Raw genomic sequence first — 57,671 nt, forward strand, 5'->3', positions numbered from 1 at the left:
GCTTTTTAACCATTTAAGACATATAAGTTTCAAATAAGCTCAAAATGGAACATGAGGCGTTAAACCTTCCATTTTGTTATATTCCTTATATGGTAAAACGAAATATTGATAAAATTAATATCCTAAAATATCTGCAGGTTATGATCTGATTTTTTGGTTAATACAGTATAGGCATTCGCAAACTGTTCCTGTTTTTTTCTTCCGAACAGGTTACCCAAAGTTTTTTTGATGCGGTATTCCAGTTCGATTTTTAAGTTCTTGGTAAATGTTTTTGGTGCTTTTCTGTTGATAAACTCGTTAAACTTTACGGTTTCGGTTGCTGTCATCGAAACTTTATCTTCTAAAATTTCCAGCCCTTCGCTCTGCAACAGGAATCTTAAAGAGGTTGGCGTATACATGTTGATGTGGCCGTAATCTAAAAAGTGTTTCATCCTCTGGTCTACACCATAACGGTAATCTTTAGGCACCTCTACCACAATATATCTAGCAACTCTTTTTAATTCGCGGATCAAAATCCGTTCGTGTTCTACATGTTCTAAAACGTGCGCAAGGATAATCAGATCGAAAGTATCGTCTTCGTAAGGAATTTTATAGCCATCAAAAGTCTGTGCTTCTTTTAAGCTCGAAAGGTTACGGTCTTTAATAATGTCGACACCACTTTGTGCAATTTCCAGGGCATAAAGCTCAGGTGCAAAATGCCATTCGTTTAAAAAATGTAGAATACTGCCATCGCCTGCACCAACTTCAAGTACTTTTTTTGGTTTAAGTCCTTTGCAAACATCAACAATATTCCGGGCTTTATATTTGGCTCCAAGCATCCGCCAGGCCACATCGCTGTTGGTATAAAAATTATCGTAGGCCGTTTTTACTTCTTCGCTTAACATGGTTTCAACTGTATTAAATACCTAAACAATTATCCTGTTTATAAAACACCGAAGTTGCTTTTTCGTAAAAAAGTCCGGGTGAAATGCCACTAAAGCTGATTTCTTTAAATCCCTGCTCTTTCAACAGCACACGTGCAGGATGGTATACTTCGCGTTCGCTATCATCCAAAACCAATACGCCGTTTGATGAAAGTGCTGCCACACTATGCTTACAACAGTTTACACGGTCGCGGCCATCAACAATAATAATGTCGAATTTTTTATTGAGCAATATTGCTTTTTTAGCATACTCACCATCTTTTTCCAGTTGACAGAATATCATTTCGGCATTGGCCGGACTTGTATTTTTAACCTTATCGTGCCATCCTTTATCGTGCTCAACAGAAGTTACAGAACCAGCTCTTTCTGCATAAAAAATGGTAGAATTGCCTGAACCATACTCGAAAATATGTTGGTTTTTGTTTATCCGCTCTTTAATAAAATCGATAAACGAATAAGTTACCCAGGGTAATGCTTTTCCCTTGCCATCTACGGCCTGTTTTTTATCAAAAGCAGTAAACCAGCCAATGCTGTTCAGATAGCCTTTATGCCCGTATGATAATAATGCCTTTAGCCTGTTTGGCTTTGCAACTAATGTGCTTAATGCTTTAAGAGTACTCAACGTTTAAATATTTTTTGAAATGCTGTGACCAAAAATAATGATTTTAACATCATAATCCCCTGCTCCCTGGTTTTTGGGATGAACAAAAGATAAAATGTTGATATTACGCAGGCAATAAGGGTTGCAACAGATGCACCAACACCACCGTATCTTGGGATTAGCCAAAGATTTAGGAGAATATTAATAATTGCGCCTGCAGCCGTTCTGTAAAATGAAATCTTGGTAAACCCTTCTGCCACCAGATATTGTGAGCTCGCTGTTCCTAAAAACACGAATATCCCCGACCATATATGAATAGAAAGCATCGGTCCGGCACCATCGTATTTACCCTGATAAATAATGTGAATAATATCATCAGCAAAAAAACTGATAAACAAGGCAACAGGTAAACTGATAAAAACAAGCAGATCGTACAGATTTTTAAGGCGTTTCTGATAACGGTCTAAATCTGTTTTTCGTGCATTTAGCAATGCAGGAAATACGGAGGTAACAATGGCAATAGGAATAAAATACCAGGCTTCGCTTAAATTTTGTGCAGAACTGTAAATCCCAATTGCTTTACTGCCGATACTTTTTAACATCACCACATCTATCTTCATATAAATGGAAACCATTACAGCAGAGAGTATGAGCGGAGAAGATTTTCTTAATAGTGATTTTGCCCGCTGTTTATCAAAACTCCAATCGAAGATGCTGAATCCTCTTTTCTGATAAACCATAACAAGACCAATCGCCAGGATCAGTCCATCCAGAACATAGGCAAAAATGATATAGATTAATGGCAACGAAAGTACAATAATGGCTACTTTAATTATCGAAATGGTGATTAGACAGATATTCTGTACCTGTACCACATATTTAGATTGCACCTGAGACTGAAAGTAGGCATCGATAACATTAAACGATTTAAAAAAAGAGGCAAAAGCTAGCAAACCAACCAATAAAGTTAATGGTTCTCCTGGCTTTGATGACAAATGATGGCTAATGAGGTAGATTCCTACAGCTACCGGAATAAGCAAGGCATTTGTTATGATTCTTAGCCATAACGATGTTCCTAAAATCTCATCGCGTTTTGCCGGTTCCTGGATAATTTCACGGATAATAAAAGTGTCGAGCCCCAAGGCACCAACGGCAGCAAGAATAGCCACCAGCGAAAGTCCAAAACTTAAATCGCCGAACGAAACAGGCCCAAGATAACGTGTAATTAAAACATTTACAATGAGACTTAGGCCCTTGCCAAAAATTACCCATCCCGTATTCTTTAAATACTTGTTAAATGCTTCTTCGTTAAAACCTTTTATGGCGGGTAATTTCATTAACGCAAAGATGTAAAAAAATGTGCGTTATGTATGATATCTTAAATTCAAATTATTTTTAGTCCATGCCTGAAGATCAGCCTTCACTTTTTGTCTCCAGCACTTTGCTTTCTGTCGCTTTAGCTTCAGGTGTAGGTGTTGGCGCAGGATTTACAATTGGCGCAGGTTTACTGTTTAAAGGTGCACCAACTGCAAGATCGCACCTGTGGTTTGGCTGGCCGTGCGGAGGATTTAAACCTTTGCCTACTTTTACTGCTGGTACCTGTGTAACTGCTGGCTGCGTAATGGTAACTACCTGTGTTGGTTTACTATCCAAAGGTGCACCAATAGCAATATCGCACCGATGGCCCGGTTCGCCATGTTTAGGATTTAATTTCTTGCCTGATGTATTAACAACAGCGACTGCAGGAGCAGGGCTTGGTGCAGGTTGTGGCCCGGCGTTTTGCTGGGGCTGAGCAACGGCGGTTTGATTTAATGGAGCACCAACAGCTAAGGCACAGGTGTGGCCGGCCTGGCCGTGAGGCGGATTAAAAATAAGGTTACTTTTTGTATTTTGTACTACTGGCTGACTGGGATTGATTTTTTGCAAACCCTCCAAACCAGTAGGGGTAGCGATCATGGCTTGAGTATTTTCTTTCTTTTCGCTGCTGTTACAGGCACAAAGCAGGGCAACAGCCAACAAGTAAAAAGGATATTTCATGAGCATTGGGATTAGGTTTACCCAAATATGGCAAAATTAATTTAGGCCTGAAAGCTCTTTTCTATTCTTTCTAACTGTTTTAAATGATGCTTTAAATGGATTTCGATAAACCTAAGCCATTGGTTGGCATTTAAGTAGCCCAATCGTGGGTGTTTGGTTTTGCAGTTTGCTTTTGCATTAGCTATTAATGGATAATATTCTTCCAGCGCTTTTTCTACTGTTAAAATAAAATCAGAGGCTTCAGTTTTGCTTATTTTTTTAACACGCTCAATAAGCCTTTTTGGCACTTTATATTTTTGTGCAGGCGGGAAGGCTCCAAAAAACAAAATTAGTTTTACCACAAAATGCGTGGGTTTATCTTCCCCTTTTCCGGTAGCTGCATGCGAAAGCGCGATTAAAGAAAGCAGGCTCGAATCGAAGATATGAGAATATACCTCACTATAACTCCAGCCTGAGATTGGTGGAACGGTTTGAAAAATGTCTTCCGGGTACTGAGATAATTTAAATTTATAGGCATCGATAATCTGTTTTACCGATGCCTTCACTTTTGCTGCGGCCATTTAATAAAGATAGACTGAATTACGCTTTCTCCAAATATTTTAAGAATTCATCTTTATAGTTAAAAAATTCGAATACTTCGGCAAGTGTAAAGTAATTCTGTGGATCTACAACTGTTTGATAAAGTGTTTTTGCCGTTTTCAGGCGTTCCTGATCAAAAGTGAATGTTTTTAGTATCAGTTTACACTGACTGCTTGAAAATGAGGCTTTTTTGTTTACTGCGCTGATTAATCTTACCCTTTCGCTATCAAAACTGCATTTTTTGTAACTGGCATAAAATTCCTGAAAAGCCTCAGGTGATAACAACCGGTAATTCATATCGGGCTGCGGAAGCACTGTAGGAACAATACCGGTATTGTAATTTCCTGTGTAACCATCAAAATCATTTAGCATATATTGTCCGTTACGGTAAATATCTAGCTGCTTCAGTGTATTCAATCTCCGATTGTCTAAACTTAAAATTAGCCGTTGTCCAGGGATAACGTTAACTTGTTGTTTTAAGATTACGGTATTGCCCTGAATAATGGATAGTGTTGGTGCAGAATTGTATACATCATAAAAACGGAACCTGCCGTTGGATGAAGCAACAAGTTCATCATCTAAATATACATTATACTTGCCTGGATTAGCGATCTGCAGGAAAACTTCGGCTGACCGGCGGTTGTTTTGAGCGAAACTTAGGGTAGCAAAAAGCATTGCCAATCCTAAAAAGATGGTTGTTTTCATTTTAATTAAGGTTTCATTTGTGTGTGTTTTGAAATAATGCCAAACAAATGCCAAAACCAAACAAAAAAGGATAGAATTAAAAAAGTTTCAACAATTCTTCCAGATGCACAATTTCCTGTTTAACATCTTGAGGTTTTTCTTTTTGCAAAGGATTGAAAAAAATGGCTTCAATCCCGAAATTTAATGCACCGTAAATATCGGCCTCCAAACTATCACCGATCATAATACTTTCTTCCTTCAGGGCTTTTGCCTTATCCAGTGCATATTCAAAAATGATGGGATTTGGTTTATTTACACCCACATCTTCTGAGATAATTACATTTTTGAAATAAGGATTGAGATTTGAGAGGTTCATTTTGGTTAAAGTAGTTTCTTTAAATCCATTGGAAATGATGTGCAGTGTATATTTTTGTTGCAGATAGGTCAGTACATTTTCTGCTCCCTCGAACAGATTGGTTTTAGTAGGCGAAATATTTACATAATCAGCCTCAAACTGATGCGGAACGGCATCGGGGTGAATACCCAGTTGGATAAATGTTTTGCTAAAACGTTCAGACCTTAAAAAATCCTTTGTGATTTTACCTAAATGATAATCGGCCCATAACTGATGGTTATTTTCAGTATAGGTAGTGATAAAATCGGCACACGATTTAAGGCCAAGTTCGTCCAGTTTATAAGTATGATAAAGCTCGTTTAATGTTTCTTCGGCATTGCGGTCAAAATCCCATATCGTATGGTCGAGATCGAAGAAAATGTGTCTTTTCATTTGTGATGATTTTTCACAAAGGTAACCTAATGATGTTTGACCTGAAAGTTCGGGTTTAATTAAAAAGAATGCCTGAAGTTTAAAGGAGTAAACCCTGCCCTAAGTGCGATGTTACTAAGTGGAGCAGGGTTTTTGAATGATTTTGTTTATTAATTACGCTTTCCTCACTGCCGTTTTTAATACGGAGAGGAGAAAAAGGATCAGAAATACGATGATTACTGGTGCAAAAACTTCTAACCAGCCTATGCGCCCGAAAATGATTTTGATGATAAAGAGGATGCCGCTAAAAAGCATCCCCAATAGGATTAAGATTTCTTTAAAACCTCTTTGTTTTGTTTTCTTAGTTCTTCTTTTTGCCACAAGATTTTTTTAAATGGTTAACTTATAAACCTGATTTTGATAATTAGGTAGTCACTTTGTCCCGATTTTAACATCGGGATCAGAGTCTATCTAGCAGGAGAGATGCTGATCCCGAAGATTCATATGACACAAATGCTTTTTTCCGCTCCTATGCCGCGAGGGCATGGTACTTTGGAGCGCCAAAGTACCCAAAGCGCTTCGTCAATCCAGCAATGTGCGTTCACACGAGGCCCATGCACATCAAAAAAACAGCGGCACTTTGTTTTGTGCAGTAAGTATCAGACAGATTAAAGTTTTTTGTAAGACCTGCACAAAACCACTGCGTTTAGGTTTGGCAATGCCAATTGTCTTATTTTGCAACTGTTTTTTTGATTTCCCCGCACCTGGGATTGACGGGCGTCCTTCGGTAAGACCTGTTTGGGGTGCAAAGCAAGCTACCATAACTCCCTAAAAATATGTGTTGACGATCGCGCTGGCTTAATGGGTTCATAATTAGTTCTCACGAATGAGTATTAATCAAACTTAACTTATAAAAACATAATTTCAACACGCCTGTTCCTTTTCCTCCCACTAGCTGTCTTATTTGAGGCAACCGGATTTTCAATCCCTTTTCCCGTAGCACTTATCCGGCTTGCTTCGATATTTAATGCCGTTAAATGGTTTTTGAAGGCATCGGCCCTGGCCTGCGATATCTGCTGATTAACTGCTATCGGACCATCGCTGCTGGCATAACCATCAATTTGGATGGATGCCGCAGGGTTTTTGATCAGATAAGCGACAATGCGTTTGATTAAAGCACTGTTGGTACTGGCAAAAGATGATGAACCCTGAACAAATGTTACCGGTACGGAATGGTTTAAAGCTTTAAGTGCTTTTGTTTGTAATTGGGCAGGGGCTGCATCCAGACTGGTTTTTCTGATCGGATCTTCTTTAATCGCCGGTGATTTTACCTGCGTAACAGCAGTGGTATCTATACCGCTAACTTTTTCTTTTGCTGGTGCAGCAGGCGCAACAACTGAAGCCGGATCGGAAGAAATGTTTGGTGCAGCTGTTTTTGCCGCAGGATCTGTTTTGCCTGATGCATAATACCAGATGCCACCACCAACAACCAGTATCGCGAATAAACCGATTAACCAGCCCCGCGATTGGCCAGCGGGTTTTTCGATCTCTCCTTTTGAAAGATCAAATTTAGATGGCTCTTTTTCAGAACCATCGTTTTTATTTAAATCGAATGCCATAATTTTATTTTTTAGGTGTACATCTCCACTAAAGTTTGCAAACTGCCGGTATGTGCCCTGCCCATCGCTTCAAACTCCCAGCTTTCGCCGGCACGGAACAAACGTCCGAATTCTACGGCATCTTCATTGGTATATTGGTCTTTCAGGTCGTAACGCAGGATCTCCGAACCATTGCTTTCATCCACAATCCTGATGTAGCAGTCGTTCACTTTTCCAAAATTCAGGTCTAATGTTCTCCTGTCTTTTTTATTGTCGTTAGGATATTTGCAGATGGTACAGCAAATGATAATCTGCTCAACCTTAGGGCTAACTTTTGATAAATCAATAAACATATCTTCATCATCGTCGCCATCGCTTCTGCTTCCATCCGGATCATCAATGGCACCGATAATTGCCCCATCTTCGGTAAATGGTCTGAAAAGGCCTTTTTCTATTTTATCCTCAATTTTATTACCCATACGGAGCTGTCCGTAAAAGGTAAAGTACGAATCAGAAGGAATTTTGAAATCGCCACCAATTGAAAATGCCGAAACATCGAGGTCGAACTCCGGACCGCCGGGTTCTTCATTGGGATCCCAGCCCATTCCTATTTTTACGATGGTGAGTCCGGGTGCTGCCTTGGAAAGAGAGAACCTGTCTCCCTTATTTAAATTAAAACTGCTCATTATTGATATAATTCTATTAGTGTATTTAAACCGCCCGAAAAGGCCTGGCCCAGTGCCTCTACATTCCATGCGCCCCCGTTTCTTGAAATTGAAGCAATCATCAGCGAATCTTCATTTGTAAATTCCTCTTTAAGCAGGTACTGGCATAAAACCGATTTATCGGCATTGTTCCTGATATTGATATAGGAGTTTTGAACGTGGCCAAAGTGGTGGCCTCTTTCTTCACTCTGATCAATGGTTACTGCGAAATAAAGGAACTCCACTTCCGGATCTATTTTGGATAAATCGATATGGATTACTTCATCATCTCCATCGCCCTCGCCACCCCTGCTATCGCCCGGATAATGGGTAGAACCATCAGGGCTGGTGTTATTGTTATAAAAAACAAAATATTCATCGGCAAGCAGTTTGCCGTTTTCGCCCAGCATAAATACGGAGAGGTCGAGGTCTACCGGGTGTCCGTTAACAACAGCGGTATCCCAGCCCAGGCCGGCAATAATGTGTTTCAAGCCCGGTTCTTCACTGATCAGGGAAACAGGTTTTCTTTTTTCTATTTGTATAGCCATTTTGTTAAGTTTTAGATGTTATATGCCCTAACTCTTTTTTGGAGGTAAAGGCGGTGGTTTTACCGGATTGTTTTTCGTGTTTGGTGTTGCTTTTATTTCGGGCAACCTGGGGATGTTTACCGGTTTTGGCACATCGTTTTGCTTTTTGGGTGGTAAGGGCGGAGGCAGTTTTGGTGTTGGAAGGGCTGGCCGTGGCAGTACGGGAGGCGCAGTGGGTACTTTTGCTTTAACACTGTAACCGGCATTGGCAATGGCCTGAAAAATAGCCAGCATGGCATCTTTAACATCAACCGGCTGCAACGCGATAACATGATGATACTTTTTAAGCAGTTTATCAGAAAAATATGCGGTGCTGATTTCTTCTGATCCAAGCAGGATGATTACGCCATCGGCCTGTAAATTGTTTGCCCTTAACAAATCGTCTATCGCCGTAAAAATCATCCCGTCATTCGCATAATATTGCAGCCTGTCGTTCAGGTTTTTTTCCTTTACGTTAAACCAATACCGGTTTCCGTCGGATAGTTCGGCCTCACCTTTAATAATCGGACCAATGTTTTGAAGTAAAGCCGCACAGAAGGGAAGCAGGAAAGCGATTTCAGTATCTTTATTAACAGACAGATAAGAATTTTGCAGGATGATATATTCTACAATCATATCGGCCAGGATTTTTACCCTCGGGTCGGCTCCCTGACCTACCAGTTTGGCCGATCCAAGCACTTCAGCCTTACTATTTTTGTAGAGGTTTAAATAAAGTACATCATCAATGCCATTCATTAATAAAATGGCCTTGTTGTTTGGCAAAATCTGCTTTTGCGTAAGTATATTAAAAAGGGTATGGTGATATGCAATGCGGTCTAAATTAAAATAGCCAGCCTCCTGAAACAGGTTTTCGATCAGCGATTTCTCATTGTCTTCAATATCATCATCAAATAAAAAGCGCAAAGGGAACTGCTGCCTGTACGATTCGATAGATTCGGATTTATATAATACGGTGTTTAAAAAGTGCGATAAATATTGTTCTACACCGTAATAAAATAGCTGTTTAACAGGTTTTTTATTACCATATATACTGAAATGTTTAGCCGGATCTTTTACAATTTCGAAATAATTGCCATAGGCGTAGGGATCGTTTTTGTAAAAGCGTTCCCTGGCTGCGGCGCCAAAAATAAAATCGTTGCCGTTTACATAAAAGTATAAGGGAACCTCGTTCGATTCCCTCATTTTTAACGGGGCATAAGGGTTACTGTCTGATTGATACCAGAAAGTAACCGTCCGCTTCGATATTTTTGCCAATACACAGAATCCCATCGCTACTATTGTTTTTGAATGCCTTTAAGCAGGTGTTTTTCGAAGAATTTCATCCCTTCGAGAATGATGATCGGCGCTACATAATCGAAATCTTTCTGATCATCGTGTTTCCGCTTTTGTGCTTTGATAAAATCTGGCTCGCCTTTGATGTAGTTCTCGATGTTCATATCCTGAAAACCCGCCATAAAATCTGTGGCATTCATTTTCAGCCCAAACATGCCGGATGATACCTTGTAAAACAGATCGGCAAAATCCATAAACCTCGGGCAGTGCGGTTTGCCTTCCTGCGGTAAACAGATAAAATGATTGCCAATATGCTCCAGCATTTCGGGCGTAATGGAATTGGTTGATTCGAGGTATTTAAATTCGCCATTTGGCGTAACCACACAGAAATTATCTTCGCCCAATATCTCAATGGCCTGTTTGTTGGTGGGTACCAAAATGCTCGTGATATTGGTTGGGATGGCCAAACCTTTCGATACTTCGTATTTAACATCGGAATTATCTGTTCCGCGTTGCGAATTGATATCGATTATTTTTAAAGGGTTGGTGCTGATCGGACTAATGGTTTGTTTGGCCACTGTTTCGCCGCCCATTCCCCTGATAAACATCTGTGTATAATAATCATCGGCTGCGGCCGGATTTACCGCGGTAAACCAGTCGAATATCCTTGCGCCTTTACCCGCAAATGCAATTTTTATTTTTGGTGGAATGGCCTTAACCTGGGGTGGTGCATCTTCCGATTTTAAAATCTCATTCCTTAACTTATAAGCCAGCTGACCTGCGTAAAACATAATCAGGCCGGTAACGTAAAGGTTAATGCTCATCATTTCCTTACATTCGGCAGCGATTAAGAGATAAAAAGTTTCAAAATCCGAAGCTTCCAAACGGTCTACAACCTGTTCGAAATAATAGGGTGCGGTATTTTCGTTAAATTTAGGTGTACCGGAATTTAAACCCTGGATTGATATTTTTTTCTTTTCACAGATCCTGAGCAGCACGTTTTTAAAGTTGGGCGAAAATTTGGTTGCCTGTGCTACGCGTTCGGCCGCAAAACGGATGGAGTTCTGTTTAATCATTGCCTTTCCACCTTCCATCTGGCACAATGCGGTAATATCTGTTGTACTGCCGCCAATGTCGAAACAAAGTACCAGTTCTCCGGGGTTAATGGAGTAACCACCGTTTGGGCGCACCAGGTAATTGGCTACAGCACAGGCTTCTGATAATGATTCTTCGTTGCCTAATTTTTTGAAATCGAACCTTACCGGGCCGGTTTCCGTTTTGATATCTACCGCTGTAAGTGTTCTTTTAGCCTCATTGCCCCAGCCTGTAGCAACCGCTGCTTGCGGTTGTTCGCCCCAGCCGCTATTGCCGGTATCGGTTGAACCCCATGCCGGTGTTGTGGCGGCAGGTGCTGAAGCCTGACTGCCCCAGCCACCCGGTTGAGCTGCAGTAGACCCCCAGCTACTGCTGCCGGATGTATCGCCGATATCAGAAAGATCGGAAGGAGGGAAGGTTTTTAATTTAACGTTACTTTCAATCGGTGATATTTCTTTAAGCGAATCCCATATACCCCTGTATTCGCTTAATAATTCTTTACCCATTGATGAGGGGTACGACCATTTTAAGGTGTGTGGCTCATGCCCTTCGATAAACAATTGCGCATATACATGAAGCAATAAAGTACTTAAATAGGCGGTTTTGTAACTCTTGTCAATTTGCTGGGTAGACCATTTCATGTTGTACACCAGCTCGGCCCTGCCAATGCGGTTATAACCTAAAATGTAGCGGTTGTTTTCTGCATTTTCGATCGGCAGGTTTTTTTCAAAACACGGGAAACCACCCTTTACAGACTGGGCCATTAAGGAATTAACCTGGATGTTGCCATCGTTTACCACTCTTCTCGAATCGTGGATGGTTAATACTGATTTGATGGAATTGGTCAGGATTTCGTCGTTCTGGAAAAAGAAGATTTCATCTTCCACCGCTGGTCGTTCATCGTTGTTTTTACTATCGCTAGCCAGTAACGATACCCTTTTATTGGTGAGTTTCAGGTTTTCGCAAACCTCGTTCCGCTGATCAGAAAAATAAGCAATAGAAGAATTTGTACTGCCAAAATCGACACCTAAAAAGGCTGGCGACAATGTCCTTGGTGCATTTAACATGTTCACCGGTAAAGCCTGCGTATTGCCCGATCCATCGTAACGGATAATTCCAAAACCACAATCAACGCCTGCATGAGCAAACTTTACACCTTTAAAAGGTTTATTGCTTTCGTATATCTCGTATTTGTATTTATTATCGGCCACTGCATTGTTTGATGCAATATGTAACTGCGCTTTAATGTTGCCGTATTTTTCAGGGATTACTGCTGCCTTTCCGTTAGCGGCCAGGTATAAAGGAATGCCCTTTTCATCCAGTACAATCCTGAAAAAATCGTCGTCCACATTTCCGATAAATGGCGTAGCCTGAAACTTGGCATCGTTATGCGGTATTTCCGAATACAGAAAATAGCGGTTCCATTGTTTGGAAATAAAATTGGGCCACATTAAAATGTCTTTACCGCTGATCAATTCGGAGGTTACCCTGTAAATGACCTCTTTAACAATTTCGTTTCCGGTTTCAGTATATAACTTTAACTGAACAATCAGGCGTTCACCATCTTTATCGGCCGGGTCGTAAATGGCGGTAATCCGCGATTTTACGTTCGATGATTCGGAAATACCTACCAATGCATCGAGTGTGGCACCGAAAACATTTAATGCCAATGGTGTTAATGGCAGGGTAAAATAAGCATAGTTGTTCAGCTGCCCTTTGGTTTCGGCTGCCAGTAACAATATGGGTTTGGTTTTCAGGAAATTCCGGGTTTCCATGCCATCCCTGCCAAAATCGATCTGTGCAATTTCGGTGGTATCGGGAAGCAGTAAATCTTTTGGATCAAACAGGATACTTCCTTCTTTCGATTCGTTGTAGATAATCCCTTCCGAGCCGAATAATGCTGTAGAATAGTTAAAAAGAAGGCTAAAAGGATAATTGAAGAGGGAGCCAACTTCGGGGGCGGTAGATTTATCGAGTTTAGGGTAACCTTTTGCCTGCTGATAAACAACCATATCGTTTATCCAGGCCTGGATACAGGTAGAAATATTGCCATACTCAGGCCTGATCAGCTCTTCTACACCGGCATAATTTAACCTGAACTTTTCAATGTTATCTAAAATGTGTTTGGCATAACCATACAGTGTAGAAAGTTCCTGCGGGTTAATTTCCGACTGTAAAGGATCGATAAATTTTCCGTTCTGTACGTTAATGAAGGGGAATTTCTCCCTGATCTGATAGGATACCGAAGTAAAAACAAAACTATCAGGAGAGGTTCCGCCGATCACATGGCCTTTGAATGAGATGACATCAATAAAGGGTATCCTGTCGGCATTATTGGCCAATGATTGATCGCACCACAAAGGTTTACGCTCAAATAACATATTGCCAAATGCCCCGGTAGGCTCGTAGATGTTCGTTGTTGTGTTTAAACTCTCACCGTCTGAATAAGATAGATGGATTCTATTTGCTTCTATATCTTTATAGTTTAAAGCTATACAGCTGATCAATCCTTTCCATTCGCTGATCAGCGATTTATAGAATAACATCAAACCTGATGCTTCGGCTTCTTTATCGCGGATATTATCTATGGCATTCTTGAATAAATTAGCACGGGCAAATACCGATGGTATGCCGGATACAATTGTTCCGATATTAACAGCAGAATTACCGTCCTGGTCTACTGCGATTTCGGGAATGAGGATGTTTTTGGTAAATACTTCAAGCTGGGGGATTTTATCCCAGGCAAATTCGACTCCGTTCGGTTCTGTTTTTGGATGAACTTTTATCGCCAGTGCTTTGATTCTTTTATCTAACATGGTGCTTTAGTTTATATCGAAGTTTTGTGAAATGGTAAGTGCATTAAAAATGTGCGCAAGGAATTTCTCTTTAGTGGTATTTACTTTCTGCTCGTCTTTTGGGTTGGTGTTGATCAGTTTTTCGACAAAAAGATCATAACGATCCCTAAAAAGGCCTCCTTTACTCCAATGGTGTTTTTCATCAAGGAAAATGGTACCCACATCCAGTTTTTTTAGTTCAGTTGGGTTATCCGGAAATGCCTTACTATCGAACAGGAACCTGCCAGGGGCAACGGAGTTCCTTACCTGATAAAGCCAGCCGGGTATAAATTTGGCATCTTTAAAGGTGTAGGCAAAAAGCTTGAAATATTCGTTTATATCTTTACACTCCGCATCGGTAATGGTACTGTATTGGTTCAGTTTTTGGTTTTCGCACTGTTTGATGAAACCTTTTATGCCGCCATCATCAAAAGCGCCACCGTTTTTGGTTAATGAAATGTGTGCCAGGGAGAAAAAAGCACCCAGCTTGTTTACAAATATTTCGCCCGATTTATTTTCGTTGCCTATAAAGTCGTCAAAAGAGAAATTGAACGAATTATCTTTAAATTCTACCGCTTTATAGAGATAATCGGCCTTTGCGCTGTTAAAACCATCATTCTGGGTGAAAAAATCGTAAGCGGCACAGGCACACAACAACTCTGTAATGTGGCAGGGGTTTTTCTGTTCGCTGCCACCGGTTATGGTCTGATTGGAAACATTGTTGCCATCAATTTTTTTGCTTTCTATTGGCCAGCCGATATGGTAAAGCAGTTTATAACATTTCTGAACGGTAGGGTCGCTTTGGTAAAACTGCAACGCAGCCTGACTGTTTAGTGGAAAAAACGATGAATCGGCAATTACGCTATTGGCTTTGCTGGCTTTCTGTTTATCATCTGGTTTATTAAAAGTGAAATACTCTGTTAATAAGGTAGAGCCAAATTTGGCCTTGGCGAAATCAATACTGGCATTTCCGTTAGAGCGGATTTTCACAAAATCCTGTAAGGCTTTCGGGATTACCGGAATAGATGATGCACCTGTACCACCGAATATAGAACCAAAAATAAAAACCCTGGCATTTGCACCGGCACTTTCCAGTTTGCCCATAAAAGCGTCTAATTCGCGTTCCTGCGATTGTACAGCAGCGCCTTTGATGATATTACGGGCGGCTTCTACTATGCCATGGTACATCAGCATAGAGCCGAGGTGGGTTTGTGCCCGGTAGCCATGATCTAAAGCAAACTCCTGTACGGAACCATTATCCAAAAACAGGTCGGATATTAATTTGTTGGCTTTCTGCTGTTCAGGCGAACCTGTGGTAATTTTGCTGATGTTTTTATAGGTTTCCCTTCCAGGCCCGGCATAATTGGTGAAAAACCGGTGTAAATTCAGTTTTGCCGAGAAAAAGGTATTTGCATTTGGCGTTCCGCCTACACTGGTACCTGTTGTTTTAACCCGGTTGTAAAGGCCGATCAGTTCTTCGACCCGTCCTTTATTTCCGTTGTTCTGATCGGTATCAAGCGTGAGGATTTCGATTTCCTGATTGTCGAACATCCCTATTCCACATAAGTGGGTAAAGGCTTCCAGACAACGCATCCCGGTACCGCCTATGGCGATGACGAATAATTTATCCATTGATGTTTTGATTAGGGATTAAAACCAGTGTCCGATTTTTCCGGTTGCAAATACTTTGCTCAATACAAAACCGATGATGATATAGATGACGAAACCGATAGCTGTACCGATACTCAGGGCGGTTACATAATTATTTACGACCATAATATTTGCATCAGGCTTGAATGCATAATAACCCAGTAAAAAACATACTGCTGGATTTAAGATGGCCAATACCCAGAACCAGGTTTTGCGTGCTTTAGGGTCTTTAGGGTTGCTCCCTCCCTCGAACCTGATGGCGTTTGCAATAATGGCCGATAGCAGCAAAAAGATTAATGCGGTGATGATGGAGATGATGTAAGCTGAAGTTGATTCCATTTTAGAATTTATTTTAATGATTTAGATTACTGTTTAGTTTTGATGTAGTACGAGTACACTACTTTATCTACAGGCTTAAGCTCCTGCAAGGTATTTTTGATTGATTCGGATAAAGCTGTATTAGGGGTGTTTTTAGCATTTAGCCATTCAAATTTGGCCATTTTAACGCCCTGTAGATTAGGTGTGGCCGTGTTTGATAAAATATCTACCCTGATCAATCCCTCAGGATTATGGATGTTGGCTGCACTGAATTTAGGGTCGAAAGCAACACCAAATTCTACATGCTTTGGGTTAGATGCCCTGGTATTGGTAAAAAGGGTTTGGTTGAGGGTAAAAACCTCACTGATTGGATTTGATGGCTGTGTTTTATAAATCCATTGTTCTTTTAATTTTCCGTCGGGATTGTAACATGCCTTTGCAATTTCATCCTTTTCCTGATCAGAAAACTTTGCCTCGCCATTACTGCCTTTGCTTAATTTGGGTTGGTGTTTTTTAGCTTCTTCTGATTTTGCAAAATTTTCGAAATCGGTGGTTACATCCGAAACTTTTACGCTGAAGTTTCCAAAAGTGTAGCTATCTTCATTACTGAGGTCGATAAAAAGTTTCCTGAAGAAATCGTTAAACTGGTTTTGCGCTGCGTAAGTGCTGTGCAGCTGATCGATATTTTTCCAATCTAATCCGAGCGGATTAAACTCAAAGTTGTGTCCGTTTTTTAATCCATTGATGTAACTTTCTTTTAAATCGAGTACATTTTTGGCTTTGTCTGATTTTGCTGTCTCATCATAAAAAATACCACCCGATTTTTCTGAAGGATATCCGGTTGATAGCTGATAAGCGGTGTTGGATAAATCAAACCTGGTTGTTGAGGGAGCAAGCTTTGATGCGAGTTTTGAAATCATGCTGCCTGCATCCGGCTTGCCAGAGCTGAATATGGTGAAATAAAGGTGTTTGTTAACCTTGCCTTCTTTATAATCGGCAATAAAAAAGTGAATGGAATTGCCTTTTTCGAGCCATTTGGAGAATGGGATTTTTAGAAAAGCGGTGTTGGTAACCTCTATGTTTTTTTGCCACTCCTCAAAATCGGTAATAAGGAGGGCATCGCTATTACCGGCCACAATTTTTTCTACTGTTGATTGTAAAGGCGCCCAGATGTCAGCATATTGTTTCGGGTCGCTTACCTGTTGGCCCAGTTCGGTAGTATTGGCTACGTTCAGTAATGAGATTTTATTAGAACCTAATTTGTAAACTTCAAACTGCTGGGCCAGAATGGTATTGAAGCAGGCCGACATCATATTTTTAATCGTTGGATCGCTAAAAGCTTTGTTTATACCAGATGAGAAATCGATGTAAAGTGCTGGTGTGCCCCTTTTAGTTTCATTGCCTGAGCTTATAACGTTATTGTACGCTTCTATACGCTTTCCCAAATCCTGATCATAAAGATTGAAGTTTGTAGCCGCGAAGGGATCTTCTGATTGGGATCCTCCTGAACTTTTACAAGCTGAAATTGCAAATAGTCCCAATAGTCCCATTAACCTGAAAAATTTCAGGGTATTGCCTGTTTTCATAATTTATACATTTAATGCTTTTAGTATTGTTTAGCTGATCAAAAGTATAAGCAGGGCAACGGCAATCCTTACGGAAAACCGTAAAGCGGATATTATGGTTATAAAAAATTGAGATGATGTTTTAGGTGAGCCGGTTTGTTTAAGTTTTAATGCTCCATCCTGTAAAAACTAAGTTGATCTCAGTGGTTATAATATATATTGCGCGGTTTAATTTACCGCCTTAGTCACCTTAGAACAGTTTTACCATATAAGAGCATGTAAGCTTATATGATCCTTCAATGTCTTACATGGTGATCAAAAATGCACTTGGTTATAATTTACCACCTTAGTCACCATGGAACATCTAAGCTGTTGAATGGCATTAGCTAGCCGCAAAAGGGTTTTACCATATAAGAAATATAAGAGCATGTAAGCTTATATGATCCTAAATGTCTTATATGGTGAAAAAAATACGCTGATTTTTTGTCTTTCGGTTTGTGGTTGCGATTCTGTAAAACTCAGGTGATCTCAGGTGACTCAGGTGGTTATAAAATAAATATTGGGTTGTTTAATTTACCACCTTAGTAACCTTAGAACATCTAAGCTGTAAATGGCATTAGCCAATCGTACAAGGGTTTTGCCATGTAAGAAATATTAGAGCATGTAAGTTTATATGGTACTTAAATGCCTTACATGGTGAAAAAATACACTGAATTTTATTCTTTTGGTTTGGTCTTTATGCTTCCGCCCACCGCCTCACGCTTTATTACCTCATTTCTTTCTAACAGTAACTGCTTCATATAACGGGTTAAGAAAAGTTTTTCAGCCAGCCATCCTAAAATGCCTAAGGGTGCTTTAAACTTAAAAATGTCGATCATTTCAGTTTGATTACTAATCGTTTTAAAAGCGTGCTGATGGTGAAGTTTTTTGAATGGTCCTCTAACCATTTCGTCAATGAATGAATTAGGATACTTAAAGGCTGTAATTTTATTGGTCATTTCGAAATAAATGCCAAAATGTTTGGCCCTCCAGGTAACTGATTCACCTAAGTTGATTAACCCGTTAACCTTTCCTGTTATGGCTTGTTCTTCCGAATGCTGCATTGATTGGATATGAAGTTCGATACTTCTAGATAGATCAAAGCAACGCTCAATTGGTGCATTGATCAATGTTTTTAAAATGATTGCAGGCATAATTAATTCGTAATTATTGAAATCTTAATTTTTTCTGCCCACGCACTTGGGCTTGCCTCGGCTCACCGCCGCCGAAAGGGCTCTTTCTTTATCCTTGATGATAAAGAAACAAACAATCAAGGCTTGCATCCTTCCTTGTAAAAAGCTACGGAAATCTCTATTGCAGCAGTATCCAGGCTCTTTCCTTTACTTATATCCCATCGCTCCCGCTTGATCCTGCCTTGGGCTGTGGGGTATTAAGATTAGTGCAAAGATTTCCATGCTTTTCTCTACGGAAATCTGCTATGCCAAATTGCATCATGCAATGGAGTTTTCTTTCAAAATATCTAATCGACCAAAATACTACCCGATCGGTGCAATGATTAATGTTTTTAAAATGATTGTAGGCATTATTAAAGATTTTGTATTATGCTTAGCGTTTAGCGCCAAGCGGTTTGCGTTTAATATTCCTGATTGGTTCCGCTTATCGCCCAGCGCTAAACGCTTTTCGCTCGGCGCTCAGCGCTTCCGCCGCCTCCCTCACTTCCCCATACTTAAACTCAAATCCACCATCTAACAACACTGCCGGTTTAACCCACCTGCTTTTTAAAATCAGCTCTGTTTCTGTTCCGATAATTTTTGCACCAATGGCCAGTAACCAGGCAGGTGTAGGCATACCGAAACCAATACAAAAAGCTTTCCTGATACTGCGCATAAACAAATCATTTTTAACTGCATTTGGTGCGGTGCAGTTTACAACACCATTTATTTCAGGATGGTTGAGCAACCATTCGATACTTTGGGCAGCATCCGTTTCGTGGATCCAGCTCATGTATTGTTGTCCATTGCCCTGTTTGCCGCCCATGCCGAGTTTTACGAGGTTGAGCAATCGCGGAAATGCACCATCCTGCAAGCCTAGCACGATACCCATCCGGAGCGCTATTTTCCTTGTTTGAGGTGTTTCGGTTTCGAAAAAGCTGTTTTCCCAGGCTTTGCAAACTTCAATAGAGAAACCAGTACCGATTTCACCCGTAAACTCATCTTGTTGACGGTCTTCCGCATGACGATAAATGGTGGCAGAAGTAATATTGATCCAAAGTTTAGGTGAATTTTTAAGGCCTTCTATCACTTTGCCCAATAAACGGGTGGGGATTAATCTTGAATCAAGAATTTCCTTTTTGTTTTTTTCGGTGTATCTGCAGTTTACATTTTTGCCACAAAGGTTAACCAGCAGGTCTGCGTCATCTAAACTAGCTGCCCACTCGCCCATGGTTTTGCCATCCCATAGTCGTGTTTTGATATTGCCATCATTAGCTTTTGGTTTTCGGGCAAGAATAATTATCTCATCGGCTACGCTACTAAAGTATTTGGCCAGTACATTACCTAAATAACCATTACCGCCTGCCAGTACAATTTTTCCGTATTTCATGATGTTATAATAAAAAGATTAAACCTAAAACAATTAAGCGGTAAAGCGCCCAGCTCACGCTCATTAACCAGCCTAACTTTAATAATTTACTCCTGCGGATGTGCTCCAAAAACATCAGCCCTGCAACCATCAAAAAATAAAGGATAAAAACGACTGGTTGAATATGAAGGTGCTTAGCCAAAATCAGAACTGGCAAAAGCAACAATAAACCTGCGAATGAAATCGTCATCATGTTGCCCAGGTAATTCCATAGTTTTTCTTTCCGGTAAAAAAGAACAATAGCGGCCTGAAAAAATAACTGTCCGCCGCAAATTAAATATTCGCGGTATTTATTGCCAAGGGGTACAAAATCGGTTAGCAAATGTGCATAGCCAGTTAGTATATAAGCTGTAATTAACCAGGTAAAAAGTAAGTAAGCAATGCGGTAATGGATTTTAAAAGTAGGCTGTATGGTATTTTCCTTAACCGCTGCGGGTATAATTACCTTACGGTTATAAGAGATAAAAGCATAAAATTTTTGCATCAGGTAAATAAACGGACCGAACATAAACAGGGGTTTGAAAAAGGGCATGGCGTGCGCTATAACTTTAAACAAACTCTGTATGCCATAAGTTACTTCGCCATTTTCGGTATTTACCAGCGCAATTTCGTTGGCTGCCCGCTGCCTGTCTACCAACGGACAGATGTCCTGTGGCATTTCCTGATAAGCTTCTCTACCATCTTTTGCCAACATACCAGTTTTAACAAAAACCTTGGTGTAGACATAACACATCGGGCATTCGTTGTCGAATAAAATCACATGGTTCTTAAGCGTTTTCATTTTATGTAAATTTTAATACTTTCAGTAAATTGTGAAACATTGATTTAAAAAATTAAGCCCAACTATTGGTAAGGCTTTTTTGGGGTTTAGGGCTAAGCGTTTGGCGTTTGGCGGTTAGTGTTTAGCGGTTATGGTGCGCATGTTTTGATCCTATAATCTTGATACTTGATACTCCAATCTCGCTATCCTAATCTTGCTACTCCCTATTTAAACACCTTCAATATCGAACCCCAGAACCAGCTTTCATCCGCCTTTAACATCGTTTCTAAAGTTTTATCTACATTTCCGGCGAGTTTGTTAATGTCTTTAATCGATTTCTGGAAAGTTTTAAACTCAGGGTCTTTTTCATCGCCATTTACCGTAGAAAGTTCATTCAATACCTTTAAAACAGGCTCCAGTTCTCTTTTCTTACGTTCTTTAGCTACCTGACGGGCAATATTCCAGACATCTTTATCTGCAAAAAAGTATTCTTTCCGCTCACCGGCTTTATGTTGCTTTTCGATCAATCCCCAGCCAATCAGGTCGCGGAGGGTCATGTTGGCGTTTCCTCTAGAAATGCTCAGTTGCTCCATAATTTCTTCAGTGGTAAGTGCCTCTGCCGAAATCAGCAACAATGCATGTACCTGTGCCATGGTGCGGTTAATTCCCCATTCAGAGCCCAATTTACCCCAGGCTTCTATAAATTTCAACTTTGCTGCTGCCAATTCCATACACAAATATAACTATATTTTTAAACTTTCAAAAATTATTGAAACTTTATTTTATTTGAAAGTATTTATTGTTTATGTTTTAATTCTTCGAGTACATTTTGCCAGTTATGCTGTCCGCCGCTTACCTTTTGTAAAAGATCTTTTTGCGTTGGATCAAAATAAACCGATAACCTTAAAACAGGCAAAGCCAGGCCTGGTTGAAACATACTCCCCGGTGCAAAACCAGGTTCGTTGTTTTTCGCCCGGTCGCGATCGAACTTAACCGTTGTATTTACATATTCTTCGTGCTGTTTTTCGCCCTTAATGTACGGAATCAACCATTCTACCGATTTTTTGATTGACGATCCTTTTGGCGATTCGTAAGTATAAAAGTTGTTGCCCTTTGCCCTGTCGATCATAATTGCCAGTTTTAGCATCGGTTCCAGGTCGTAAATGTGGTAATGCATGGCATCGCGTTCTTTAAAATCTAAACTGGTACCATCGGCATACAAGTTAATGTTGATGTGGCTTTTCAGGTTATCAATTGCCCAATTAATCAACTCCAGGTTATTGAGTGCATAACCGATTTCGCCAACTTCTTTTAAGCGGTGGGCATTCCAGTTGTTAATGGCAGTGGCCCTTCCTGCTTTCATACGTTTACTGTTTATTTCTGCCCAGGCGGTCTCACTCAGCCATTTTTCGATCTCTTTTTTATCGGTGGCCGGGATGTCTTTTTTGATCAGATCGTAAGCTTCAACTGCCGGATCCAGGTTGGTATCATCAATAGGATCGCCATTGGGTTTATTGTTTTTTGCCCATGCGGAAAGAAATTCTACACATTTGTTTAAATATTTTTGATCGCCATTAATCTGGTAAGCAAGTGCCAGTGTAAACATTTTATTCATGTCGGCCAGGGCCTGCTGGGTTTTCACTTTCTTCGGATTTCCCTTCAATAAACCCTCTGTTCTGATGGTATCTATAGGGTTTGGCTGCTCATCAAGGTATTTTAAAGCCGATTTTTCGAAGCCCTGATAAAGTTTTTGGGTTTCTGTATCGTTTTTGATGGCACTTTTCAGCTTTGCGGTTTCGTTGGTATTTAAACTTACAATCTGCCCGAAGGAAGCAAAAGAGAATGAGGCAAAGGCGATTGTAACAACAAACTTTCTCATAATAAATAGGTTGAATTGGGATTCTTTGTTACAAATCTAATTTTTTATTCGGCATGCATTTAATTTATTCCTTTTTTATACCGCCCAAATTTTTATTTTTGACGTTCGTTTAAACTTAAACAAACCTTAATGAATAACTGGTTTAATAAAAATGGCATACACCTGGCCATTATTGCATTTTTTGTAGTCATCACTTTTGCCTACTTCAGTCCTGTTTTGCAGGGTAAAGCGCCACAGCAGGGCGACGTTTTGCAGGCTAAAGCCATGCAGAAAGAAATTATGGATGTTAAGGAGAAAGATGGCAAAGGGCCACTTTGGACCAACCAGATGTTTGGCGGTATGCCCGCTTACCAGATCTGGGTGCAGTATCCGCTTAACATTACCACTTATGGTATTGATGTAATTAAAGGCGTATTTCCTGATCCTGTTGGTACAGTGGTATTATACCTTTTAGGTGCTTATTTATTGTTCTGTGTATTAAGGATTAATCCCTGGCTGGCTGCTGCGGGCGCCATAGCCTTTGCATTTACTTCCTATAACTTTATCATTATAGCGGCGGGGCACAGTAATAAGGCTTTAGCCATAGGCTTTTTTGCCCCTATTCTGGCGGCCATTATTCTTACTTTAAGGGGCAGGTACCTGGTTGGAGGAAGTTTGCTGGCCTTGTTTATGGCTTTGGAGATCCGTTCGAACCATATCCAAATGACCTATTATTTATTTATAGCATTGTTTATTTTAGGCTGTATTGAACTTTATCACGCTGTTAAGGCAAAACAGCTTGCTGGTTTCGGTAAATCCGTGGCTTACATTGTGGCTGGTATTTTCCTTTCTGTGCTGGTAAATGCCGGTACTTTATGGACTACTTACGAATATGGTAAAGAAACCATCCGTGGTAAATCTAACTTAACTACTGATAAGGCGGAACCTGCAAATGGTTTGGATAAAGCTTATGCTTACCAGTGGAGCCAGGGTGTTGGCGAGAGTTTTACTTTTCTGATCCCCAATTTATATGGTGGTGCCAGTGGCGGACAGTTGGATCCTAACGGAAAGTTTATTAAGATTTTGCAGGATGGCACCGTATCAAACGCAATTGCACCAATTTACGGACAGGAAACAGAAAAGGCCTTGAATGCAATTGCACAAAATGCAGGATCAAATTACTGGGGTGATAAACCTGGTACTTCTGGCCCTTATTATTTTGGTGCTATTATTTGTTTCTTATTCGTTTTTGGTTTATTTATTGTTAAACACCGCTGGAAGTGGTGGATATTAGGAAGCAGCGTTTTATTGCTGTTCCTATCATTCGGACAAAATTTCCCTCTAATCTCGGATCTTTTCTTCGATTACCTGCCTGGCTACAACAAGTTCAGAGCGGTAGAATCTATTCTTGCGGTGGTAGGCTTATTGGTTCCTTTATTAGCTATTTTAGCGGTTAAAGAAGCACAGGACGGTAAATATGATCAAAAATACCTGGTTCAGCGCCTTACCTGGTCGGCTGGAATTACCGGAGGTTTTGCACTTTTAATTGCCGTTGCTCCAACAGCATTTTTCAGCTTTACCAATGCTACGCAAACGCAGTTAACCGGATGGTTAAACCAGATTACACAAAATAATACATCGTTAACAGCCCGGATTCTGGATGCTGTTAAAGCCGACAGAGTGAGTTTAGCACGTACCGATGCTTTACGTTCGTTGGTGTTTATCGCAATTGGTTTTGGTCTTACCTGGGCTTTTATCACTAAAAAAATGAACATGCAACTGGCCTTTGGTTTGTTGGCTTTGTTCGTGCTGATTGACTTATGGCAGGTAGACCGCCGTTACCTGAACAACCAGAATTTTGTAAGTAAATCTGATTTAAACAATCACTATCAGCCAAGGGATGTAGATAATTTTATCTCGGCTGATAAAGATCCAAACTTCAGGGTTTTCGATTTATCGTTAGGCGATCCCTTTAAAAGCGCCGAAACTTCTTATTTCCATAAAACCGTTGGTGGTTTCCACTCGGCAAGGTTAAAACGTTTCCAGGAACTGGTGGATAACCAGATGACGAAAAGCATCAATCAGGATGTTTTGGATATGTTAAATACCAAATACATTATCACGCAGGATCCGCAAAACGGATCTTACAAGATGCAGCGTAATGCAACTGCTGCAGGTAATGCCTGGTTTGTACAAAGTGTGCAGTTTGCCAGAAATGCCGACGAGGAAATGAAAGCCATCAGTAGCTTCGATGCTAAAAAAGAAGCTATTGTTGACGAAAGTTTTAAAAATTCGATCGATACTAAACGTTTGGGTACCGGACAGGAAGGTTTTATTAAATTAACCAATTATAATCCTGATCATTTAACCTACGAATATTCTACCGCTAAAGATGCAATTGCTGTATTCTCGGAGATTTATTACAACAAAGGTTGGAAAATGTATATCGATGGTGTTGAAAAACCATATTTCAGGGCCGATTATGTTTTACGTGCAGCACAATTAGAGGCCGGTAACCATAAACTTGAATTTATTTTCCACCCAACTTCATATTATGCCGGTGAGAAAATCTCTTTAGCAGGCTCAATCCTGTTATTAGCCGGTTTAGGTTTCGGTTTTTATTCAGAAGAAAAGAAGAAAAAGAAAGCGATTAAAGCTTAATTATTTCTTTAAATAGATTTACACCCCGCAGGATTTTGATCTTGCGGGGTTTTTGTTTTTAGTCCGGGGTCTATTTCTTTTCTACTGTCCGTCATTTCGAGCGGAGTGCAACGTAGCCGAGAAATTTGTCTCGAGATAGATCTCTCCGCTCCGCTATGCTCTGGTCGAGATGACGTTCTGTTTATTAAACTCTCCCTCACGATTTGTCATCCTGAGCGTAGTCGACGGATCTGCAGGCAATAAGTTTCAATTAACCAATCATTTTAGCTTAAATCCAAAGTTTTTCCCTCGATGTATAATTGATTTTTTTGCCTTAACGTACATTCTCGCCTCGGCTCGCCGCCGCCGAAAAGCTCCTTCTTTTTGACGTCAAAAAGAACCAAAAAACGCCGGCTGAAAATTTTTCTTTGGAAGCCTGTAGTTTGGCTGGGCCAGTGGAACCCGAAAAATTTGTTAGGCCGGAATAAAGCAGAACGTGGATACCGTGCTATGGCCTGGCTGGGTGGAAATGTATGTGCGATGCAAATGCTCAATAATAAATGTCGGAAACTACGGAGTGATCAGCGCACCTAAAGCTATCCAGAATATAGTCACAACCCTGAACTTGTTTTAGGGTCTTTTTTGCAAGATCGATCTCTCTCCCGGGATGCTTCAGTAGAGATGACTTCCTTTTATTAAACTTTCCCTCGCGATTTGTCATCCTGAGCGTAGTCAAAGGATTTATAGGCAATAATCTTTAGCCATTTCCTCCCGCTCCATCCGTCATTTCGTAGGATCTTTTCTATCGACGTTTCAATTATAGTTAACAAATTCATACAATTAACCGATTAATCCATCTCCAGTTTCCAATTGGCAGTTTGCAGTCACCAATGAACTAATGACTAGTGAACCAATGAACCAATGTGTAATAAAATTTAACAATGTCGTAACATTTGTTTGATATACAGCGTCTTATCTTTGTAATGAAAAATCAGGTGATATGTTAGAGTCATTCTTTGCCGTATGCTTATTAATTGTTGTACTTTATTTCTTTAGCCCTTTTGAGGTAAAACTCGATGAGGAAGAAGAGTGGTAACACCGTTAATTTATCTCTAAACTGCTTTAACCGGGCGGTAACAATATCCTTCCCCCCTAAAAATTCCCTTTATGGATAAAAGAAATGTTGATGTAGTCGTAATCTCCGACGTACATTTGGGCACTTATGGCTGCCACGCAAAAGAACTTTTAAAGTATCTGAAGAGCATTAAACCCAAAACTTTAATCTTAAATGGCGATATCATCGATATCTGGCAGTTTAGCAAAAGTTACTGGCCCGAGTCGCACATGAAGGTGATCCGTAAACTGATGAAATTTGTTTCAGAAGGTGTTCAGGTGCATTACCTTACCGGAAACCATGATGAGATGCTCCGTAAATTTGATGGCATGGAAATGGGTACTTTTCATTTACAGAACAAACTGATTTTAGAACTCGATGGCAAGAAAGCCTGGTTTTTCCACGGCGATGTTTTTGATGTCACCATGCAGCATTCAAAATGGCTGGCCAAACTGGGCGCAGTGGGTTATGATACGCTCATCCTGATCAACAGTTTTGTAAACTGGGTACTTACCGCATTTGGAAGGGAAAAAATGAGCTTTTCGAAGAAAATTAAAGCAAAGTTTAAAGATGCGGTTAAATTCATCAACAGTTTTGAGCAAACGGCAGCTGAGCTGGCCATAGAAAAAGGATACCAATACGTGGTTTGTGGCCATATCCACCAGGCCGAGCAACGCGAAATTGCAACTGAAGATGGAAAAGTTACTTACCTGAACAGTGGCGACTGGGTAGAAAGTTTAACAGCTTTAGAATATCAGAATAAAAACTGGACGGTATTTAAGTACGAGTATCAACACTTTACCAAGGATGAACTGGATGAAGGAATCCTTTCGGATGCCGAAGATTTAAAAAGTAAATTGGACATAAATATTCTTTTACAGAATATAAAATATGAAATTGCCCAATAATTTAAGATATTCGGGCATAAATGAAGATACTTTACGCAATTCAGGGAACAGGTAACGGTCATATCAGCAGGGCAAGGGAAATTATTCCATTGCTTCAAAAATATGGTGAACTGGATATTCTGGTAAGTGGTACGCAGGCTGATGTTAAATTGAGTCAACCCGTAAAATACCAGTTACATGGGTTCAGTTTTATTTTTGGAAAAAAGGGTGGTGTAGATCATTATAAAACCTGGCTGAACATGAATCTTTTCCGTTTCAGGGAAGATATGAAGCAGCTGCCCCTTAAAGAATACGATTTAATTGTTAACGATTTTGAACCCGTAAGTGCCTGGGCCTGTAAATTGCAGGGCATCGAATGTGTATCGTTAAGTCATCAGGCGGCATTTAAATCGAAAAAAGTGCCGCGCCCAAGAACTTTAGACTGGGGGAAGCTGATTTTAAGCCGTTATGCGCCCACCAAATACCACATTGGTTTCCATTTTGACCGTTACGATACTTTTATCCATACGCCAGTAATCAGGGCGGAGATCAGAAACCTGAAAAGTGAAAATTTAGGGCACTATACCGTATATCTTCCTGCTATTGATGATAAACGTTTGGTAAAGCTTTTTACGCAATTGCCAAATGTTACCTGGCAGGTTTTCTCTAAACACAGCAAAGTAGCCTACCAGGAAGCGAATGTTTTTGTAGAACCGGTTAACAACGAAAAATTTAATAAGAGTTTGGCTACCTGTGAAGGTTTATTTACCGGAGGCGGCTTCGAAGGCCCTGCAGAGGCACTATATTTAAAGAAAAAACTGTTGGTTGCGCCTATGCGTTTCCAGTTTGAGCAGCAATGTAATGCCTACGCCTTAAAACAGTTTGGCTTGCCTGTAATTTGGGGAAGTACCCGCAACTGGTTACCGATTGTTAAAAACTGGGTAGAAAATCCACAAAAACACGAATTCGATTTCCCGGATGAAACGGCTCAGATAATTGATGATATGGTGAAGAAATACGCCAGGGTTTAGTTCAGAGTCCAGAGTTTCTAACGGGTTGTCATTCTGAACGCAGTGAAGAATCTTTTAATTAAGCGCTATCGCTGCAACTAAATCGTCATTTCGAGGAATGATTTGTTGCATAAAATCAATATTAATGATGTAATATAATTTATTGTTGTCTTGTCCTACGGCACAGCCTTGCCTCGGCTCGCCGCCACCGAAGGGCTCTTTCTTTTTGGCATCAAAAAGACCAGCGCAGCTAGCTTGAATACAATTGAAAACATAAAGGCAGATGAAAAAACAAAAAATGCCGGCTGAAAACTTTTCTTTGAAAGTAAGTGGAGTGGCTGGGCCTGTGGAACCCGAAAACTTTGTTAGGCCGGATTAAAATAGAACGGAGATGCAGTGCTTTGGCCTAGCTGGGCGGAAATGCTGTCGGTCAATAAAATACTTATTATTATTAAGTTACATAATAATGTCAATACTAGCGGAGTGCAACGCAGCCAAGAACCACGAAGTGCTCAGCGAAGCTAAATCTGTCTTGAGATAGATCTCTCTCCCGAAGATTCCTATCGTGTTGACACATCTTTTTAAGGCGTTATGCTAGCTTGCTTTGGACAACAAACAGGTTTTACCGAAGAACGCTCGTCAATCCCAAGTGCAGGGAAATCAAAAAAACAGTTGTAGAATAGTACAATTGGCACTTTCAAACCTAAAACGCAGTGATTTTGTGCAGACCTTGCAGAAACTTTTATCTTTCTAATATTTTCTGCACAAAATAAAGTGCCGCTGTTTTTTTGATGTGAAAGGGGGATTGTGGGGGCACATTGCTGGATTGACGAAGCGCTTTGGGTACTTTGGCGCCCCAAAATGCGCAGCATTTTTGAACACAATTAAAAACAACATTAACTGTGAAACACTACCATGCCTCCGCGGCATAGGAGCGGAAAAATAACTCATTATTTGTGTCCACACGATAGGAATCTTCGGGACTGCGTTCCAATCGAGGTGACGGATCTTTGAGGGCTTATAGAATTAACTTCTCTAAACTTCCGCTTAGCCTTTCTCCTTTGGTCTTTAGCCTTTCCCCTTTAGTCTTTTTGTTTTGGTCTTTCCGCTTTAGTCTTACTCACTCTTAAATTATTTTCTTTACTTTGCCTACTCTTTAAAAAGGCATGATTAATCAGTTTAGAAAGCTAAGTCCAATTAACCTCGTATTACTGTTGGCTTATACGTTTTTCCTGCGTATAGCCATTTTTCATGAAACCCATGATAAGCTGAATTTCGACTTTTTGGAGCCATTTGCCCGCTTGCTGATCAATATCGATTTAGATGATGCTTTTACACCCTACACCAATATTTTTATTGCATCAATTCTGGTTTATATACAGGCCCTGATCTTTAACCGGATTGTAAACAACCACAATTTATTGGGTAAACAAAGCTTTCTGCCTGGTTTAATGTTTATTACCGGAACAAGTTTATTTATGCCATTTATGATCCTTTCGCCGGCATTAATCTGCAATTTTCTGTTGATCTGGATCATCGATAAATTTTTAAAACTGGGTAAAAGCGCCAATTCCATTACCACTGTTTTTGATATCGGGATGATTATCGCCATAGGCACACTGGTGTATTTCCCGTTTATGGCCATGCTGCTGATGATCTTTTTGGCACTCTTGCTTTTCAGGTCATTTAACTGGCGCGAGTGGGTGGCCGGACTGATTGGTTTCATTACCGTGTTCTTCTTTTTGGCTGTTTTTTACTATTGGAAAGATAATTTAAGTTCCTTTTACCAGATCTGGAAGCCACTGGGAAATAAATTCCCTTCGGTATTTAAAATCAATTATAATGATTATCTGGTATTGATTCCTGTAGCGGTTATCATCATATTGGCATCCTTACAGCTACGCGAAAACTTCTTCAGGAGTTTTATCAGTACAAGGAAAAGTTTTCAGCTTTTGTTTTTCATGTTCATTGTTTCGGCGGCCAGTTTTTACCTCAAACCCGACTTCCGTACCTGGCATTTTCTGCTCTGTGTACCACCCGGAGCAGTACTGTTGGCCTACTATTTCAGTAATGCCAAAAAGCGCTGGTTTTACGAAACATTGTTCCTTTTATTTGTGCTTTCTATCCAGTATTTTCTGTTTGTTTAACCTTTTTTAACAAATAACTAGAACGAAACTTGCCAAAGATTAATAGCTTTGTGCATGATTTTAGAATTAAAGCTTTTTTAGTTTTAATCTGCTGGATAAAAAATGGAGTCATTGGAATTTCTAAAGAACATATTATTTGCAGGGGGAGATTTTGAATGCGCAGGCTAAGCATCGATATTGGGAATTCTGCTGCCAAAGTTGCGGTTTTTGCAAATAAGGAAATTGTTCACCACCAGCGTTTCAATAAGCTTGGGATACTTGATTTAGCCCAGCTGATCGAAAAGTATTCGCCGGCAAAATCAATTATCAGTAGTGTAAACCAGGAAATTGGTCCACTGGAAGTATTTTTAAAAAAGCATACCAAGTACATCCGTTTTTCAACATTGTTGACCAACGGCGTGCAGAACAGATATAAAACACCCGTTACTTTAGGATTAGACAGATGGGCAGCGGTTTTGGGTGCAAATGGTTTATATCCTGCAAGTGCAAGCCTGGTGGTAGATGCCGGAACCTGTATTACCTACGATGCGTTGAGCCGAACCAAAGAATATTTTGGTGGAAGTATAAGCCCGGGGATAAAAATGCGTTTTAAGGCAGTGCACGAATTTACAGGCCGTTTGCCTCTGGTAGAATGGGATGAAAATGAAGGCATAACTGAAGGAACCGACACCTTATCGGCCATTAAAAACGGTGTTTTGCAGGGGATATTAAATGAAATTGAAGGCTTTATTGCCCTAAATAATAAAAAAGAAAGTGCCTTAAAGGTGATTATAACAGGGGGTGATGCTAATTTTTTGTATAAACAATTACAAAACAGCATCTTTGCGCCTCAAATTATAAAAGATCCATACTTGGTATTAAAAGGATTAAATGAAGCTATTGCAGATTAAAATGTACAAAAGAATAAATTATATTGCAGCCATACTCGTTCTAGTTTGTGGTTTTGGTGCGCAGGCACAGGTTACCACATCATCGCCATATTCAAGATATGGGCTTGGAAATATAAAAGGATCTTTATTGCCACAATTCAGGGCAATGGGTGGAATTTCGACTGCTGTAGGCAAAGCTACCGGTTTCAATAACATCAATATGCAAAATCCGGCATCTTACGCAACCATCAACCTCACAACTCTGGATATCGGGATGAGCGCAAGTATAATTAACTTGAGCCGTGGCAGTTTAAGCGAATCGAGCTTTAACTCTACCTTTAGTCACCTTGCAATTGCCACACCAGTTACCCGCAGATCGGCGTTGAGTTTTGGTATTTTACCTTATTCAGATTTGGGCTACTCTTACAAAAGTACCACTAAAGTAGATACTACATCTGTTGATCAGTTGTATGAAGGTGAAGGTGGCTTATCAAAAGCTTATTTAGGTTATGGTTACCGTTTTGGCGATCATTTAAGGATTGGTGGTAACGTAGAATATATTTTCGGTAACTTACAAACCACAAGGGCTACCGAGTTTGCATCAGTGGGTGCTTTAAATGCTAAACTACAGAATAAAAACAGCGTTGGAGGTTTAAATTACTCTTACGGTATCCAATATGATTTTAATGTAGGAAAGAAAACCATAGTTACTTTAGGTTACTCTGGTAGCACTTCTGGTAAAGTAAACTCAACCCAATCATTCTTTGCCACACAATACACAAGGGATCAGAGCGGGAACGAAAATACCGCAATTGATACTTTAAGCTCAATTAACAATGGTAAATCTAACCTTACTTTACCATTAACGCATAATTTTGGTATTGCGATTCAACAGAATGATAAATGGTTGGTAGGTGCTGATTTTAGAATGAGCAAATGGTCTAAAACCAGTATCAATGATGTAAACCAGGGTTTACAGGATAGTTGGGGAGCATCGTTGGGTGGCCAGTTTACACCTGATGCTTATTCATACAACAGTTATTTAAAACGTATCGATTATCGTTTGGGTGTAAGCTACGATAAAACTTATATTACCATCAATAATCAGGATATTAAACAAATGGGTGCATCTTTAGGTTTTGGTTTTCCATTGCCTAGTGCAACAGGTGGTACCGCATTTTATAAAATTAACTTTACAACCGAGGTTGGACAAAGAGGAACTTTAAACAATGGTCTGGTAAAAGAACAGTACATTAATTTCCACTTAGGCTTTACTTTGAACGATACCTGGTTCCGTAAGTATCGCGTAGATTAATGAAAATGAAAGCATTTTTATATGGTGTGTGCCTGATGTTACCTTTGTTTTTGGCATCATGTGGAGACGACGACCTAAAAAATGCGAATTCGGTTGCTATAAATAAGTCAATCCTATCACGCGACAGGACACTGGGTGTTGAGATCGTTTATAGCGATTCGGCCCGCGTAAAGGCAAAAGCTTATGCGCCTATAATGGATAAGGTTACCCCTGCCAATGGAAGTACCTATCAGGAAATGATTAAAGGGGTAAATATCGATTTTTATAACCCTAATGGTACTATTGATGGTAATCTGGTTTGCGATTACGCCATCAGGAAGGACACTGAGCTTAAAACCGAATTCCGCAAAAATGTAGTGGTAAAAAACAAGGAGGGCTCTACTTTCTCTTCGCAGGAGCTAATCTGGGACGAATCAAAAAAATATTTTTATTCCAATCAGCGTGTTTACGTTAAAGGTGCCGATGGTAGTATTGGTGAGGGCATCAACTTTAAAGCGCCGCAGGATTTTAGTACCTACGAAATGAATAGCGGTAATGGCGAACTGAACATGAAAGAAAGCGTTGCGCCTTAACGTGATGTAAAATGGATGAGGTGATATGGATTATGTATGAGCAATCCATTGAAATCTCCATAGTTTTAAAGCTAATTTTCCGGGTAAATGTTCCATCTTCCATTAGCCATTTTACCTGTTACATCCCCTTAATAATTAAGCGCTTGATAAATAAAATTTTGTGTTTTCTTTTTTAAGGCAAATTTGTATCTTGCGCCCTCTTAAAAAAGAACTAAATAAATTTATAATTACAATATGGGATTAATGACATTTTTGCGTAACCGTGCGGGCTACATCCTGGTCTTTGCTATCGGTTTTGCAATTGTTGCATTTTTAGTAGGTGATGCAATTAACGTGGGTAAACCTTTTTGGTCGGCAAATCAAAAAGTTGTAGGATCTATTGATGGCAAAGACATCAATATCGACGAGTTCGGTCCAAAGGTAGATCAGGGTGTAAACCAAATGAAACAACAGTATGGCGGTAGTGCAAATGCACAAATGACTGCTATGGCTGTAGATCAGGCATGGAATGCAGAATTAGCCACTGTGCTTTTAACAAAAGAATACGATCGTTTAGGTTTAACCGTATCGGAAGATGAATTGGTAGATTTATTGCAGGGTCAAAATCCAAGTCCGTTAATTAAACAATATTTTTCTAACCCACAAACAGGACAGTTAGACCGTGTAACCTTGATGAACTTTTTAAAATCGAAAGAACCTCAGGCTTTACAACAATCTAACTTACTACAGGAAGAAATTAAAAAACAGGCTTTACAGACTAAATATTCTAACCTGATCCGTAATTCTGTTTATGTAACTTCTTTAGAAGCTACTGATGAGTATAACAACCGTAACAAACTGGCTAACTTTAAATATGTAAGTTTAGATTACGCTTCTATTCCTGATAAATCTGTTAAATTAACTGATGCAGATTATTCTGAATATTACGATCAGAACAAAGCCCGTTTTAATAATCAACAGGAAACACGTGCTTTCGAATATGTAACTTTCAGCATCAGCCCAACCAAAGCGGATTCGTTAGCGATTAAAACGCAGGTTGATAAAATTGCTGCCGATTTCCAGGTAGCTAAAAACGATTCACTTTTTGCAGCGATCAATTCTGATGTTAAAGTTCCTTTTACTTACCTAACAAAAGGAAAATTAGATCCGGCTGTTGATTCGGCAGTATTTGCTTTACCTGCAGGTGCTTTTTACGGTCCGAAATTAACCGGTAACTCATATAAAATTGTAAAAGTTGTAGCTACCCGTATCTCTCCTGATTCGGTTAAAGCAAGCCATATCTTAATCGATCCTGCTAAAGTAGGCGGCGAAGATAAAGCAGTTAAACTGGCCGATTCGTTAAAAGGATTAATCTTAAAAGGAGGCAACTTTGCTGAATTGGCTAAAAACTACAGTGTAGATGGTTCTAAAGATAAAGGTGGCGAACTGGGTACTTTTGCACGTGGTGCTATGGTTCCTGAATTCGAAAATGCTGCTTTCGATGGTAAAACCGGAGATATTAAAGTAGTAAAATCGCAGTTTGGTTACCATGTAATTAAAATCGAAAAGCAGATCGGTTCTTCTAAAGTAGCTAAATTGGCTTATGTAGAAAAAGCATTGGGTGCAAGTAGCAAAACCCAGGCTGCAGCTTACAAAGCCGCGAGCAATTTCTTAGCTGATGTAAAAGGCAACGATTTTAGTAAATATGCAACGCAAAAAGGATTAAAAGTTGCTGTAGCTGATAAAGTAACCCCAACCCAGGGTTTTGCCGCTGGTTTAGATAATCCACGTAAATTAATCCAGGATGCTTATGCTGCAGATAAAGGTGATGTTTTACCTGAAATTTATACCATGAGCAATTCTTATGTAGTTGCGCGCTTAACCAATATCAGCCCGAAAGGTACCTTATCATTAGCTGATGTTAAAAAAGATATTGAGCCAATGGTATTGAATGCTGTTAAAGCAAAACAGTTAAAAGAGAAATTAGCGGGTGCAGGTTCAAACTTAGATCAGGTAGCTGCTAAAGTTGCCCGTCCGGTTAACCCTGTTCAAAATGTTGTATTTGCCAATCCTGTAATTCCGGGTGTTGCACAAGAAAATGCATTGGTAGGTAGTGTATTCGGTTCGCAGCCGGGTAAAGTATCAGCTCCTGTTCAGGGCGAGCGCGGTGTATATGTATTTACCGTTGAAGGATTTACAAACCCTGCTCCTATTGCCAACATGTTTAAACAAAAAGAAAGCATGTTGTTAAGTTTAGGTCAGCGTTCATTAGGATCCGCTTTCCAGGCTTTACAGGAAAATGCCAAGATAAAAGACAATCGTGTGAAATTCTATTAAGTAGAAAATACGTAATTTTGTAACCGTTCCGATAAGTAGTCGGAACGGTTTTTTTATTTAAGGCCATGGAAATTCAGGAAAACATTATAAATAAAGTAGCCAGTAGCGGTTTAATTACCCTAAACCTTGAGGATTTTTATCATAAGGGCGAAAGAGTAGTATACGATATTGTAGATAATCTTTTTCATGGCTTAATGTTAAGGGAAAAAGATTTCAGGGCTTTTATTAAAGATCACGACTGGGCACAATACCAGGATAAGAATGTAGCCATTACCTGTTCTGCAGATGCCATTGTACCTACCTGGGCCTATATGTTATTGGCTAATAAATTGCAGCCTTATGCAAACGAAGTGGTGTTTGGCGGTTTAGATACCTTAGAAGCTGTATTGTTTACCAAAGCCTTATCTAAAGTGAATCCTCAGGATTATGCCAATGAGCGTGTGGTAGTAAAAGGATGTGGCGATATTGATGTGCCTGTTTCTGCTTATGTAGAAATTACCAACCTGCTTACCCCGGTGGTAAAAAGCATTATGTTTGGCGAACCTTGCTCTACTGTGCCCGTATATAAAAGAAAAGATTAAATTTTGGTTTGCTTTTTGTATATCTTCATGGAGGAAAGTATTTAGTTTATTTTAAAAGAAATTACTTTTCTAAATCGGTCCGTCATCCTGAATTTAGTTCAGGATCTTTTGTGCCGAGAATGAACACACACAAATGAATACAAAAGCAATGAAAAAATTAATAATCACCCTTACGGCCGGTTTATGCAGTCTTTTTGCAACGGCCCAGGAACTCCCCCTAAAGAAAGAGGCCGTATTTCAGGAAGGCGAGGTTTTGCAGTATAAATTAAGATACGGTTTTATCACTGCTGCTGAGGCTACCATTAAAGTAAGCAATTCTGATTTAAAGTTTGATAACAAATCTACTTATAAACTTACTGTAGATGCGCAAACCTCAGGTACCTTCGATATTTTTTATAAAATAAGAGATCATTACGATTCATATATTGATAAAACTGACCTGTTGCCTTATTTTTATCAGGAAAATATCCGCGAGGCCAGTTACAGGCGACAGGATAAGGCACGTTTTACACAAGATGCGAAAAAGGTAGTCTCTAACAGGGGGACCTTTACCACACCTACCAATCAGACTTTTGATCTCGTATCTGCCTATTATTTTGCAAGGAGTCTTGATATTAGTAAAATCAAAACCGGCGATAAATTTAAACTTAATTATTTCCTTGGAGATGAAATTTCGGCCCTTGAAGTTGAATATGTAGGTAAAGAAACTGTTAAGAGTAAACTGGGCAGTATCCGTTGTTTAAAATTTAGCCCGTCAATTAAACCAGGCAGAATTTTTAAAAAAGACAGCAGGTTGTATCTTTGGGTAACAGATGATGGAAACCGTGTGCCGGTGAAAGCACAGGTAGAGATATTGGTTGGTGCGGTAACCATGGAATTAAAATCGGCAGATGGCCTTAAATACGCTTTAGCGAAAGAATAATGATGATTGAAGTTGAACAGGTGCTGGTGCACGAGGATGTATTGAAAGAGAACTTTGTTTGTAACTTAAGCAAGTGCAAAGGGATTTGCTGTGTTGAAGGCGATTCGGGGGCACCATTGGATCATGATGAGAAAGCCGTATTAGAAGATATTTATCCAAAAATAAAACACCTGCTTAACGAAAAAGGAATTAAAGCCATTGAAGAACAGGGCGTTTATGTGATTGATGAAGATGGCGACCTTACTACACCTTGTGTAGATAAAAATAAAGAATGTGCTTACGTACTGTTTGAAGGTGGTATTACCAAATGTGCCATTGAAAAAGCTTATGAACAGGGCATTGTTGATTGGCAAAAACCAATTTCTTGTCACTTATACCCTATTAGGATTACTAAATATCCTGAATTTGAGGTGTTAAATTACGACCGCTGGCACATTTGTCACGATGCCTGCACCTTTGGCCGTGAATTAAAAGTTCCGGTTTATAGCTTTCTAAAAGGACCACTTATCCGTAAGTATGGAGAAGAGTGGTATAAAGAACTTGAAAGTTCTGTGGCGGCGATGTAGGCTGTGTCTATCTTGAAGATAAACTTCATCTATGCTTAATTGACAAATATCTATTATAATTATTTGTTTATCTATTAGCAGGGAAATAATCCCATAAAACTCGCTAATTACTTCTAAATTATTTCGTTCAGTTTTGCGCTAATGTCAAAATTAAGTTGTTTTTTGCGGAAATCTAACTTACTTTAGCCCATTGAAAATCATTTAATAACTGTGAAAAAAATCCTTATCACTGGAGGAGCCGGCTTTATCGGCTCACATGTAGTCCGCCGTTTCGTTAACAACTATCCTCAATATGAGATTGTCAATTTAGATAAACTTACCTATGCAGGTAATTTGGCTAACTTAACCGATATCGAGAACAAACCCAATTACAGATTTGTAAAAGAAGACATCACAGATGCTACTGCAATGTTCGATCTGTTTAAAACAGAAAACTTCGATGCAGTAATTCACCTTGCAGCAGAAAGCCATGTAGACCGTTCTATTTCTGACCCTACGGCTTTTGTAATTACCAACGTAATTGGCACAGTAAATTTATTAAATGCCGCCCGCGAATATTGGAAAGGTGATTATGATAAAAAACGCTTCTATCATGTAAGTACCGATGAAGTTTATGGTGCTTTAGGCGAAACTGGTATGTTTACCGAAAGAACTGCTTACGATCCACATAGCCCATATTCAGCATCAAAAGCGAGTTCAGATCATTTTGTGCGTGCTTACCACGATACTTATGGTATGGATTGTGTGATTTCTAATTGCTCTAATAATTATGGTTCTCATCACTTCCCTGAGAAATTGATTCCATTGGCCATTAATAATATAAAAAATAACAAGCCTGTACCAGTTTACGGTAAAGGCGAAAATGTACGCGATTGGTTATGGGTAGAAGATCATGCCCGTGCTATTGATGTCATTTTTCACAATTCAAAAACCGGCGATACTTATAACATCGGTGGCCATAATGAATGGAAAAATATTGATCTGATTAATTTGCTTTGTACTATAATGGATCAAAAACTAGGCCGTGAGGCTGGCGAATCAGCGAAATTGATTACTTACGTAACCGATCGCGCTGGTCATGATTTACGTTATGCCATCGATTCCAGCAAACTACAAAACCAATTGGATTGGGTACCAAGTTTACAATTTGAGGAAGGTTTGGCCAAAACAGTAGATTGGTATCTTCAAAACGAAGACTGGTTAAACAATGTAACCTCTGGCAATTATCAATCTTATTACGAAGAACAGTACAGTAATAAATAATGGAAATTGAACAAACAGGGTTAAAAGACTGCCTGATTATTAAACCCAGGATATTTGAAGATCCAAGAGGTTATTTTTTCGAAAGTTTTAATCAAAATATCTTTGAAGAAAAAACTGGTTTATCAGGAAGATTCGTTCAGGACAATCAATCTTATTCATCTTATGGGGTAATCCGAGGCCTTCATGCTCAAGCTGGAGAATTTGCTCAGGCGAAATTGGTAAGTGTAATTAGTGGTGAGGTTTTGGATGTTGCGGTTGATGCACGCCCAGGTTCACCAACTTATGGCAAACATTTCTCTATAAAGCTAAACGCTGTGAATAAACTGCAGGTGTATATTCCAAGAGGATTTGTGCATGGTTTTTCGGTATTGAGTAAAACTGCAGAATTTCTATATAAGTGTGATAATTTTTTTAATAAAGCTTCAGAAGTTGGAGTGATTTATAACGATTCGGATCTGAATATCGATTGGTTAATCCCAGAAAAAGATCAGGCTATATCTGATAAAGACCTACTTCTAAAACCTTTTTCCGAATTACAGCATATATGAGCAAAGTATTGGTAATTGGAGCCGGCGGGCAGCTAGGCCAATGTTTAAAGGTGGTAGCCGAACGGAGGGGAATTACAGAAATTGTTTTTCCGGCAGAGCAGGATGCAAATATTCTGAATGAAATTTGTTTAAATGATCTCTTGGCAATTGAACAACCTGCTTACGTGATCAATTGTGCTGCTTATACTGCCGTTGATAAAGCAGAAGATGAAGTTGATTTGGCTAAAGCAGTTAACGAAACTGGTGTAGCTTTTCTGGCTTCAGCCTGTTTGAACAATCAAGCTACTTTGATCCATATTTCTACCGACTTTGTTTTTGAAGGAAACAAGGTAAAGTTGCTTAAAGAAACTGATGAAGCAAAACCAATCAATATTTATGGTTTAACCAAATTGGATGGCGAAGCAGCAGTTGTTGGAAAATTACCTGCACATTTTATTATCCGTACAAGCTGGTTATATTCTGAATATGCCAACAATTTCGTGAAAACCATGCTAAAACTTGGTGCCGAACGCGATGAATTGAATATCATAGCCGATCAGGTAGGTACACCTACCTATGCCATAGACATGGCAAATGCTATCTTTGATATCATTGCATCCTCATCAGATGCGTATGGAGTATACCATTACAGCAATGAAGGGGTCACATCATGGTTCGATTTTGCCAAAGCAATTTTTGATATTAGCGAAACTGAGGTCAGAGTAAATCCAATTTCCGGATCCGCATATCCAACAAAGGCTACTCGCCCAGCGTTTTCGGTAATGGATAAAAGCAAAATCAAGAATACCTTCAATATTCAAATTCCGTATTGGAGGGATAGTCTGGTGGAATGTATAAAACAAATTAAAATGCAATAAATGGTCGCCGTTATCTCATTTAAGTTAGTAATGACTAATGAACCAATGACCAATGAACTAATGATAAAAATATGAAAGGTATAATCTTAGCCGGCGGTAGTGGAACGCGTTTACACCCATTAACCCTTGCCTGTAGTAAACAAATGATGCCGGTTTACGATAAACCGATGATCTATTATCCTTTGTCTACGCTGATGTTAGCAGGGATAAAGGAAATTTTGATTATTTCAACTCCGCACGATCTGCCTAATTTTAAAAAATTGTTAGGTGATGGTGCTACGTTGGGCTGTAAATTTAGCTATGCCGTACAGGCAGAACCAAATGGTTTAGCACAGGCTTTTGTAATAGGTGAAGAATTCATCGGGAAAGATAAAGTCGCTTTAGTTTTAGGTGATAATATTTTTCACGGCGATGGCATGGCTAAATTATTACAGGCCAGTTCTGACCCAGATGGTGGCGTGGTATTTGCTTACCAGGTTGCTGATCCTGAACGTTATGGTGTGGTCGAATTCGATGCCAATAAAAAAGCAATTTCAATAGAAGAAAAACCGGTAAATCCTAAATCTGATTATGCTGTACCTGGATTATATTTTTACGATAACGAAGTATTAGAAATTGCTAAAAATATTAAACCTTCACCACGTGGTGAATACGAAATTACCGATGTTAATCGTATTTATTTAGAGCGCGGCAAATTAAAAGTAGGTGTATTAAGTCGTGGTACAGCCTGGTTAGATACCGGAACTTTTACTTCTTTAATGCAGGCCGGGCAGTTTGTCCAGATTATTGAAGAGCGCCAAGGGTTAAAAATTGGTTGTATCGAAGAAATTGCCTATCGCATGGGCTTTATTGATGCAGAACAGCTGAAAGCTATTGCAACACCGCTAGTTAAAAGTGGTTATGGCAGTTACTTGTTGAAACAGATTAAATAATAAGTTCTACTGTAGTTTAATAACTTGGAATAATAAGTCTTGAATTGATATCATGGTATCAATTCGAGACTTTCTTTTTTAACTTTTTTGTCATCCTGAGCATAGCGAAGGATCTTTATAGATATAGCCTCAGTTTTTGCGATTATCTTGGTATTCTCCACTTGAGGTCTCTCTATAATCTGCAACCTTTCATTGTGCTGTTGGTTAAAAGAATCAGATTAAAGCTTTCTCCAATTATCTTATCTTTGCCCAATCACCGAAAGAAAAATGAATACAGAAAAGCAGATTGCCATTATTGGTTTAGGTTATGTTGGGCTTCCACTAGCTATTGAGTTTGCTAAAAAACATAAAGTAATTGGTTTTGATACCAACGAAAGCCGTGTTGAAGAATTAAACCACTTTGAAGACCGTACCCACGAAGCAAACCTGGATGATCTGAAATTGGTTTGTTCCTTAACGGATAAAGACCGTGGATTAACTTTAAGCTCAAGCTTACCTGATTTAGCGGCTTGTACAGTTTATATTGTTACCGTTCCCACCCCTATCGATCATCTTAACCGCCCTGATCTGGAACCATTGCTTGCAGCCAGTAAAATGTTGGGCATTGTGCTCAAAGCTGGCGATATTGTGATTTATGAATCTACTGTTTATCCTGGCTGTACCGAGGAAGACTGTGTGCCAGTTTTAGAGAAAATTTCGGGCTTAAAGTATAATGTAGATTTTTTCTGTGGTTATTCGCCTGAACGTATCAATCCGGGAGATAAGGTTAATACGCTTACTAAGATTAAAAAAGTAACTTCGGGTTCAACAACAGCAATTGCAGAAGAAATTGATAAGCTTTACGCATCAATTATTATTGCAGGAACACATTTAGCACCCAGTATCAAAGTAGCAGAAGCTTCAAAAGCGATAGAAAATGCCCAAAGGGATGTAAATATTTCTTTTGTGAACGAACTGGCTTTAATTTTTGACCGGATGGGAATCGACACAGCCGATGTTTTAGCCGCCGCCGCTACTAAATGGAATTTCCTTAATTATAAACCAGGTTTGGTTGGAGGGCATTGTATTGGTGTAGATCCTTATTATTTGGCACATAAATCGGAAGCTTTAGGTTACAAACCAGAAGTTATCCTATCCGGACGCAGGGTAAACGATAATATGGGGATGTTTGTAGCCAATAAAGTAATCAAGATGCTAGTGGCCAAAGATAAAGTAATTAATGGTGCTAAAGCATTGATATTAGGCTTTGCATTTAAAGAAAACTGCCCGGACACCAGAAACACCAGGGTAATCGACATTTATAAAGAATTAAAATCTTTTAGTATGGATGTTGATGTGTACGACCCCTGGGCTAATGCAGCGGAAGTAAAAACCGAACATGATATCGAATTGATTCAAACTATTCAATCTAAACACTATGACGTGGTGATCTTAGCAGTGGCGCACAAGCAGTTTCTGGATATTGATTATGCTGATTTTAAAGAAAAAGGTGCGATAATTTTTGATACGAAATCTTTTATAGATAGAGCTTTGGTTGATGCTAGATTATAAGTTATTCATCAATTGCTATTTTAAAATATTCAGTATGTTTGTAGCTCTTAAAAATATCAATAAACATGAAGGTTGCTTTAATTACAGGTGTTACAGGTCAGGACGGGGCTTATTTAGCAGAGTTTCTGCTTAAAAAAGGGTATTTCGTACATGGCTTAAAGCGGCGTTCATCATCATTTAATACCGATCGCATTGATCACCTTTATCAAGATCAGCATGAACTAAATATTCGCTTTAAATTGCATTATGGTGATTTAACCGATTCTACTAACCTGATTCGAATCATCCAGGAAATTCAACCGGATGAAATTTATAATCTGGCTGCGATGAGCCATGTACATGTAAGTTTCGAAATGCCCGAATATACAGCCAATGCTGATGGTATAGGTACTTTAAGGCTTTTAGAAGCCGTACGTATTTTGGGTTTAACAGAAAAAACAAAAGTTTATCAGGCGAGTACATCCGAATTATATGGTTTGGTACAGGCAGTTCCACAAAGTGAAACCACGCCTTTTTATCCCCGTTCGCCATATGCTGTGGCTAAGATGTACGCATATTGGATTACTGTAAATTATAGAGAAGCTTATGGCATGTTTGCATGCAATGGCATACTGTTTAATCACGAGAGCCCGTTAAGGGGCGAAACCTTTGTTACCCGTAAAATAACCAGAGCGGCAGCTAAAATTGCTTTAGGCTTACAGAAATGCCTTTATCTCGGTAATCTTTCTGCTCAAAGAGATTGGGGGCATGCTAAAGATTATATTGAGGCCATGTGGTTAATTTTACAACAGGAAAAACCCGAAGATTTTGTGATTGCAACGGGTATTACCACTACCGTTCGCGATTTTGTGCGGATGAGTTTTGCTGAATTGGGTATTGAAATTGAGTTTTCAGGGAAAGACGACAATGAGAAAGGTGTAATAATCGGTTTAGATGAAGAACTTTTGTTTCAAAACGGGTTGAAAAGTGATAGGTTGTTTTTAGGGAGTACAATTGTTCAGGTTGATCCCAAATATTTCCGCCCAACAGAGGTGGATTTATTGTTGGGGGATCCAACAAAATCTAAAACTCAATTAGGCTGGGTACCCAAATATGATCTTCCTGATTTAGTTAAAGAGATGGTTATTTCTGATCTTCATTTAATGAAAAAGGATGAATATTTAAAGCAAGGAGGATTTAAAACACTGAATTACTTTGAATAGGTACAGTTTTATTATGGCGTAGAATATCATGGATTAAATTAATGGGATAATTAGAAAGCCATCTACTAGTTGTATGATTTCGTCTACTAATTTGCTAATTATTGAGTGGGGTTTTTGGTGTTGATACAAAAATGTAGTAATTTCGGCATATGTATGTAATCCTACATGTTATTATGTTTTAGTAAAACTGATCCGGAGCTAATTTCAAGTTATGTTTAATATTTTTAATAAGAAAAATAAAGTTACAGATATCTCCTGGCTGGGTGTAGATATACACTCACATATTTTGCCTGGAATAGATGACGGATCCCCTGATGTGGCAACATCTATTCGTTTTGTAAAGGCTTTACAGGAACTAGGTTTTGCTCAGTTGATTGCTACGCCCCACATTTATAAAGAACTTTATCCTAATACCCATGAAACTATTAGTGCTGCAAAAGCCTTGTTGCAATCGGAAATGAATAATCAAAATATTTCATTAGAATTAGGTTCTGCTGCAGAGTATATGGTTGACCAAGATTTCACGTTAGAACATCCACTTTGCAAATTAGATCAAAAGCATATTCTAATTGAGATGTCTTATTTAAATGAAACGCCTGGAATTAGTAAAACTATATTTGATATAGAGATTGCAGGTTATCAGCCAATACTGGCACATCCGGAGCGTTATACATTTTATTTCAAAGATAAAGGTAGGTTGAGGAGGTTTAAAGAGAAAGGTTGTTTGCTACAGCTTAATTTATTGTCGGTTTTAGGATATTATGGAAAAGATGTAAAACTTCTCGCAGAGAGTTTGCTTAAAGAAAATATGTACGATCTTGCAGGAACGGATCTACATCACGATAAACATTTAAGTACCTTAACAGAAGCCGTTAGATCTGGAAAACTTTATGATCTGATCGGTGCTTATGACTTTAAAAACCTAGAAATCTTTAGATCAACTTTAGTTTAATAACAGAGCAATTTATTGGTATTGTTAAAAATGGCATTATTATTAAAGCGTACAAATAAATTTAGTTATGATTTATCTGGAATTATGCTTTTTAGATATTACAATTAAATGATTAAGTTTGCGAGCTGTTCGTCATGCATAGTATCATTAGGACAGATTTATACCTATGAATAAAAAAAATAATGTGAATAAGGGATCGAGGTTAGCAATGTTGTTTTTTGCCATTACTCTTTCTTGTTCTTGTGTTAGCAATAAAAAAATTGCTTATTTTCAAGACATTCAATCTGTTAAACAGGCTAGTTTAGATAGTGCCATTGCTTTTACTGAACCTGTGATTCAGCCAGATGATATCTTAAGTATTAATATTTTTACGCTGAATCCCCAAAGTGGTGCCATTATTAATCAAGCTGCTTCAACACCTACGTTAGGTGGCAATACAAATAGCAGTTTAGCGTCGCAAAGTACCGGGTTTTTAGTTGACAAAAATGGAGAGATTGAGCTTTCACTTATCGGGAAATTAAAAGTTGCTGGTTTAACTACCTATCAGGCAAGGGAATTGATCCGTGAAAAAGCAACAGATGTTTACAAACAGCCTAATGTGCAATTACGCTTCGCCAACTTTAAGGTAAGCGTGCTGGGCGAAGTAAATGCACCGTCTGCATATACGTTACCAAATGAAAAGGTAACAATTTTGGATGCTCTTAGCTTAGCGGGTGATTTAACCATATATGGCAGGAGAGAAAATGTATTAATTGTACGTGATAATAATGGCAAAAAAGAATTTGCAAGATTGGATCTCAATTCTAGCAGTATCTTTAGCAGTCCATTCTACTATTTAAAACAGAATGATGTGGTATATGTAGAACCGAACAAACGTAAGGTATCTGCCTCTAATTCTGCCCAGATTCAAACCATAGGTGTAATTGCTTCAGTGGTTTCTGTAATTGTTTTGGCGATTTCAAATTTTAAATAGTATTAGTTATAAAATGTATAATACGTCTGAAAGAAATATTGAGCAAAACACTCAAGAAAATGACTCAATAAATATTAAAGAGATTTTAATTAAACTTCTTGATAAATGGCCGTGGTTTGTGCTTAGTATAACCTTTTGTCTAATCGTTGCCTTTTTGTACACACGATATACTCCGCCAACTTATCAAATTAATGCAAAAATGCTAGTTAATGATGATGAGAAGGGGGCTGGACTAGGTAAACAAGCGGGTGCTTTAATGGATCTTGGTGGTATAATGGGAGCTAAAAATTCGGTTGATAATGAGGTTGAGATACTAAAGACACGTTTTTTAATGGAGCAGGTGGTTCGGCAGATGCAGCTAAATATTGTATATTCGAAGAAAACATCATTAGTAAGCCGCGAACTTTATGAAGCACCTTTTAAATTGAATATAATTAAAGGGCTTGATACGATTAAAAGAACAAAATTTAATGTTCAGAAAATATCTTCTAATAAACTTAAAATAACAACTGAGTATTTAGAGAAAGAAATTTTATGGAATGAACCAGTAAGAGTCGACGGTGTTGGGGTAATAAAAATAGAGCCGAATCTTCCGGAATCCATGGATAACAGTGAGTATTTTGTAAATGTTAGTTCTGTAGATGAACGTGTTGCTGAACTTATGAAACAGCTGTCTGTTGCAGTAACCAATAAACAGGTAAGTGTAGTAGAATTGGGACTTTCTTATCCATTACCACAAAAAGGCGAAGATATATTAAATTCACTAATTAATAAATATACAGAAGCCAATTTAAGTGATAAAAATGCTATTGCAGATAGTACCTATAAATTTATTAGAGAGCGTTTAAATGTAATTGCATCTGAGCTTGGAGATGTAGAGAATCAAGAAGAAACCTTTAAACAGAATAATAAGTTGGCGGATATGAGCGAGCAGGGTAAGCTGCTAGTTCAAAATACTGCAGAATTTAGCGCTGAACTTGCCAAAGCTGAAACTCAAGTAGTCATTTTAAATGATCTCGAAAGCTATTTGAAGGATGAAACTAAAAATAAAAGAGTCTTTCCTACATCCTTATTGCCTCAGGATATGGTTTTTTCAGGATTAATGAACCAGTACAATGCTTTGCTAATTGAAAGAGATAAGCAGTTGTTGAGTGTTACTGAAGAAAGTCCTTTCATCAGAAATATTGATAATCAGATTGCTGGATTAAGGAATGGCATATTGGCTAATATACAGAGTACTAAAAATACTTTTGTTGTAACAAGAAATAAATTGAGAAGTCAACTGAATAAATCAGAAGGCCAGATTTCTGGTGTACCTAGAATAGAAAAAAACTATCTGAAATTGGTTAGAACGAAAGGCATCAAGCAAGAATTGTATATATTTTTGATGCAAAAGGCAGAGGAAACTGCAATTTCAAAAACAGCTAATATATCTGTAGCAAAAACTATTGATCCACCAAAGGCACAATTTGTACCTATCAGTCCCAAAAAAACAGGTATTTATCTTGCAGGGCTTATAGCTGGTTTAATCATTCCTGTTGTATTTATATTTGGGAAAGAGTTGTTGAATACAACCATAGCCACAAAAGATGAAATTACTAAACTCACTGCGGTACCTGTTATTGGAGAAATAAGCCACAATGAAAGCTCTGATAACTTAATCGTTGCAAATCAGGGAAGATCGGCAATTTCGGAGCAATTTAGAGCTTTAAGAACCAATCTTTCTTTCTATCTTAAAACAGAAAATGAAAAAATAATCCTGCTAACTTCCAGCATGAGTGGCGAAGGCAAGTCATTTACCGCAATAAATCTTGGTAATATCTTAGCTTTAGCTGGAAAAAAAGTTTTATTAATGGAGTTGGATCTGCGCAAACCTGGGTTATCAGCCAAACTGGGCGTTAACAATAGCGTTGGTTTCAGTAATTTCACAATCAATAACGACATCAAAATAAATGACATTATTAAACCACTTGCGATAAATAAGAACATGTTTATCATATCTTCCGGACCTCTTCCGCCCAATCCGGCAGAAACAATTATGAGCACACATATGCCTAAATTGATGAAAGAGTTGAAAGAACAGTTTGATTATATTATTATGGATGCGCCACCTGTTGGCATTATTACTGATGCGCAGCTATTGGCAAATTATGCTGATGTTACTATTTATCTTGTACGGCAAAAAGTAACACAAAAAGCTCAGCTAGCAATAGTAGAAGATCTTTACAGAGCTGGAAAAATGAAAAACCTGGGAATTGTGGTTAATGATATTGTAAGCAAATATTATGGCTATGGCTATGGCTATGGCAATTATGGTGAAACAAAAAGCCAAAAATGGTATGATAAACTCTTTAGAAACAGCTAACCCATGAGCATTGAAGAAGTTAAATTGATCGAGTTGCCTAAAATACTTGATGAAAGAGGTAATTTATCCTTTTTAGAAGAAGATAATCATATCCCATTTAAGATTGAAAGAACTTATTGGATATATGATGTTCCTGGAGGTGAAGTTAGAGGTGGACATAGCTATTTCGAAAATAAGGAGATTATTATCGCATTAAGCGGTAGTTTTGATGTGGTGATAAGTGATGGCGTTAATCAACAGACTTTTTCACTGAATAGATCATATTATGGATTATATGTTCCTAATAGGCTTTGGCGTCATATAGATAATTTTTCGACAAACTCGTTAGGGTTTATTATAGCATCAACAGCTTTTTCAGAAGCTGATTATGAACGTGATTACGATTTGTATAAATCATTAAAAAAAATATGATGCCAACAACTTACGATTGTAGTGTATTCGTTTTACCTAAAATTGCGAATAGAGCTGGTAATATTACACCCGTGCATAATAATATTGAAATCCCTTTTTCTATCAAAAGGATATTTTACCTTTATGATGTTCCAGGTGGGGAGTCTAGGGGTGCCCACTCACATAAAGAATGTCACCAGTTTCTTATCGCGGCAAGTGGGAGTTTCGAAGTTCTATTAGACGACGGTAAAACCAAGAGACTAATTCAGTTAAATAGACCAGATATTGGCTTACATATCCCTCCTGGTATTTGGGCATCAGAGATTAATTTTTCGTCAGGTTCGATTTGCCTAGTTTTGGCATCCCATAAATATAACGAATCAGATTACATAAGAAATTACGAGGATTTTATACAATATTTAAAATAAATGAAGAAAATATTAATTGCTGGTGCTGGTGGTGCGCCTTCTGAAGGAGTAATAAATTCTCTTTTAAAAAGTAAAAAGGGTGAAATAATTATTGGAATGGGTAGCGAACCAACCGATTTAGTATTGTCTAATGCTACGGAAAAGCATTATATACCTTACGCTGATAGTGCAGAATACAAAGAATCACTATTAAATTTATTGGAAAGAACCAGGCCCGACTTAGTCCATTTTCAAAACGATTTGGAAATTTACCATGCATCATTACTGCGGGATGATATTCATAAATTAGGTATAAAAACATTTATGCCTGACCATGATGTTATCGATACATGTGTTCATAAATATAAAACGTATTTAAAGTGTGTAGAAGCTGGGATTAAAGTTCCCAGAAACATTATGATACATAATGAAGATGACCTAAAACTTGCTTTTTCTGAATTAGCGGATGAGGATGGTAAAATTTGGCTTAGGGCCTCGTCTATCGGTGGCGGGGGAAAAGGAGCCTTACCAACAAACGATTTTATCTTTGCAAAAGGATGGATTGAGCGCTATAATGGATGGGGTGATTTTGTTGCAGCAGAAATGTTAACACCAGAGACCGTTACTTGGTTGTCGATCTGGAATAAGGGTGAGTTGGTTGTTGCCCAAAGTCGAATTAGAAAAGGTTGGACACATGGAAATCGTACAGTGTCAGGTGTTACTGGGGTAACAAAAGTAGGGCAAACTTTTTCTGATGCTGAGGTAGATAAAATTTCTATCGCTACAGTTAAGGCCGTATCCGATAAACCACATGGGATTTTTGGGGTTGACATGGCTTATGATAAAAACGGAATCCCAAATCCTACTGAAATTAATATTTCTAGATTCTTCACTACAGTATTGTTCTTTACAGAAGCTGGCTTGAACTTACCTGAGATATTTAAGGATATTATTCTTTACAATGAATTACCAACTTTAGAGAAGAATATTAATCCACTTGAAGATGGTTTGTTATGGCTAAGAGGAATGGATACTAAGCCTAGACTAATGAACTCAGATCAGTTAAAAGCAGAAATTATATTCTGATGATTTTATTAACAGGTGCTTCTGGGTTTATTGGATCACATTTATTATCATTTATTAAAAATATAGATAATAAAGAGGTTCTTGCTTTAACCTCAAAACCTATTGATGGGGTAAGATTTCTCTTACACAATGATTATTCGTTCGATAGGTTTTTTTTAACCAGAGAAGGGGTTTCGGAGATAATAGAGACAATCATACATGTTGGAGCATTTACCCCAAAAAACAGAAACGAAGCAAATGTTATTGATAAGTGTAATCGTAATATTTATAATCTTGAAAAACTTTTAAACTTAGAATTACCAAATCTTAAAAAAATAATTTTTTTAAGTACCCTCGATGTTTATGGAGATGCTGATATTATTGATGAAAACACTCAATTAGATCCATCAACATTATATGGGTACTCAAAATTATATGGAGAGCAAATGGTTACAACATTTGCTGAAGTCAATGGTATTGATTGTCAGATTCTAAGAATAGGACATGTTTATGGTCCTGGGGAAGATAAGTATGAGAAGATTATTCCAGTTACTATCCGGAAGTTAATCGCTAATCAGCCTGTAGAGATATGGGGGGATGGAAGCGAATTAAGGGCCTTCATTTATATAGATGACGTTGTTAAGGCTATCGTTAATTCATTATCAATGAATAAAAAGGTAGGTCCAATTAATGTAGTGAGTGATTATTCGATTAGTGTTAGAGATTTAATCCAAAATATTATTGAAATAAGTGGACAAGAAACGTCAATCAAATACGTCAATCGAAATAAAATAGCTAAAAGTTTACGGTTTGATAATGGAAAGCTAAAGAAATATTTATTGTCAGAACAAATTTCCTTGAAAATGGGCCTTAATGCGGAGTGGAATTATATGAAAAAAATATCATGAATATTTTCTTTGATTTAGATGGAACATTATTAGATTCTCGATATAGGCTTTATTATCTATTTCAAGATTTGGTTCCAGAATCTTCCTTGTCTTTCGAATCCTATTGGAATTATAAAATGAATAAGGTTAGCCATAAAGAGTTATTAAATAATGAATTCGGTTATGGTGAAAAAGCTTTTAAATTTTTTGAAGAAAATTGGATGCAAAAAATAGAGAGTCCCGAGTGGTTAGTTTTCGACAAGCCGTTTGTTGGAGTTTTGGAATTTCTTAAAAGCCTAAAGGCCAACCATAAAATTTATGTAGTTACAGCAAGACAATTTAGAGATGTAGCAATACAGCAATTAAATAATCTAGGTTTTAGTGAGGTTTTTGATGATATATTTGTAACTGGCCAAAAGAAAGAAAAATATGAGTTGATTAAAGAGTCAATAATTACTAGTAGTTCTGATTGGTTAATAGGAGATACCGGCAAGGATATACAAACAGGTAAATTGCTTGGGATGAGAACTGTTGGTGTACTTTCAGGATTTCTTAATGAGAAAAGGCTTAGAGAATATAATCCAGATCTAATTGTTGAAAATGTTAATTGTTTAAATTTTAATAACTAAAAATGGATCAGCCCCTTATAAATCAGCGTAAAATAACATTTAATCAGAAATTTAAATCGAAAATTCTAAAACTTAGATTTAAAGATAAATTAATTACCGATGGAGCAATAAGAATTCTTGGAAAACTACCTGTTTTTAAGCTGCCTGGCAAAAGTAAAATTATTATTGGAAAGAAAGTTGTTCTCAACTCAGATTCTGTCAATTCTAATACTGCACTTACTTACAACTGTACTTTGGTATGTGGTCTCCAAGGCACAATTGAAATAGGAGATAACTCCATGTTAAATGGGGTTTCAATAACAGCATATAAGAGAGTAAAAATAGGCAAAAATTGTCAGATAGCCTCATGTACATTGATTTCTGATACGGATTTTCACCCGGTTAACCCATCAATAAGGTTGATGGAATCTATGGGATATAAAATTGATCATACCGTTGTAAATAAAGAAGAGGTTCTAATAGGAAATAATGTCTGGATTGGTTGGGGGTCAACAATTTTAAAAGGAGTAAATATTGGTGATAATAGTATCATTGCGGCTGGATCTGTAGTTGTAAATGATATTCCTTCTAATGTGATTGCGGCAGGAAACCCCGCTAAAGTAAAAAGAAGTATTTAAATTTAATTTTATAGAAATGATCAAGTTTTTAGATCTAAAACAAATAAATGCTGCACATAAAATGGAATTAATGAACGCCTTTGAAGAGGTCATTGATTCTGGTTGGTATATTATGGGTGATAAGTTGAATTTATTTGAAAAAGAATTTGCAGAGTATTGCGGCACCAAACATGCTATTGGGGTCGCGAATGGTCTAGATGCTCTCATTTTAATTATCAGGGCGTACAAAGAATTGGGAATATTTAAAGATGGAGATGAAATTTTAGTTCCTTCAAATACTTACATTGCAAGTATTTTGGCTATTTCAGCAAATAACTTGGTTCCTGTTTTGGTTGAACCTGATATTGATACATATGATATCGATCCGGAACTCATAGAAAAGAAGATTACAGATCGAACAGTAGCAATTCTTCCGGTTCACCTTTATGGACAATTATGTGATATGGAAAAAATCCTCATTATTGCAAAAAAAAATAATATAAAGGTTATAGAAGATTGTGCTCAGGCTCACGGCGCTGCTGATAATAGCGGTAGGCGTGCAGGAAATTTTGGTGATGCAGCTGGATTTAGTTTTTATCCAGGTAAAAATTTAGGTGCGATAGGTGATGCTGGCGCAATTACGACCAATGATGACGAATTAGCTGTTGCATTAAGAGCTTTGTTAAATTATGGCTCACATGTTAAATACCAAAATTTATATAAAGGAATTAATAGTAGGTTAGATGAGCTGCAAGCTGCCTTATTATCGGTAAAACTTGGCCATTTAGATATAGAAACCGAGTTTAGAAGGAAAGTTGCAAATCGCTATTTAAATGAAATCAATAATAACAAATTAATCTTGCCTCAGGTTAAAGATCAAAGCACTCACGTTTGGCATCTATTTGTTATCAGAACTGCAGATCGCAAAACTTTACAAGATTACTTGCTTAAACATGATATCCAGACGGTTATTCATTACCCTATTCCACCACATAAGCAACCTGCGTATGCTGAATTGGTAGATGAAAAGCATCCCATTTCAGAAACTATACATCGTGAAGTACTAAGTTTACCGATTAGTCCAGTAATGAAAAATGAAGAGATCAGTAAAGTAATTGAAATTATTAATGCATATTAATCTGTCCTCTTGAAATTAGTTAGAACAGTTGTTTTTTCAGGTATCGTTACCTTTGTAAGGATTTCCTCGGGGTTTATTGCAAGTAAAATAGTCGCAGTGCTTACTGGGCCTGTAGGTGTAGCGTTAGTAGGATCTTTCTCTAATTTTATTACAATCATCTTAACCTTCGCTAATGGTGCCATTAATTCTGGAGTAATAAAATACACTGCAGAATACAAAACAAAGGATACAGAGTTAAAGAACCTTTTTAGTACCTCATTGTTAATATCCATTGGAGCTTCAATAATAACTGGTTTAATAGTACTGCTTTCAGCATCTCAAATCTCTAATGTTATTTTTTCCGATAAAATTTATGTAAATCCCGTACGTGTCTTAGCTATCGGAATAATATTTTATTCTCTCAATTCTTTACTACTGGCAATTCTAAATGGAATGGGGGAAATTAAAACTTACACAACTGTAAATAGTCTTGGTAGCTTATTTGCTTTACTTTTTACAGGAGTGTTAGTTTATTTCTTTAAAATAGTAGGAGCATTATATGCACTTGGCCTTTCTCAATCTGTTGTATTTTTCTTTACAATCTTCTTGGTTTTTAAGAGAAAATGGTTCTCGAAAGATTACTTTTCAAATAAATGGGATAAAGCTATGTCTATTAAACTAAGTCGTTATAGTTTAATGGCAATCATTACTGCACTCACCGTTCCTGTTTCTCAAATATTTATTAGAAACATTATAATTAGTACTTTAGGACTAAATGATGCTGGATATTGGCAAGCAATGATGCGTATATCTGACGGATATCTTATGGTTGTTACAACATCTCTTAGTACATATTATTTGCCTAAGCTTTCGGCATTAAATGATGATGCAGAAATTAGGCAAGAAATACTTGGAGGTTATAAAATCATTATGCCTTTTGTCTTCCTAGGATGTATTTTAATATATTTTTGTAGAATTCTGATAATCCATGTTCTGTACACACCAGATTTTCTCACTATTGAAAATCTCTTTGTTTGGCAGCTTATGGGAGATTTCTTAAAATTAGCTTCTTGGATTTTAGCCTATTTAATGCTAGCCCGAGGAATGATTAAGCCTTATATTGTAACTGAGATAATATTTAGTGCTTTATATGTTATTTTTGGATTTATTTTAATAAATAAGTACGGCCTGATTGGAAGTACTTATGCTTTTGCTTTAACTTATCTATTGTATTTAGTAGTTATGCTATTAATTTTTCGAAAACTATTATTTAATATTAAAGCTAAAATAAATATATAATTATTTATGATATTTAAATGTCTAAAAGTATTTCGAACGTTTACTTTAATTATGGCACTTAATCGTTGCAACGTATATTATTAATAATATCCATAAAAATGATGTTTGGCTTGGTCTATAATCTTTTCAATTGTATTAATAGTTAAGATGTTATGTTTATTTAAGTATGAAAATTTTATTGTTTGGAGAATATAGTGGCTTTCATTATAACTTGAAGTTAGGTTTAGAAAAACTAGGTCACCAAGTTAAAATCGCATCGAGTGGTGATGGTTTCAAAAGATTGAAATATGATATTTCCTTAGGGAATTCATCAAAAGGCGTATTTGGAAAATTTAACAGAATTTTAAAACCTTTTACTAAAATAAATGACTTTAAAGGTTTTGATGTTACACAGTTTGTTAATTCCAACCCCCTAACTGTTTTTAGGGCTAATAAATGGCTTTATAAAGAGATTCTTTCATTTAGCCCAAAGAATTTTTTGTCGGTGTGTGGAGATGACCCAGTCTTTCTGGATAATCTTTATAGATTTAATTATCATCCTTACTCAGCTTTGAATAATTTGGATGTGGCTCAGATACCGAATATTAATAAGACATATTTAGACCTACATAATACAGTAGTCGAGAATGTTGATGGGATAATTCCTGTATTATTAGAATATGCAATAGGCTATAGAAATCATAAAAAAAAAAAGAATACAATCCCGCTACCTTTAGCAGCTAGTGAACATCAGTATAGGGATAATATAGTTAAAAAAAAAATACATTTCTTTCATGGATTAAATAGGCCTAATTTTAAAGGTACAGAAGTAATAAGAGCGGCGATGGAAAAATTAGCGGATAAATATCCGAATGATGTTAGAATAACAATAGCTGGTAGTATGAGTCAAAAGGATTATTTAACAATTCTATCAGAAACAAATGTGGTTTTAGATCAATGTAAGAGCTATTCTTATGCTATGAATACACTTTACTCCATGGCTCAAGGAAAAATTGTCATGTCAGGTGCAGAACCCGAAGCATTATCAGAACTAAATATTCCTTTTGATAAATGCCCCATTATAAATATTAGGCCTGATGTTAACCAAATTTACCAAGAACTTGAACGGATTCTAGATCAAAAGAAAGATATAGTTGATCAGGGATATAAATCACGGCTGTTTGTTGAACAGTACCATAACGAGGTGGATATTGCTCAGCAATATATAAAAACCTGGACAAGCTAAAGATCGGATTTTGAAAAAGTATATAATTTTCTTTATCAGCATTTTTTTCTGGTTAATCACAGCGTATAGATTATCCCCCTCCATGTACGATCTTGGTTATGATTTTATCAGTACCCAAGAGCAGTTTCCTAATGATGTAGCCTCAGGTTATGGTATTTGGAATTGGTTAAGTTTATTCATAAGTAGTATTGGACTTGATTTTGATATTTACTGGATATTAATAAGTGCGATATTCGGTTATTCAGTATATCTCTATTTAAAAAGATTTTCAAGCAATTCAGATTTTAAGCAAAGTAAATTACTTTATTTTTTATTACTCTTGTTCCTTTTTGGCTATGTTCTACCATGGTATTCTTTCGCACATGTTAGGTATGGTACAGCAGTATTATTTTCAGCAGCAGCTTTAACATATAAAGATAAGAAGTATAAATATGGCACTATATTTTTCGCTGGATTAATTCATTCGCTCGTTTTCCTATTTCTTGCTATCTATTTAATTGCGAAGATTAAGTTTGTTAAAAAATATTTTTTTCAGATCATGTTGCCTATTGGGGCTATTTCTTTTTTTTATAAAGACAAAATTTTATTACTTATGCTTAGTACATTGTCTTATGATAATTATACAAACGATTTGCTCCAATTTGATAGTTCATCTCAAAATGCAATTATTGTTTTAAGAATAATAGTTATCTCTTTAGCTATATTATTTGTTGTAGATAAGTTGGGGTATAGCAAAGTTTTTTTAGGCATCTTAACAGCATTATACACTGTACTTGCTATTTTGACTCCTTTTTCAGGAAGATTCGTTGAGTTATTATACCCAAATATATTACCCCGGTTAAAGACTTATAATTTATCTGTATTGGTAGTTTTTTTTATTTTACTCCTCGCGGAGTCTTTTTTCTCAATTATGCGTGTAATATTTCATTATGATATTTGATAAAGTTTTTATTTTGTTTCCAAAAGGGAACGGTGGTGTTAAAGAAGTTTGCAGATCTTTAAATATCGGTTTTGAAAGTAAATCAATTGAAACGGAAGACGTTAATTCTTTATGGCTTGCCTTTAAACTAGCTTTAAAAAGTAGGTTTACCTCTCAAAAACAATTATTTATAACCAACCTATCCTTTGGTGTATTTGGGCTATTTGCTAAATACTCCGTTTTTATTATTCACGGCTATCCATTTTATCGTACTGAAAGTTATTTTGGTTATAGAATAAAATTGTTTTTACATTATTTATTTGCAATCTTAAATAAGAAATCAGTGGCTGTTTCCTTTTTGACTAGGTATGTGTGCGAAAATCATTTGGGAATAAGAGTAAGCAAAGTTATTCAAAACCCACTGCCAGAAGGTTTTCTGAACCCTGATGTTAAACAGATACCAGATACATTAGTTTATTTAGGCCGTTTAGTAGCATCTAAAAATATTGATATAATTTTATCCGGTGTAGAAATGCTTAGAAAAAGTTTCCCTGGTAGGGCAATAAAATTCAATATTATAGGAAATGGGCCTATGTTGGACCAATTAAAATCGAAATTTCCGCATGAAGACAATATTTTTCATGGTTATATTGATGTAGTTGAGAAATACAAAATTATGAAAGCATCAAGTGCTTTTATTTCTTTATGCGAAGGCGAACCATTTGGCGTAACTGCGCTAGAAGCAAAGTATTTGAATTTAAAGTGTATTTTGCCGACATACGGAGGTCATCAAGAGTTTTTACCCAAGCAGCTGCTATTTCCCGTGAATAATGTTTTCGATATAGAAGAGGTGAGCGGCGTTATTAATAGTGCGCTTACTTCACCTTTTGCAATCGATGGATCATTGGCCGAAACAATCACCAAAGATCTTCCAGGCTCAGTGGTAGATAAATATTTAAATCTTTTTTCGTAGAATGGATATATTATGGATTACCAAAGTTCATTCTGCTAAATACACAGGTGGAACGAAAGTATCTTATAATTATTTGGAAGAGCTTGGCAAAACAAATAATGTAAGAGTACA

Annotated in this window: 53 protein-coding genes (1 of these 53 cut by a window edge); 32 read left to right on the top strand and 21 right to left on the bottom strand. The window is 37.8% G+C overall.

Annotated elements, in window-relative coordinates; translation table 11 throughout:
* Nucleotides 1-122: 122 nt before the first annotated feature.
* The 21 genes from DRW42_RS21140 to DRW42_RS21245 all read right to left on the bottom strand — a co-directional run bounded on the left by DRW42_RS21140 (nucleotide 123) and on the right by DRW42_RS21245 (nucleotide 22,492).
* Nucleotides 123-884 (bottom strand): class I SAM-dependent methyltransferase, encoded by a 762-nt coding sequence (locus DRW42_RS21140; RefSeq protein ID WP_113950827.1) that lies wholly within the window; start codon nucleotides 882-884, stop codon nucleotides 123-125.
* 13 nt (nucleotides 885-897) lie between these two features.
* A complete protein-coding gene (locus DRW42_RS21145) occupies nucleotides 898-1,545 on the bottom strand; it encodes a class I SAM-dependent methyltransferase (protein ID WP_113950828.1) in 648 nt (215 codons plus the stop codon).
* Nucleotides 1,542-2,861, bottom strand: a complete 1,320-nt coding sequence (locus DRW42_RS21150; RefSeq protein WP_113950829.1) for a flippase — start codon at nucleotides 2,859-2,861, stop codon at nucleotides 1,542-1,544. Before DRW42_RS21150 ends, DRW42_RS21145 begins: the two co-directional genes overlap by 4 nt.
* A gap of 76 nt (nucleotides 2,862-2,937) precedes the next feature.
* Entirely contained in the window at nucleotides 2,938-3,561 is a 624-nt protein-coding gene (locus DRW42_RS21155; RefSeq protein WP_113950830.1) for a hypothetical protein, read from the bottom strand.
* 41 nt (nucleotides 3,562-3,602) lie between these two features.
* The gene (locus tag DRW42_RS21160) at nucleotides 3,603-4,121 is read right to left on the bottom strand and encodes a DinB family protein (RefSeq protein WP_113950831.1); all 519 of its coding nucleotides are present in this window, start codon (nucleotides 4,119-4,121) and stop codon (nucleotides 3,603-3,605) included.
* Between the two features lie 19 nt (nucleotides 4,122-4,140).
* Nucleotides 4,141-4,845 (bottom strand): proline and serine-rich protein 1 family protein, encoded by a 705-nt coding sequence (locus DRW42_RS21165; RefSeq protein WP_147243789.1) that lies wholly within the window; start codon nucleotides 4,843-4,845, stop codon nucleotides 4,141-4,143.
* A gap of 76 nt (nucleotides 4,846-4,921) precedes the next feature.
* Entirely contained in the window at nucleotides 4,922-5,611 is a 690-nt protein-coding gene (locus DRW42_RS21170; RefSeq protein ID WP_113950833.1) for a YjjG family noncanonical pyrimidine nucleotidase, read from the bottom strand.
* Nucleotides 5,612-5,764: 153 nt separating this feature from the next.
* Entirely contained in the window at nucleotides 5,765-5,971 is a 207-nt protein-coding gene (locus DRW42_RS21175) for a hypothetical protein (protein ID WP_113950834.1), read from the bottom strand.
* A 527-nt stretch (nucleotides 5,972-6,498) separates the two neighbouring features.
* The gene (locus DRW42_RS21185) at nucleotides 6,499-7,209 is read right to left on the bottom strand and encodes an OmpA family protein (RefSeq protein WP_113950836.1); all 711 of its coding nucleotides are present in this window, start codon (nucleotides 7,207-7,209) and stop codon (nucleotides 6,499-6,501) included.
* A gap of 11 nt (nucleotides 7,210-7,220) precedes the next feature.
* Complete coding sequence (locus DRW42_RS21190) at nucleotides 7,221-7,874, bottom strand: TerD family protein (RefSeq protein ID WP_113950837.1); 654 nt, start codon at nucleotides 7,872-7,874, stop codon at nucleotides 7,221-7,223.
* The gene (locus DRW42_RS21195) at nucleotides 7,874-8,440 is read right to left on the bottom strand and encodes a TerD family protein (protein ID WP_113950838.1); all 567 of its coding nucleotides are present in this window, start codon (nucleotides 8,438-8,440) and stop codon (nucleotides 7,874-7,876) included. Before DRW42_RS21195 ends, DRW42_RS21190 begins: the two co-directional genes overlap by 1 nt.
* Before the next feature lie 27 nt (nucleotides 8,441-8,467).
* Nucleotides 8,468-9,748, bottom strand: a complete 1,281-nt coding sequence (locus tag DRW42_RS21200; RefSeq protein WP_113950839.1) for a hypothetical protein — start codon at nucleotides 9,746-9,748, stop codon at nucleotides 8,468-8,470.
* Between the two features lie 5 nt (nucleotides 9,749-9,753).
* Complete coding sequence (locus DRW42_RS21205) at nucleotides 9,754-13,662, bottom strand: hypothetical protein (protein WP_113950840.1); 3,909 nt, start codon at nucleotides 13,660-13,662, stop codon at nucleotides 9,754-9,756.
* Nucleotides 13,663-13,668: 6 nt separating this feature from the next.
* Nucleotides 13,669-15,312, bottom strand: coding sequence for a hypothetical protein (locus DRW42_RS21210; protein ID WP_147243790.1), 1,644 nt, complete (start codon nucleotides 15,310-15,312; stop codon nucleotides 13,669-13,671).
* An 18-nt stretch (nucleotides 15,313-15,330) separates the two neighbouring features.
* Nucleotides 15,331-15,669 carry a hypothetical protein gene (locus tag DRW42_RS21215; RefSeq protein ID WP_113950842.1) on the bottom strand — a complete coding sequence of 113 codons (339 nt, stop codon included), beginning with the start codon at nucleotides 15,667-15,669 and terminating at the stop codon, nucleotides 15,331-15,333.
* 26 nt (nucleotides 15,670-15,695) lie between these two features.
* The gene (locus DRW42_RS21220) at nucleotides 15,696-17,234 is read right to left on the bottom strand and encodes a hypothetical protein (RefSeq protein WP_113950843.1); all 1,539 of its coding nucleotides are present in this window, start codon (nucleotides 17,232-17,234) and stop codon (nucleotides 15,696-15,698) included.
* Between the two features lie 695 nt (nucleotides 17,235-17,929).
* Nucleotides 17,930-18,406, bottom strand: coding sequence for an SRPBCC family protein (locus tag DRW42_RS21225; RefSeq protein ID WP_113950844.1), 477 nt, complete (start codon nucleotides 18,404-18,406; stop codon nucleotides 17,930-17,932).
* 463 nt (nucleotides 18,407-18,869) lie between these two features.
* Nucleotides 18,870-19,814, bottom strand: coding sequence for a TIGR01777 family oxidoreductase (locus tag DRW42_RS21230; protein ID WP_113950845.1), 945 nt, complete (start codon nucleotides 19,812-19,814; stop codon nucleotides 18,870-18,872).
* Nucleotides 19,815-19,818: 4 nt separating this feature from the next.
* Nucleotides 19,819-20,634, bottom strand: coding sequence for a DUF393 domain-containing protein (locus DRW42_RS21235; RefSeq protein WP_113950846.1), 816 nt, complete (start codon nucleotides 20,632-20,634; stop codon nucleotides 19,819-19,821).
* A 203-nt stretch (nucleotides 20,635-20,837) separates the two neighbouring features.
* Nucleotides 20,838-21,344: a GbsR/MarR family transcriptional regulator gene (locus tag DRW42_RS21240; protein WP_113950847.1), complete on the bottom strand. Its 507-nt coding sequence runs from the start codon at nucleotides 21,342-21,344 to the stop codon at nucleotides 20,838-20,840.
* Between the two features lie 65 nt (nucleotides 21,345-21,409).
* Nucleotides 21,410-22,492 carry an alginate lyase family protein gene (locus tag DRW42_RS21245; protein ID WP_113950848.1) on the bottom strand — a complete coding sequence of 361 codons (1,083 nt, stop codon included), beginning with the start codon at nucleotides 22,490-22,492 and terminating at the stop codon, nucleotides 21,410-21,412.
* Nucleotides 22,493-22,621: 129 nt separating this feature from the next.
* On the opposite strand from DRW42_RS21245, the gene DRW42_RS21250 reads away from it, so the two are divergent.
* The 32 genes from DRW42_RS21250 to DRW42_RS21410 form a co-directional block, all read left to right on the top strand.
* Nucleotides 22,622-25,132: a YfhO family protein gene (locus tag DRW42_RS21250; RefSeq protein ID WP_113950849.1), complete on the top strand. Its 2,511-nt coding sequence runs from the start codon at nucleotides 22,622-22,624 to the stop codon at nucleotides 25,130-25,132.
* 1,146 nt (nucleotides 25,133-26,278) lie between these two features.
* A complete protein-coding gene (locus tag DRW42_RS21260) occupies nucleotides 26,279-27,133 on the top strand; it encodes a UDP-2,3-diacylglucosamine diphosphatase (RefSeq protein ID WP_113950851.1) in 855 nt (284 codons plus the stop codon).
* 20 nt (nucleotides 27,134-27,153) lie between these two features.
* Nucleotides 27,154-28,143, top strand: a complete 990-nt coding sequence (locus tag DRW42_RS21265) for a glycosyltransferase family protein (protein WP_113950852.1) — start codon at nucleotides 27,154-27,156, stop codon at nucleotides 28,141-28,143.
* A 1,145-nt stretch (nucleotides 28,144-29,288) separates the two neighbouring features.
* Nucleotides 29,289-30,269: a DUF6427 family protein gene (locus tag DRW42_RS21270; RefSeq protein ID WP_113950853.1), complete on the top strand. Its 981-nt coding sequence runs from the start codon at nucleotides 29,289-29,291 to the stop codon at nucleotides 30,267-30,269.
* Between the two features lie 155 nt (nucleotides 30,270-30,424).
* The gene (locus DRW42_RS21275; protein WP_113950854.1) at nucleotides 30,425-31,159 is read left to right on the top strand and encodes a type III pantothenate kinase; all 735 of its coding nucleotides are present in this window, start codon (nucleotides 30,425-30,427) and stop codon (nucleotides 31,157-31,159) included.
* A 1-nt stretch (nucleotide 31,160) separates the two neighbouring features.
* The gene (gene bamG / locus DRW42_RS21280) at nucleotides 31,161-32,453 is read left to right on the top strand and encodes a BamG family beta-barrel-assembly machinery protein (RefSeq protein ID WP_244215343.1); all 1,293 of its coding nucleotides are present in this window, start codon (nucleotides 31,161-31,163) and stop codon (nucleotides 32,451-32,453) included.
* 5 nt (nucleotides 32,454-32,458) lie between these two features.
* Nucleotides 32,459-33,025 (top strand): hypothetical protein, encoded by a 567-nt coding sequence (locus tag DRW42_RS21285; protein WP_244215344.1) that lies wholly within the window; start codon nucleotides 32,459-32,461, stop codon nucleotides 33,023-33,025.
* Nucleotides 33,026-33,259: 234 nt separating this feature from the next.
* Nucleotides 33,260-35,341 carry a peptidylprolyl isomerase gene (locus tag DRW42_RS21290; protein ID WP_113950857.1) on the top strand — a complete coding sequence of 694 codons (2,082 nt, stop codon included), beginning with the start codon at nucleotides 33,260-33,262 and terminating at the stop codon, nucleotides 35,339-35,341.
* A gap of 65 nt (nucleotides 35,342-35,406) precedes the next feature.
* Nucleotides 35,407-35,922, top strand: a complete 516-nt coding sequence (locus DRW42_RS21295; RefSeq protein WP_113950858.1) for a DUF2480 family protein — start codon at nucleotides 35,407-35,409, stop codon at nucleotides 35,920-35,922.
* 148 nt (nucleotides 35,923-36,070) lie between these two features.
* Nucleotides 36,071-36,844: a DUF3108 domain-containing protein gene (locus DRW42_RS21300; RefSeq protein WP_113950894.1), complete on the top strand. Its 774-nt coding sequence runs from the start codon at nucleotides 36,071-36,073 to the stop codon at nucleotides 36,842-36,844.
* A gap of 2 nt (nucleotides 36,845-36,846) precedes the next feature.
* Nucleotides 36,847-37,410, top strand: coding sequence for a DUF3109 family protein (locus DRW42_RS21305; RefSeq protein ID WP_113950893.1), 564 nt, complete (start codon nucleotides 36,847-36,849; stop codon nucleotides 37,408-37,410).
* A gap of 210 nt (nucleotides 37,411-37,620) precedes the next feature.
* Nucleotides 37,621-38,673, top strand: a complete 1,053-nt coding sequence (gene rfbB, locus DRW42_RS21310; RefSeq protein WP_113950859.1) for a dTDP-glucose 4,6-dehydratase — start codon at nucleotides 37,621-37,623, stop codon at nucleotides 38,671-38,673.
* Nucleotides 38,673-39,221, top strand: a complete 549-nt coding sequence (gene rfbC / locus DRW42_RS21315; RefSeq protein ID WP_113950860.1) for a dTDP-4-dehydrorhamnose 3,5-epimerase — start codon at nucleotides 38,673-38,675, stop codon at nucleotides 39,219-39,221. Before rfbB ends, rfbC begins: the two co-directional genes overlap by 1 nt.
* A complete protein-coding gene (rfbD, locus tag DRW42_RS21320) occupies nucleotides 39,218-40,078 on the top strand; it encodes a dTDP-4-dehydrorhamnose reductase (RefSeq protein WP_113950861.1) in 861 nt (286 codons plus the stop codon). The genes rfbC and rfbD overlap by 4 nt, the downstream gene beginning before the upstream one ends.
* 71 nt (nucleotides 40,079-40,149) lie before the next feature.
* Nucleotides 40,150-41,010: a glucose-1-phosphate thymidylyltransferase RfbA gene (gene rfbA, locus DRW42_RS21325; protein ID WP_113950862.1), complete on the top strand. Its 861-nt coding sequence runs from the start codon at nucleotides 40,150-40,152 to the stop codon at nucleotides 41,008-41,010.
* 267 nt (nucleotides 41,011-41,277) lie between these two features.
* Nucleotides 41,278-42,561 (top strand): nucleotide sugar dehydrogenase, encoded by a 1,284-nt coding sequence (locus tag DRW42_RS21330; RefSeq protein WP_113950863.1) that lies wholly within the window; start codon nucleotides 41,278-41,280, stop codon nucleotides 42,559-42,561.
* 65 nt (nucleotides 42,562-42,626) lie between these two features.
* Nucleotides 42,627-43,763, top strand: a complete 1,137-nt coding sequence (gene gmd, locus DRW42_RS21335; RefSeq protein WP_113950864.1) for a GDP-mannose 4,6-dehydratase — start codon at nucleotides 42,627-42,629, stop codon at nucleotides 43,761-43,763.
* Nucleotides 43,764-43,974: 211 nt separating this feature from the next.
* Nucleotides 43,975-44,715, top strand: a complete 741-nt coding sequence (locus DRW42_RS21340; RefSeq protein ID WP_113950865.1) for a tyrosine-protein phosphatase — start codon at nucleotides 43,975-43,977, stop codon at nucleotides 44,713-44,715.
* A 166-nt stretch (nucleotides 44,716-44,881) separates the two neighbouring features.
* Nucleotides 44,882-45,688, top strand: a complete 807-nt coding sequence (locus tag DRW42_RS21345) for a polysaccharide biosynthesis/export family protein (protein ID WP_113950866.1) — start codon at nucleotides 44,882-44,884, stop codon at nucleotides 45,686-45,688.
* 13 nt (nucleotides 45,689-45,701) lie between these two features.
* Nucleotides 45,702-48,053 carry a GumC family protein gene (locus DRW42_RS21350; RefSeq protein WP_113950867.1) on the top strand — a complete coding sequence of 784 codons (2,352 nt, stop codon included), beginning with the start codon at nucleotides 45,702-45,704 and terminating at the stop codon, nucleotides 48,051-48,053.
* 3 nt (nucleotides 48,054-48,056) lie between these two features.
* Complete coding sequence (locus DRW42_RS21355; RefSeq protein WP_113950868.1) at nucleotides 48,057-48,464, top strand: sugar 3,4-ketoisomerase; 408 nt, start codon at nucleotides 48,057-48,059, stop codon at nucleotides 48,462-48,464.
* On the top strand, nucleotides 48,464-48,871 hold the full coding sequence (locus DRW42_RS21360; RefSeq protein ID WP_113950895.1) for a sugar 3,4-ketoisomerase: 408 nt from the start codon (nucleotides 48,464-48,466) through the stop codon (nucleotides 48,869-48,871). Before DRW42_RS21355 ends, DRW42_RS21360 begins: the two co-directional genes overlap by 1 nt.
* On the top strand, nucleotides 48,872-49,936 hold the full coding sequence (locus tag DRW42_RS21365; RefSeq protein WP_113950869.1) for an ATP-grasp domain-containing protein: 1,065 nt from the start codon (nucleotides 48,872-48,874) through the stop codon (nucleotides 49,934-49,936). It begins immediately after the preceding gene.
* Complete coding sequence (locus DRW42_RS21370; RefSeq protein ID WP_113950870.1) at nucleotides 49,936-50,823, top strand: NAD-dependent epimerase/dehydratase family protein; 888 nt, start codon at nucleotides 49,936-49,938, stop codon at nucleotides 50,821-50,823. The genes DRW42_RS21365 and DRW42_RS21370 overlap by 1 nt, the downstream gene beginning before the upstream one ends.
* Nucleotides 50,820-51,431: an HAD family hydrolase gene (locus DRW42_RS21375; protein ID WP_113950871.1), complete on the top strand. Its 612-nt coding sequence runs from the start codon at nucleotides 50,820-50,822 to the stop codon at nucleotides 51,429-51,431. Before DRW42_RS21370 ends, DRW42_RS21375 begins: the two co-directional genes overlap by 4 nt.
* A 2-nt stretch (nucleotides 51,432-51,433) precedes the next feature.
* Nucleotides 51,434-52,048: an acyltransferase gene (locus DRW42_RS29400; RefSeq protein WP_113950872.1), complete on the top strand. Its 615-nt coding sequence runs from the start codon at nucleotides 51,434-51,436 to the stop codon at nucleotides 52,046-52,048.
* Nucleotides 52,049-52,064: 16 nt separating this feature from the next.
* Nucleotides 52,065-53,165, top strand: a complete 1,101-nt coding sequence (locus DRW42_RS21385; protein ID WP_113950873.1) for a DegT/DnrJ/EryC1/StrS family aminotransferase — start codon at nucleotides 52,065-52,067, stop codon at nucleotides 53,163-53,165.
* A 9-nt stretch (nucleotides 53,166-53,174) separates the two neighbouring features.
* Nucleotides 53,175-54,443, top strand: coding sequence for an O-antigen translocase (locus tag DRW42_RS21390; RefSeq protein ID WP_113950874.1), 1,269 nt, complete (start codon nucleotides 53,175-53,177; stop codon nucleotides 54,441-54,443).
* A gap of 166 nt (nucleotides 54,444-54,609) precedes the next feature.
* The gene (locus tag DRW42_RS21395; protein WP_113950875.1) at nucleotides 54,610-55,668 is read left to right on the top strand and encodes a glycosyltransferase; all 1,059 of its coding nucleotides are present in this window, start codon (nucleotides 54,610-54,612) and stop codon (nucleotides 55,666-55,668) included.
* A gap of 10 nt (nucleotides 55,669-55,678) precedes the next feature.
* Nucleotides 55,679-56,608, top strand: a complete 930-nt coding sequence (locus DRW42_RS21400; RefSeq protein WP_158544377.1) for an EpsG family protein — start codon at nucleotides 55,679-55,681, stop codon at nucleotides 56,606-56,608.
* The gene (locus DRW42_RS21405; RefSeq protein ID WP_113950877.1) at nucleotides 56,598-57,560 is read left to right on the top strand and encodes a glycosyltransferase; all 963 of its coding nucleotides are present in this window, start codon (nucleotides 56,598-56,600) and stop codon (nucleotides 57,558-57,560) included. The genes DRW42_RS21400 and DRW42_RS21405 overlap by 11 nt, the downstream gene beginning before the upstream one ends.
* A gap of 1 nt (nucleotide 57,561) precedes the next feature.
* On the top strand, nucleotides 57,562-57,671 hold the 5' end (the start) of the coding sequence (locus tag DRW42_RS21410; protein WP_113950878.1) for a glycosyltransferase family protein. It continues 865 nt past the right edge of the window; only the first 110 of its 975 coding nucleotides appear in the window; its start codon is at nucleotides 57,562-57,564; its stop codon lies off the right edge, out of view.

Origin of the sequence: Pedobacter miscanthi, from assembly GCF_003315595.1 — a bacterium.
GTDB classification, from domain to species: Bacteria; Bacteroidota; Bacteroidia; order Sphingobacteriales; family Sphingobacteriaceae; genus Pedobacter; species Pedobacter miscanthi.

Coding starts and splice junctions, on each gene's coding strand:
- DRW42_RS21140 (WP_113950827.1), bottom strand. CDS start 884: ATGTTAAGCGAAGAAGTAAAAACGGCCTACGATAATTTTTATACCAAC.
- DRW42_RS21150 (WP_113950829.1), bottom strand. CDS start 2,861: ATGAAATTACCCGCCATAAAAGGTTTTAACGAAGAAGCATTTAACAAG.
- DRW42_RS21155 (WP_113950830.1), bottom strand. CDS start 3,561: ATGAAATATCCTTTTTACTTGTTGGCTGTTGCCCTGCTTTGTGCCTGT.
- DRW42_RS21160 (WP_113950831.1), bottom strand. CDS start 4,121: ATGGCCGCAGCAAAAGTGAAGGCATCGGTAAAACAGATTATCGATGCC.
- DRW42_RS21165 (WP_147243789.1), bottom strand. CDS start 4,845: ATGAAAACAACCATCTTTTTAGGATTGGCAATGCTTTTTGCTACCCTA.
- DRW42_RS21170 (WP_113950833.1), bottom strand. CDS start 5,611: ATGAAAAGACACATTTTCTTCGATCTCGACCATACGATATGGGATTTT.
- DRW42_RS21185 (WP_113950836.1), bottom strand. CDS start 7,209: ATGGCATTCGATTTAAATAAAAACGATGGTTCTGAAAAAGAGCCATCT.
- DRW42_RS21190 (WP_113950837.1), bottom strand. CDS start 7,874: ATGAGCAGTTTTAATTTAAATAAGGGAGACAGGTTCTCTCTTTCCAAG.
- DRW42_RS21195 (WP_113950838.1), bottom strand. CDS start 8,440: ATGGCTATACAAATAGAAAAAAGAAAACCTGTTTCCCTGATCAGTGAA.
- DRW42_RS21200 (WP_113950839.1), bottom strand. CDS start 9,748: ATGGGATTCTGTGTATTGGCAAAAATATCGAAGCGGACGGTTACTTTC.
- DRW42_RS21205 (WP_113950840.1), bottom strand. CDS start 13,662: ATGTTAGATAAAAGAATCAAAGCACTGGCGATAAAAGTTCATCCAAAA.
- DRW42_RS21210 (WP_147243790.1), bottom strand. CDS start 15,312: ATGGATAAATTATTCGTCATCGCCATAGGCGGTACCGGGATGCGTTGT.
- DRW42_RS21215 (WP_113950842.1), bottom strand. CDS start 15,669: ATGGAATCAACTTCAGCTTACATCATCTCCATCATCACCGCATTAATC.
- DRW42_RS21220 (WP_113950843.1), bottom strand. CDS start 17,234: ATGAAAACAGGCAATACCCTGAAATTTTTCAGGTTAATGGGACTATTG.
- DRW42_RS21225 (WP_113950844.1), bottom strand. CDS start 18,406: ATGCCTGCAATCATTTTAAAAACATTGATCAATGCACCAATTGAGCGT.
- DRW42_RS21230 (WP_113950845.1), bottom strand. CDS start 19,814: ATGAAATACGGAAAAATTGTACTGGCAGGCGGTAATGGTTATTTAGGT.
- DRW42_RS21235 (WP_113950846.1), bottom strand. CDS start 20,634: ATGAAAACGCTTAAGAACCATGTGATTTTATTCGACAACGAATGCCCG.
- DRW42_RS21240 (WP_113950847.1), bottom strand. CDS start 21,344: ATGGAATTGGCAGCAGCAAAGTTGAAATTTATAGAAGCCTGGGGTAAA.
- DRW42_RS21245 (WP_113950848.1), bottom strand. CDS start 22,492: ATGAGAAAGTTTGTTGTTACAATCGCCTTTGCCTCATTCTCTTTTGCT.
- DRW42_RS21250 (WP_113950849.1), top strand. CDS start 22,622: ATGAATAACTGGTTTAATAAAAATGGCATACACCTGGCCATTATTGCA.
- DRW42_RS21260 (WP_113950851.1), top strand. CDS start 26,279: ATGGATAAAAGAAATGTTGATGTAGTCGTAATCTCCGACGTACATTTG.
- DRW42_RS21265 (WP_113950852.1), top strand. CDS start 27,154: ATGAAGATACTTTACGCAATTCAGGGAACAGGTAACGGTCATATCAGC.
- DRW42_RS21270 (WP_113950853.1), top strand. CDS start 29,289: ATGATTAATCAGTTTAGAAAGCTAAGTCCAATTAACCTCGTATTACTG.
- DRW42_RS21275 (WP_113950854.1), top strand. CDS start 30,425: ATGCGCAGGCTAAGCATCGATATTGGGAATTCTGCTGCCAAAGTTGCG.
- bamG (WP_244215343.1), top strand. CDS start 31,161: ATGTACAAAAGAATAAATTATATTGCAGCCATACTCGTTCTAGTTTGT.
- DRW42_RS21285 (WP_244215344.1), top strand. CDS start 32,459: ATGAAAGCATTTTTATATGGTGTGTGCCTGATGTTACCTTTGTTTTTG.
- DRW42_RS21290 (WP_113950857.1), top strand. CDS start 33,260: ATGGGATTAATGACATTTTTGCGTAACCGTGCGGGCTACATCCTGGTC.
- DRW42_RS21295 (WP_113950858.1), top strand. CDS start 35,407: ATGGAAATTCAGGAAAACATTATAAATAAAGTAGCCAGTAGCGGTTTA.
- DRW42_RS21300 (WP_113950894.1), top strand. CDS start 36,071: ATGAAAAAATTAATAATCACCCTTACGGCCGGTTTATGCAGTCTTTTT.
- DRW42_RS21305 (WP_113950893.1), top strand. CDS start 36,847: ATGATTGAAGTTGAACAGGTGCTGGTGCACGAGGATGTATTGAAAGAG.
- rfbC (WP_113950860.1), top strand. CDS start 38,673: ATGGAAATTGAACAAACAGGGTTAAAAGACTGCCTGATTATTAAACCC.
- rfbD (WP_113950861.1), top strand. CDS start 39,218: ATGAGCAAAGTATTGGTAATTGGAGCCGGCGGGCAGCTAGGCCAATGT.
- rfbA (WP_113950862.1), top strand. CDS start 40,150: ATGAAAGGTATAATCTTAGCCGGCGGTAGTGGAACGCGTTTACACCCA.
- DRW42_RS21330 (WP_113950863.1), top strand. CDS start 41,278: ATGAATACAGAAAAGCAGATTGCCATTATTGGTTTAGGTTATGTTGGG.
- gmd (WP_113950864.1), top strand. CDS start 42,627: ATGAAGGTTGCTTTAATTACAGGTGTTACAGGTCAGGACGGGGCTTAT.
- DRW42_RS21340 (WP_113950865.1), top strand. CDS start 43,975: ATGTTTAATATTTTTAATAAGAAAAATAAAGTTACAGATATCTCCTGG.
- DRW42_RS21345 (WP_113950866.1), top strand. CDS start 44,882: ATGAATAAAAAAAATAATGTGAATAAGGGATCGAGGTTAGCAATGTTG.
- DRW42_RS21350 (WP_113950867.1), top strand. CDS start 45,702: ATGTATAATACGTCTGAAAGAAATATTGAGCAAAACACTCAAGAAAAT.
- DRW42_RS21355 (WP_113950868.1), top strand. CDS start 48,057: ATGAGCATTGAAGAAGTTAAATTGATCGAGTTGCCTAAAATACTTGAT.
- DRW42_RS21360 (WP_113950895.1), top strand. CDS start 48,464: ATGCCAACAACTTACGATTGTAGTGTATTCGTTTTACCTAAAATTGCG.
- DRW42_RS21365 (WP_113950869.1), top strand. CDS start 48,872: ATGAAGAAAATATTAATTGCTGGTGCTGGTGGTGCGCCTTCTGAAGGA.
- DRW42_RS21370 (WP_113950870.1), top strand. CDS start 49,936: ATGATTTTATTAACAGGTGCTTCTGGGTTTATTGGATCACATTTATTA.
- DRW42_RS21375 (WP_113950871.1), top strand. CDS start 50,820: ATGAATATTTTCTTTGATTTAGATGGAACATTATTAGATTCTCGATAT.
- DRW42_RS29400 (WP_113950872.1), top strand. CDS start 51,434: ATGGATCAGCCCCTTATAAATCAGCGTAAAATAACATTTAATCAGAAA.
- DRW42_RS21385 (WP_113950873.1), top strand. CDS start 52,065: ATGATCAAGTTTTTAGATCTAAAACAAATAAATGCTGCACATAAAATG.
- DRW42_RS21395 (WP_113950875.1), top strand. CDS start 54,610: ATGAAAATTTTATTGTTTGGAGAATATAGTGGCTTTCATTATAACTTG.
- DRW42_RS21405 (WP_113950877.1), top strand. CDS start 56,598: ATGATATTTGATAAAGTTTTTATTTTGTTTCCAAAAGGGAACGGTGGT.